The sequence below is a fragment of the Streptomyces sp. NPDC051909 genome, from assembly GCF_040681095.1.
GTDB lineage: Bacteria > Actinomycetota > Actinomycetes > Streptomycetales > Streptomycetaceae > Streptomyces.
The window spans coordinates 1-56,447 of the sequence record NZ_JBFAYA010000012.1 but is presented as its reverse complement, the minus strand read 5'-3'; the positions used below and the strand labels follow the sequence as shown (position 1 = coordinate 56,447).

49 protein-coding genes, 4 pseudogenes and 1 riboswitch (1 of these 54 running past the window's edge) are annotated in these 56,447 nt (G+C 73.0%); of the genes and pseudogenes, 26 read left to right on the top strand and 27 right to left on the bottom strand.

Annotated elements, in window-relative coordinates:
* The 4 genes from AB0M18_RS20280 to AB0M18_RS20265 form a co-directional block, all read left to right on the top strand.
* Positions 1–1,087, top strand: the 3' portion of a protein-coding gene (locus AB0M18_RS20280) for an ABC transporter substrate-binding protein (RefSeq protein WP_365759849.1). 113 nt of this gene lie to the left of the window's left edge; 1,087 of the gene's 1,200 nt are visible here — the last part of the coding sequence; the start codon falls outside the window, past its left edge; it ends in the stop codon at positions 1,085–1,087.
* Positions 1,088–1,095: 8 nt separating this feature from the next.
* Positions 1,096–2,034 carry an ABC transporter permease gene (locus AB0M18_RS20275; protein WP_365759847.1) on the top strand — a complete coding sequence of 313 codons (939 nt, stop codon included), beginning with the start codon at positions 1,096–1,098 and terminating at the stop codon, positions 2,032–2,034.
* Positions 2,035–2,075: 41 nt separating this feature from the next.
* Positions 2,076–2,891 (top strand): ABC transporter permease, encoded by an 816-nt coding sequence (locus tag AB0M18_RS20270; RefSeq protein WP_365759845.1) that lies wholly within the window; start codon positions 2,076–2,078, stop codon positions 2,889–2,891.
* Between the two features lie 64 nt (positions 2,892–2,955).
* A complete protein-coding gene (locus tag AB0M18_RS20265; protein WP_365759843.1) occupies positions 2,956–4,389 on the top strand; it encodes a threonine/serine exporter family protein in 1,434 nt (477 codons plus the stop codon).
* Between the two features lie 7 nt (positions 4,390–4,396).
* On the opposite strand, the gene AB0M18_RS20260 is transcribed toward AB0M18_RS20265, so the two are convergent.
* From AB0M18_RS20260 to AB0M18_RS20245, 4 genes are all read right to left on the bottom strand, one after another.
* Positions 4,397–4,780, bottom strand: coding sequence for a CU044_2847 family protein (locus AB0M18_RS20260; protein ID WP_365759841.1), 384 nt, complete (start codon positions 4,778–4,780; stop codon positions 4,397–4,399).
* A gap of 26 nt (positions 4,781–4,806) precedes the next feature.
* Complete coding sequence (locus tag AB0M18_RS20255) at positions 4,807–6,204, bottom strand: Ig-like domain-containing protein (RefSeq protein ID WP_365759839.1); 1,398 nt, start codon at positions 6,202–6,204, stop codon at positions 4,807–4,809.
* A gap of 129 nt (positions 6,205–6,333) precedes the next feature.
* On the bottom strand, positions 6,334–6,846 hold the full coding sequence (locus AB0M18_RS20250; protein WP_365759837.1) for an SRPBCC family protein: 513 nt from the start codon (positions 6,844–6,846) through the stop codon (positions 6,334–6,336).
* A 54-nt stretch (positions 6,847–6,900) separates the two neighbouring features.
* A complete protein-coding gene (locus AB0M18_RS20245; RefSeq protein ID WP_365759835.1) occupies positions 6,901–7,503 on the bottom strand; it encodes a TetR family transcriptional regulator C-terminal domain-containing protein in 603 nt (200 codons plus the stop codon).
* Positions 7,504–7,582: 79 nt separating this feature from the next.
* Here AB0M18_RS20245 and AB0M18_RS20240 point away from each other — a divergent pair, with 79 nt between their 5' ends.
* The 7 genes from AB0M18_RS20240 (at position 7,583) to AB0M18_RS20210 (ending at position 13,316) form a co-directional block, all read left to right on the top strand.
* Entirely contained in the window at positions 7,583–8,782 is a 1,200-nt protein-coding gene (locus AB0M18_RS20240; RefSeq protein WP_365759833.1) for an FAD-dependent monooxygenase, read from the top strand.
* Between the two features lie 40 nt (positions 8,783–8,822).
* The gene (locus AB0M18_RS20235; RefSeq protein ID WP_365759831.1) at positions 8,823–9,419 is read left to right on the top strand and encodes a PadR family transcriptional regulator; all 597 of its coding nucleotides are present in this window, start codon (positions 8,823–8,825) and stop codon (positions 9,417–9,419) included.
* A 106-nt stretch (positions 9,420–9,525) separates the two neighbouring features.
* Positions 9,526–9,981, top strand: a complete 456-nt coding sequence (locus AB0M18_RS20230; RefSeq protein WP_365759829.1) for a peroxiredoxin — start codon at positions 9,526–9,528, stop codon at positions 9,979–9,981.
* A 166-nt stretch (positions 9,982–10,147) separates the two neighbouring features.
* A complete protein-coding gene (locus AB0M18_RS20225; protein ID WP_365759827.1) occupies positions 10,148–10,555 on the top strand; it encodes an SHOCT domain-containing protein in 408 nt (135 codons plus the stop codon).
* 65 nt (positions 10,556–10,620) lie between these two features.
* Positions 10,621–11,532 carry a hypothetical protein gene (locus tag AB0M18_RS20220; RefSeq protein WP_365759825.1) on the top strand — a complete coding sequence of 304 codons (912 nt, stop codon included), beginning with the start codon at positions 10,621–10,623 and terminating at the stop codon, positions 11,530–11,532.
* A 69-nt stretch (positions 11,533–11,601) separates the two neighbouring features.
* Complete coding sequence (locus AB0M18_RS20215; RefSeq protein WP_365759823.1) at positions 11,602–12,048, top strand: Rrf2 family transcriptional regulator; 447 nt, start codon at positions 11,602–11,604, stop codon at positions 12,046–12,048.
* A gap of 80 nt (positions 12,049–12,128) precedes the next feature.
* Positions 12,129–13,316, top strand: a complete 1,188-nt coding sequence (locus AB0M18_RS20210) for a globin domain-containing protein (RefSeq protein ID WP_365759820.1) — start codon at positions 12,129–12,131, stop codon at positions 13,314–13,316.
* Between the two features lie 111 nt (positions 13,317–13,427).
* Here the strand turns inward: AB0M18_RS20210 and AB0M18_RS20205 are convergent, their stop codons facing one another.
* From AB0M18_RS20205 to AB0M18_RS20190, 4 genes are all read right to left on the bottom strand, one after another.
* Positions 13,428–13,799: a peptidase inhibitor family I36 protein gene (locus tag AB0M18_RS20205; protein WP_365759818.1), complete on the bottom strand. Its 372-nt coding sequence runs from the start codon at positions 13,797–13,799 to the stop codon at positions 13,428–13,430.
* Positions 13,800–13,843: 44 nt separating this feature from the next.
* Positions 13,844–14,641: a hypothetical protein gene (locus tag AB0M18_RS20200; RefSeq protein WP_365759816.1), complete on the bottom strand. Its 798-nt coding sequence runs from the start codon at positions 14,639–14,641 to the stop codon at positions 13,844–13,846.
* A gap of 387 nt (positions 14,642–15,028) precedes the next feature.
* A complete protein-coding gene (locus AB0M18_RS20195) occupies positions 15,029–15,841 on the bottom strand; it encodes a polysaccharide deacetylase family protein (protein ID WP_365759814.1) in 813 nt (270 codons plus the stop codon).
* A gap of 198 nt (positions 15,842–16,039) precedes the next feature.
* On the bottom strand, positions 16,040–16,417 hold the full coding sequence (locus AB0M18_RS20190; RefSeq protein ID WP_365759812.1) for a hypothetical protein: 378 nt from the start codon (positions 16,415–16,417) through the stop codon (positions 16,040–16,042).
* 114 nt (positions 16,418–16,531) lie between these two features.
* Between AB0M18_RS20190 and AB0M18_RS20185 the strand changes: the two genes are divergently transcribed.
* On the top strand, positions 16,532–17,065 hold the full coding sequence (locus tag AB0M18_RS20185; protein ID WP_365759810.1) for a DUF6328 family protein: 534 nt from the start codon (positions 16,532–16,534) through the stop codon (positions 17,063–17,065).
* A 10-nt stretch (positions 17,066–17,075) separates the two neighbouring features.
* On the opposite strand, the gene AB0M18_RS20180 is transcribed toward AB0M18_RS20185, so the two are convergent.
* The 8 genes and pseudogenes from AB0M18_RS20180 to AB0M18_RS20145 all read right to left on the bottom strand — a co-directional run.
* Positions 17,076–18,623 carry an ATP-dependent DNA ligase gene (locus AB0M18_RS20180; protein WP_365759808.1) on the bottom strand — a complete coding sequence of 516 codons (1,548 nt, stop codon included), beginning with the start codon at positions 18,621–18,623 and terminating at the stop codon, positions 17,076–17,078.
* 48 nt (positions 18,624–18,671) lie between these two features.
* A complete protein-coding gene (locus tag AB0M18_RS20175) occupies positions 18,672–19,751 on the bottom strand; it encodes a DUF6397 family protein (protein ID WP_365759806.1) in 1,080 nt (359 codons plus the stop codon).
* Positions 19,752–19,868: 117 nt separating this feature from the next.
* Positions 19,869–20,276 (bottom strand): roadblock/LC7 domain-containing protein, encoded by a 408-nt coding sequence (locus AB0M18_RS20170; protein WP_365759804.1) that lies wholly within the window; start codon positions 20,274–20,276, stop codon positions 19,869–19,871.
* A gap of 207 nt (positions 20,277–20,483) precedes the next feature.
* Entirely contained in the window at positions 20,484–21,134 is a 651-nt protein-coding gene (locus tag AB0M18_RS20165) for an ATP/GTP-binding protein (RefSeq protein WP_365759802.1), read from the bottom strand.
* Complete coding sequence (locus tag AB0M18_RS20160; protein ID WP_365759800.1) at positions 21,115–21,531, bottom strand: DUF742 domain-containing protein; 417 nt, start codon at positions 21,529–21,531, stop codon at positions 21,115–21,117. Before AB0M18_RS20160 ends, AB0M18_RS20165 begins: the two co-directional genes overlap by 20 nt.
* A gap of 70 nt (positions 21,532–21,601) precedes the next feature.
* Entirely contained in the window at positions 21,602–22,036 is a 435-nt protein-coding gene (locus tag AB0M18_RS20155; protein ID WP_365759798.1) for a roadblock/LC7 domain-containing protein, read from the bottom strand.
* Positions 22,033–24,870: a nitrate- and nitrite sensing domain-containing protein gene (locus AB0M18_RS20150; RefSeq protein ID WP_365759795.1), complete on the bottom strand. Its 2,838-nt coding sequence runs from the start codon at positions 24,868–24,870 to the stop codon at positions 22,033–22,035. The genes AB0M18_RS20155 and AB0M18_RS20150 overlap by 4 nt, the downstream gene beginning before the upstream one ends.
* Positions 24,871–25,204: 334 nt before the next feature.
* Positions 25,205–25,966, bottom strand: a pseudogene (locus tag AB0M18_RS20145) (MHYT domain-containing protein); the annotation flags it as partial.
* A 205-nt stretch (positions 25,967–26,171) separates the two neighbouring features.
* On the opposite strand from AB0M18_RS20145, the gene AB0M18_RS20140 reads away from it, so the two are divergent.
* The gene (locus AB0M18_RS20140) at positions 26,172–26,774 is read left to right on the top strand and encodes a methyltransferase domain-containing protein (RefSeq protein ID WP_365759793.1); all 603 of its coding nucleotides are present in this window, start codon (positions 26,172–26,174) and stop codon (positions 26,772–26,774) included.
* Positions 26,775–26,914: 140 nt separating this feature from the next.
* A complete protein-coding gene (locus AB0M18_RS20135; protein ID WP_365760184.1) occupies positions 26,915–27,790 on the top strand; it encodes a hypothetical protein in 876 nt (291 codons plus the stop codon).
* A 49-nt stretch (positions 27,791–27,839) separates the two neighbouring features.
* On the opposite strand, the gene AB0M18_RS20130 is transcribed toward AB0M18_RS20135, so the two are convergent.
* Positions 27,840–28,385, bottom strand: coding sequence for an MOSC domain-containing protein (locus tag AB0M18_RS20130; protein WP_365759790.1), 546 nt, complete (start codon positions 28,383–28,385; stop codon positions 27,840–27,842).
* A 45-nt stretch (positions 28,386–28,430) separates the two neighbouring features.
* The gene (locus AB0M18_RS20125) at positions 28,431–29,534 is read right to left on the bottom strand and encodes an acyl-CoA desaturase (protein ID WP_365759788.1); all 1,104 of its coding nucleotides are present in this window, start codon (positions 29,532–29,534) and stop codon (positions 28,431–28,433) included.
* A 273-nt stretch (positions 29,535–29,807) separates the two neighbouring features.
* Between AB0M18_RS20125 and AB0M18_RS20120 the strand changes: the two genes are divergently transcribed.
* Both AB0M18_RS20120 and AB0M18_RS20115 read left to right on the top strand, forming a co-directional pair.
* Entirely contained in the window at positions 29,808–32,822 is a 3,015-nt protein-coding gene (locus AB0M18_RS20120; RefSeq protein WP_365759786.1) for a DEAD/DEAH box helicase, read from the top strand.
* Between the two features lie 119 nt (positions 32,823–32,941).
* Entirely contained in the window at positions 32,942–34,225 is a 1,284-nt protein-coding gene (locus AB0M18_RS20115) for an SWF or SNF family helicase (protein WP_365760183.1), read from the top strand.
* Between the two features lie 24 nt (positions 34,226–34,249).
* Here the strand turns inward: AB0M18_RS20115 and AB0M18_RS20110 are convergent, their stop codons facing one another.
* Positions 34,250–34,996 carry a hypothetical protein gene (locus tag AB0M18_RS20110; RefSeq protein WP_365759784.1) on the bottom strand — a complete coding sequence of 249 codons (747 nt, stop codon included), beginning with the start codon at positions 34,994–34,996 and terminating at the stop codon, positions 34,250–34,252.
* A 148-nt stretch (positions 34,997–35,144) separates the two neighbouring features.
* Entirely contained in the window at positions 35,145–36,008 is an 864-nt protein-coding gene (locus AB0M18_RS20105) for a bifunctional 5,10-methylenetetrahydrofolate dehydrogenase/5,10-methenyltetrahydrofolate cyclohydrolase (protein WP_365759782.1), read from the bottom strand.
* Between the two features lie 28 nt (positions 36,009–36,036).
* A riboswitch (ZMP/ZTP riboswitch) is annotated at positions 36,037–36,143 on the bottom strand.
* 144 nt (positions 36,144–36,287) lie between these two features.
* Here AB0M18_RS20105 and AB0M18_RS20100 point away from each other — a divergent pair.
* A complete protein-coding gene (locus AB0M18_RS20100; protein WP_365759780.1) occupies positions 36,288–37,577 on the top strand; it encodes a GAF domain-containing protein in 1,290 nt (429 codons plus the stop codon).
* A gap of 45 nt (positions 37,578–37,622) precedes the next feature.
* Positions 37,623–39,146 (top strand): aldehyde dehydrogenase family protein, encoded by a 1,524-nt coding sequence (locus AB0M18_RS20095; RefSeq protein ID WP_365759778.1) that lies wholly within the window; start codon positions 37,623–37,625, stop codon positions 39,144–39,146.
* A gap of 640 nt (positions 39,147–39,786) precedes the next feature.
* Here AB0M18_RS20095 and AB0M18_RS20090 read toward each other — a convergent pair.
* Positions 39,787–41,235 carry a glycoside hydrolase gene (locus AB0M18_RS20090; RefSeq protein ID WP_365759776.1) on the bottom strand — a complete coding sequence of 483 codons (1,449 nt, stop codon included), beginning with the start codon at positions 41,233–41,235 and terminating at the stop codon, positions 39,787–39,789.
* A gap of 408 nt (positions 41,236–41,643) precedes the next feature.
* Between AB0M18_RS20090 and AB0M18_RS20085 the strand changes: the two genes are divergently transcribed.
* Both AB0M18_RS20085 and AB0M18_RS20080 read left to right on the top strand, forming a co-directional pair.
* Entirely contained in the window at positions 41,644–44,034 is a 2,391-nt protein-coding gene (locus AB0M18_RS20085; RefSeq protein WP_365759774.1) for a hypothetical protein, read from the top strand.
* 45 nt (positions 44,035–44,079) lie between these two features.
* Complete coding sequence (locus AB0M18_RS20080) at positions 44,080–44,904, top strand: hypothetical protein (protein ID WP_365759772.1); 825 nt, start codon at positions 44,080–44,082, stop codon at positions 44,902–44,904.
* A gap of 697 nt (positions 44,905–45,601) precedes the next feature.
* Here AB0M18_RS20080 and AB0M18_RS20075 read toward each other — a convergent pair.
* Positions 45,602–45,847: pseudogene (locus AB0M18_RS20075) on the bottom strand (4-hydroxy-2-oxovalerate aldolase); the annotation flags it as partial.
* Between the two features lie 209 nt (positions 45,848–46,056).
* Between AB0M18_RS20075 and AB0M18_RS20070 the strand changes: the two are divergent.
* The 5 genes from AB0M18_RS20070 to AB0M18_RS20050 all read left to right on the top strand — a co-directional run bounded on the left by AB0M18_RS20070 (position 46,057) and on the right by AB0M18_RS20050 (position 50,061).
* On the top strand, positions 46,057–46,899 hold the full coding sequence (locus tag AB0M18_RS20070; protein ID WP_365759770.1) for a PP2C family protein-serine/threonine phosphatase: 843 nt from the start codon (positions 46,057–46,059) through the stop codon (positions 46,897–46,899).
* A gap of 162 nt (positions 46,900–47,061) precedes the next feature.
* A complete protein-coding gene (locus AB0M18_RS20065; RefSeq protein WP_365759768.1) occupies positions 47,062–48,096 on the top strand; it encodes an MASE1 domain-containing protein in 1,035 nt (344 codons plus the stop codon).
* Positions 48,097–48,195: 99 nt separating this feature from the next.
* Positions 48,196–48,777, top strand: a complete 582-nt coding sequence (locus AB0M18_RS20060) for a LysR substrate-binding domain-containing protein (protein WP_365759766.1) — start codon at positions 48,196–48,198, stop codon at positions 48,775–48,777.
* 295 nt (positions 48,778–49,072) lie between these two features.
* Entirely contained in the window at positions 49,073–49,288 is a 216-nt protein-coding gene (locus AB0M18_RS20055) for a hypothetical protein (protein WP_365759764.1), read from the top strand.
* A 185-nt stretch (positions 49,289–49,473) separates the two neighbouring features.
* Positions 49,474–50,061: a TIGR03086 family metal-binding protein gene (locus AB0M18_RS20050; RefSeq protein WP_365759762.1), complete on the top strand. Its 588-nt coding sequence runs from the start codon at positions 49,474–49,476 to the stop codon at positions 50,059–50,061.
* Positions 50,062–50,357: 296 nt separating this feature from the next.
* Here AB0M18_RS20050 and AB0M18_RS20045 read toward each other — a convergent pair whose 3' ends face one another.
* The 5 genes and pseudogenes from AB0M18_RS20045 to AB0M18_RS20025 form a co-directional block, all read right to left on the bottom strand.
* The gene (locus AB0M18_RS20045) at positions 50,358–51,944 is read right to left on the bottom strand and encodes a phospholipase D-like domain-containing protein (protein ID WP_365759760.1); all 1,587 of its coding nucleotides are present in this window, start codon (positions 51,942–51,944) and stop codon (positions 50,358–50,360) included.
* A 232-nt stretch (positions 51,945–52,176) separates the two neighbouring features.
* A pseudogene (locus AB0M18_RS20040) lies at positions 52,177–52,747 on the bottom strand (serine hydrolase domain-containing protein); the annotation flags it as partial.
* A gap of 431 nt (positions 52,748–53,178) precedes the next feature.
* The gene (locus AB0M18_RS20035; RefSeq protein WP_365759758.1) at positions 53,179–53,649 is read right to left on the bottom strand and encodes a hypothetical protein; all 471 of its coding nucleotides are present in this window, start codon (positions 53,647–53,649) and stop codon (positions 53,179–53,181) included.
* Between the two features lie 189 nt (positions 53,650–53,838).
* Positions 53,839–54,219: pseudogene (locus tag AB0M18_RS20030) on the bottom strand (transposase); the annotation flags it as partial.
* A gap of 237 nt (positions 54,220–54,456) precedes the next feature.
* Positions 54,457–54,942 carry an Hsp20/alpha crystallin family protein gene (locus AB0M18_RS20025; RefSeq protein WP_365759756.1) on the bottom strand — a complete coding sequence of 162 codons (486 nt, stop codon included), beginning with the start codon at positions 54,940–54,942 and terminating at the stop codon, positions 54,457–54,459.
* Positions 54,943–55,102: 160 nt separating this feature from the next.
* On the opposite strand from AB0M18_RS20025, the gene dnaK reads away from it, so the two are divergent.
* Positions 55,103–56,447, top strand: a 1,345-nt coding sequence (dnaK, locus tag AB0M18_RS20020; protein WP_365759754.1) for a molecular chaperone DnaK, incomplete at its 3' end; no start/stop codon positions are given.

Below are 56,447 nucleotides of genomic sequence, written 5' to 3'. Positions count from 1 at the left end.
GCCGGACCTGAAGGCGCCGACGGCCCTCGGCTCCCCCGAGGGCCAGGTCAATCTGATCGCCTGGGCCGGCTACGTCGAGGACGGCTCCAACGACCCGGAGGTCGACTGGGTGTCCGGCTTCGAGAAGCAGACCGGCTGCCAGGTGAACGCGAAGACCGCCGCCACCTCGGACGAGATGGTCGCTCTGATGAAGACCGGCGCGTACGACGCGGTCTCGGCGTCCGGTGACGCCTCACTGCGCCTGATCGCGTCCGGCGACGCCGCGCCCGTGAACACCGCACTCGTCCCGCATTACGCGGACGTCTTCGCCGGCCTGAAGAACCAGGAGTGGAACTCGGTCAAAGGCGTCTCCTACGGGATCCCGCACGGGCGCGGCGCCAATCTCCTGATGTACGACACGGCGAAGGTCACCCCCGCGCCCGACTCCTGGTCGGCGGTCTTCGACGGCGCCTCCGCCCACAGCGGCAAGGTCACCGCCTACGACTCCCCCATCTACATCGCCGACGCCGCGCTCTATCTCTCCGCCACCAAGCCGGAGCTGGGCATCAAGAACCCGTACGCACTCGACAAGAAGCAGTTCGACGCGGCGGTCGCCCTGCTCAAGGCGCAGAACGAGCACGTCGGCGAGTACTGGAGCGACTATCTGAAGGAGATCTCCGCCTTCAAGAGCGGCGACTCCGTGGTCGGCACCAGCTGGCAGGTCATCGCCAACCTCGCGCAGGCCGAGGGCGCCAAGGTCGAGGCCGTGCTGCCGAAGGAGGGCGCCACCGGCTGGTCCGACACCTGGATGGTGTCCGCGAAGGCCAAGCACCCCGCCTGCGCCTACAAGTGGCTCGACTGGATCGTCTCACCGAAGACCAATGCGCAGGTCGCCGAGTACTTCGGCGAGGCCCCGGCCAACGCCAGGTCCTGCGCCGAGACCGCCGTCAAGGACCACTGCGCCACGTTCCACGCGAGCGACGAGGAGTACTGGAAGCGGGTCCGCTTCTGGACCACGCCGATCGAGCAGTGCCTCGACGGCCGTACGGACGTGCGCTGCGTGCCGTACGCCTCGTGGGTGCGTGCCTGGAACGAGATCAAGGGCTGACCCTCCCCATGACCGCGCTCTCCCCCGCGCCCACCCCGCCCCCGCGGACCGCCGCGGACCGCCGGACCGCCGCCGACCGGGCCACCGCCTCGGTCCGGCGGTTCGCCGGGGCCCTGCACCGGCGGCCCCGGGTCCGGCTCGCGGCCCTGCTCACCGCGCCGCTGCTGTGGCTGGTGCTCGCCTATCTGGGCTCGCTGGCCGCGCTGTTCCTCTCCGCCTTCTGGACCACCGACTCCTTCACCTCCGAGGTCGTACGGGTCTGGTCGACGCGGAACTTCCAGGAGCTGCTGAGCTCGCCGCTCTACCGGACGGTCGCCCTGCGGACGGTGGGCGTGGCGCTCGCCGTGACGGCGTTGTGCGCGCTCATCGCCTTCCCGCTGGCCTTCTACACGGCCCGGGTGGCGAGCCCGCGCCGCCGCCCGCTGCTCGTGGTCGCGATCCTCACCCCGCTGTGGGCGAGCTATCTGGTCAAGGTGTACGCGTGGCGGCTGATCCTGTCCGAGGGCGGTCCGCTCGACTGGGCGCTGCGGCCGCTGGGCCTCGAAGGGCCGGGGTACGGGCTGACCGCCACCGTCCTGGTCCTGACCTACCTCTGGCTGCCGTACATGATCCTGCCGCTGCACACCGCGCTCGAACAGCTGCCGGACAGCCTGTTGCAGGCGTCGGCGGATCTCGGCGCGCGGGCCGGGCGCACCTTCGTGTCGGTGGTGCTGCCCCTGGTGTGGCCGGCGATGGCGGCCGGATCGGTCTTCACCTTCTCGCTCAGCCTCGGCGACTACATCACCGTGCAGATCGTCGGCGGCAAGACCCAGCTCATCGGCAACCTCGTCTACGCGAACGTCACGCTCGACCTGCCGCTGGCCGCCGCGCTCGGCACCGTGCCGGTGGCCGTGATCGTGCTCTATCTGCTCGCGGTGCGGCGCACCGGGGCGCTGCGCAGCCTCTGACCGCCCGTGAACTCCCCCGAGGCCGGAAGGATCCCGCCCCGATGAACCTCTCCCGACCCGCCCGGATCGCGCTGCGCACCGCGGCCGGGCTCGGCTTCGCCGTCATCTACCTGCCGCTGCTGCTCGTCCTCGTCGGCTCGCTCAACCCGGACCGCTCGGCGAGCTGGCCGCCGCCGGGGCTCACCCTGAAGTGGTGGGCGGCGGCCTGGGAGAACGACGGGGCCCGCGAGGCCCTGTGGACCTCGGTGCGGGCGGGGGTCGCGGCGACCGCCGTGGCGCTTGTGCTCGGCACCCTGATCGCCTTCGCCGTGCAACGGCACTCCTTCTTCGGCCGGGAGGCGGTGTCCTTCGCCGTGGTGCTGCCGATCGCGCTGCCCGGCATCGTCACCGGCATCGCGCTCAACTCCGCCTTCGGGGTGGTCCTGGAGCCGCTGGGGGTGGGCCTCGGGCTCTTCACGGTGGTCGTGGGGCACGCGACCTTCTGCATCGTGGTCGTCTTCAACAACGTGGCGGCGCGGCTGCGGCGGCTGCCCGGCTCCTACGAGGAGGCGGCGACGGACCTGGGCGCGCACACCTTCCGCGCCTTCTGGGACATCACCTTCCCGCTGCTGCGGTCGGCGCTGCTCGCGGGCGGGCTCCTCGCCTTCGCGCTGTCCTTCGACGAGGTGGTGGTGACCACCTTCACCGCCGGTCCCGGGGTGCGGACCCTGCCGTTGTGGATCTTCGACAACATGACCCGGCCTCAGCAGGCACCGGTCGTCAGCGTGGTGGCCGCGCTGCTCGTGCTGCTCTCGGTGGTTCCGATCTACGCGGCCCAGCGGCTGTCCTCGGACACGTCGGGCGGCGGGCGGGTCTGACCCGGCCGGATGCCGGGCGGCGCGCCGCCCGGCCGCACGCTGCTACCTTTCCCGAATGCGGCAATTGCCCTCATTCGATACGCGGGCGGCGGCCCGCCGGGCGGCCCGGCTCGGCCGGCTGCGCCCCTGGACCTGGCCCTGGCCGTGGCGTCGGCGCACCCCGGACACGGTCACGCTGCCCGAGGCGGAGGAGGCCGGGCGGGAGCGGCTGCGGGATCTGGCGGCGCTGCTGTGCGAGCTGGGTTCGGAGCTGCTGCGCGCCGGGGAGCGGACCGCCGAGGTCGAGCTGATCCTGCACGACGTCGCCGCGCGCTACGGGATGCGGGCCCGCTGTTTCGTGGTGCCCACCGGTCTGTTCGTACGGGTCGGCGGCGGCCCCGACGGACGTGGCGGCGAGCTCGACTTCTCCCCGGTCGAGGGCCCGGACCTGCGGCTCGACCAGGTGGAGACGCTGCAGTCGCTCGTCGAGCGGCTGCGGGCCGAGGAGCTGCCGCCGGCGGAGGTACGGGCGGCGCTGGCCGCCGGGCGCGCGCAGCCGGAACGGTTCAGCCCGACGGCGACGGTCTTCGGCTACGTCCTGCTCACGGTCGGCCTGGGCATCGTGCGGCACGCGACGCTCGCGGCCGTGCTCGGTTACGCGGCGCTCGGCGCGGGCGTGGGTCTGCTGCGCCTGTTCGGCGACCGGCTGCCGGCCGCCCGCACGGCCCTTCCGGTGGTCGCCGCAGTCCTGGTCACGGCGGTGTCGCTGCGCTGGGCGGGGCCGGTCCTTCACGAGGAGCCGACCGTCCTCTACATCCCGCCGCTCATCGCCTTCCTGCCCGGCGCCGCGCTCACCCTCGGTGCGATCGAACTCGCCACCGGCGCCGCCCTGTCGGGCATCGCGCGCCTCGCCGGGGCGGTCAACGTGCTGCTGCTTCTGGCCCTCGGCATCCTGGTGGGCACCCAGCTGCTGCACCCCCGGCCGGTGGGCGAGCCGGCGCCGGAGGCGCTCGGCGCGTGGGCGCCCTGGGCCGGGGTGCTGCTGCTCGGCTTCGGCTTCCTGCTCTACTTCTCCGCCCCGCCGCGGATCACCGGCTGGCTGCTCGCCGCCCTGCTCACCGAACGCCTGGTGCAGTCCGCGGCCACCGACCTCGCCGGGACGACCTTCGGCGCGTTCGCGGCGGGGGCACTCCTGCCGCCGATGGCGACCTGGATCGAGCGCCGGGCGCACACCCCGGACCAGGTGGTCTTCCTGCCCTGTTTCTGGCTGCTCGTGCCCGGCGCGGTGGGGCTCACCAGCGTCTCCGAGATCATCGTCGAGGGCGACACGGGCGGCGGTCTGTCCAGTCTGGTCGACACCATCGTGACGGTGGCGGCGATCGCGCTGGGCGTCCTGGTCGGGGCCGGACTCCAGCGCCGGCCCCGTCTGCGTCTCGGCGAACCGGCCGCCGCCTCGCCCGCCGACACCGCCGACGACGCAGGCGCCGCCTCCGAGTCGCTGCCGGGCGCGGGCCGCTGAAGGCGCGTCACACGGGAACGGGGTGGGGTCCGGGCCGGTCCCGGTTCCATTCCAGGGTGACCCGCAGGCTCGCGTCGACGGTGCCCTGCACGACGAGCGCGGTGAGCCTGCCACCCTCCAGGCCGAGCTGGCAGCCGAACTCCACGGTGGCCCGGTCGGGCGCGGCCCGGTGGAGGGCGGCACCGATCTGGTCGGCGAAGGAGGCGAGCGCGGCGGTGACGCCGGACAGGTCGGGCATCCGGCCGCCCCCGAGGCCTTCCAGGCCCTCCAGGTCGTCGGTCCGGTCCGCCGGCCCGCCGAGCGGCCGGGCCTCCACGTACAGCACACCGCCGTCGAGGGCGACTCGGGCGATCTCGGTCCCGGGCTCGGTCCCGGACTCGGACTCGGGCATGCGTCTCCTCCTGTGTCCTCGGTGCGTCAGAGGGCGGGCGTCAGCAGCCCCTCGGGGGCCCCGGAGGCGGCCCCCGGCCCCGCCCCGGGCCCTGCGTCGAGGGCGCCGAGGGCGCTGCCGCGCCGCCACTCGGGCCAGCTCAGGTTCCAGTCTCCGTAACCGTTGTCGAACGGGGTCATCGGCTCCCCGTAACCGTTGACGACCCGCACCACGTCGCCCTCGCGGACGGTGGCGAACAGCCAGGCCGCGTCCTCGGTGCTCATCCCGGTGCAGCCGTGGCTGACGTTCTCGCTGCCCTGCGCGTCGAGCGACCAGGGCGCGGCGTGCAGGTACTCGCCGCTCCAGGTCACCCGGGTGGCCCAGCGGACCTTCAGGTCGTAGAAGTCACCGCTGCCCCGGGCGATGCCGATGGAGTCGCCGCGCATCCGGACGGTCGCCTCCTTGCCGAGGACGACCTTGACCCCGCTGCGGGTGCGGTAGCCGGCCTTGCCGGTGGTGACCGGGATGGTGCGGACCGCCTCGCCGTCGCGCAGCACGGTCATGGTGTGCGCGGCGACGTCCGTGACGGCCTCGATCCGGGCGCCGGTGGTCAGGGTGAGCGGCGCCGAGGGCCCTCCGTACAGGCCGCCGGTGACTCGGACGCCGTCCAGCGTGCTGCGGACCCGGACGGTGGCGTGGGCGGGCCAGAAGTCGCGCGGGCGGTAGTGGAGAGTGGTGGGCCCGACCCAGTGCCAGGCGCCGTCGGCGCGCGGCACGGAGCTGACGAGGAGGGAGCGTTCGACGGCGCGCCGGGCCTCGGGGTCGGTGGCGGGGACGGGGTGGCTGAGCTCGGCGGTGAGCGGCTGCCCGACCCCGTACGCGCCCTTCCCCGGCCCGAATCGGGCGGTCAGCCGCTCCCCGCGGGGGGCCGCCGGGGTGGTCAGGGCGAGTCGGGCCCGGTGCACGATCCGGCGTGTGCCGTGGGCGCGTTCGACGAGCAGGCGCGCGGTGTAGCGGCCGTCGGAGGTGAGCGGCGCGACACTGGTCCAGCGGGCCCCGTCGGGGCTCACGGTCCCGGCGACCCGGCGGCCCTCGTGGTCGGTGACCGTGACGTCGGCGAACCGTCCGGCGGTGCGCAGTGCGAGGTCGACGGGTCCGGCGGCGGCGTCCAGGTCGAGGGTGGTCGCGCGGCCGTCGAGCACCAGGGTGCGCCGGGCGGTGGCGCACATGCCGCGGGCGGGGCAGGCGCCGACGGAGAGCAGTGCGGCTCCGGCAGGGGCGGCCGTCCGGCCGGCTGCCGCGGGCGGGGCCGCGTTGAGTGCGAGCGCCGTGCCGACGGCGACGGACAGCACGCTCCACCCCTTGACGCTTCGGCGTGGCACCACGTCGTACACCCGCCCCTTCTCGTCCGTTCCGCCCCGGACCGCCCGGTCCGACCGCTGCATCAAAACCGATCGAAGGCGAAAAGGATGATCATCCGACCGGGCGTGGCGCACGAGAGACCCGCGAGACGACTCGAAAGCAGCAACGCGGCGCAGTACGGAGGAGCCCAGGAGGGTGCTCGCACGGGGCGCTCAGCGCGGGACCTCGGGTAGCTCCTCGCCGGTCTCCAGGAGGGACTTCAGACTGGAGATCAGCGCGGGCCAGCCCTCCCCGACCAGGCCGCGGATCGTGCCGCCGGGAGCGAGGTCGTCGTGGACGACGGTCAGCTTCACCATGTCCCCGGCCGGATCGATGGTGTACGTGACCCGGGAGCGCCCCTCGTCGACGAGCCGGGCGTAGACCTCCTCGCCGATGCCGACGGCCTGCGCCCATTCGGGGGTGAAGGTGTGCCAGGTGTACGAGAGCATCCGGCCCGGTTCGGCGATGAGGACGACCTGGTCGGGGTCGGCGGTGGTGCGCCCGCCCTCGTCCCAGACCATCGGCGAGCCGACGGCCCAGTCGGTCTCGAAGGCCACGCCCCAGTAGCGGCGGGTCAGTCCGGGCTCGGTGAGCGCCTTCCACAGCTCGTCGGGCGTGGTGCGGATGTACGTCGTGTAGACGAACGCCGCGTTGTCGCCGCGGTCGCCGCTGTGTCTGCTGTCCATCGGGGCTGCTCCATTGCTGACATCGGATCGGCGAGCGGGCGGGCGCCCGGGCGGTCACGGCCGGAGGGCCGCGGCCACCAGTCCCTCGATCGCCCCGGTTCCACCGGACGCCGCGTCCGGCCCGGCGACCACCCGGTCGAGGACGAGCCCGTCCACACAGGCGAGCAGGGTCAGGGTGCGCGCCTCGGGGTCCGCCACGCCCCGGGCGGCGAGGAAGTCCCGTACGGCGTCGCGCCCTGGGTTCTCCCTCGGCACCAGGATGTCCCGCAGTTCGGGGTCGCGCACGCTCTCCAGGACGCAGGCGTAGCGGGCGAGGGAGCGGCGGCGGCCTTCGCCGCTCGTCCGGGCGGCGACGAGCGCGGCGAGACCGTGGCCGAGGTCGTCGGCCGTACGGAGTACGGGGGCGCGTTCGGCGGCCGTGGTCAGTTCGGCCTGGTCGAGCTCGACGAGCCGCCGCACCAGCGCGGTGAGCAGTGCGGAGCGGGTGCGGAAGTACGCGGAGGTCGTACCCGCCGGCAGTCCTGCGGCCGCGTCGACCGCCCGGTGGGTGAGGCCGCGCATCCCGGCGTCGGCGAGGACGCCGAGGGCGGCGTCGGCCAGCAGGGTGCGGCGGGCGGGCGGCGCACCGCGGGTGGGGGCGGGCTTCTCGGATGTCACCCCCTCTTTCTACACCTGTAGAGGACACCGGCTAGTCTTCTACAGATGTAGAAGACCCGAGACCGCAGGGAGTGGGAGCATGGGACGCACCGCCGTCGTCGTCGGCGCCGGGATAGGCGGTCTGGCCGCCGCCGTGGGACTCCGCAGGATCGGCTGGGAGGTGACGGTGCTGGACCGTGCGCCGGTCCTCGCCGACGCGGGCGCCGGGATCTCCCTCGCCGCCAACGGGATCCGCGCCCTGGACGCGCTCGGTGTCGGCACGGCCGTACGAGCCGGCGGGCGCGGCCAGTACACCGGCGGCACCCGCACCCCGGACGGCTCCTGGCTGGCCCGGATGGACGGGGCCGCGCTCGAACGCGCCCTGGGCTCCCCCATCGTGGGCATCCCGCGCGCCGAGCTGCACCGTCTGCTGCGCGAGGCCCTGGGCGCCGACGGGGCGCCGCGCACCGGCATGACGGCGACGGGCGCGGACACGCTCCCGGGCGGCGAGCGGGCGCGGGTGGAACTGCGCGCGGCGGGGGCGGCGACCGGGACCGAGACCCTGGAGGCGGACCTGGTGGTCGCCGCCGACGGGATCGGCAGCCGCATCCGTACGGCTCTGTTCCCGGCGCATCCCGGCCCCGCGTACAGCGGTTCGACCGTGCTGCGGGCGATCACGGACCGCCCGCTGGACCTCCGTACCGACTTCGAGATCACGTGGGGGCGCGGGGCGGAGTTCGGGCACATCGCGTTCGCCGACGGACGGGCCGAGTGGCACGCGGTGCTCAACGCGCCCGCCGGCGTGCGCCCCGCCGATCCGCTAGCGGCACTGCGCCGGCGCTTCGCCGACTGGCACGCGCCGGTGCCGGAACTGCTGGCCGCGACCAGCCCCGGGACGGTCCTCCACCACGACATCCACGAACTGGCCACTCCCCTGCCGTCCTTCGTCGCCGGACGGGTGGTGCTGCTCGGCGACGCCGCACACGCGATGACCCCGAACCTCGGTCAGGGCGCCTGCCAGGCCCTGGAGGACGCGGTGGTCCTGGCGGCCGAACTCGACGGGGCCACGGACGTGGCCGCGGCGCTCGCCCGGTACGACGCCGTGCGCCGTCCGCGCACCACGGCCGTGGCCGCGGGGGCCCGCCGCGCGGGGCGGATGGGCCAGCAGTTGAGCCACCCGCTCGCGGTGCCGCTGCGCAACGCCCTGCTGCGGCTCGCCCCCTCGGGCGCGGCGGCCCGGGCGATCCTCCGGCACGCCGCCTGGACCCCGCCCCTCACCAGCGCTTTCGTGGGTGAATAGGTGTGGAGGAAACTATTCAACGGACTGCTAGTTTGTCCGGATGTCTCTCAAGCACGCGGTCCTGGCGGCTCTCCTGGAGGGCGAGGCGTCGGGGTACGACCTGGCCAAGCTCTTCGACGTGTCCGTGGCCAACTTCTGGGCGGCCACGCCGCAGCAGCTCTACCGGGAGCTGGACCGGCTCTCCGAGGCCGGTCTGATCGCGGCGCGGGTGGTGCAGCAGGAACGCCGCCCCAACAAGCGCATGTTCACCCTCACCGACACGGGCCTGGCCGACCTCCTCGCGTACACGGCGCACCAGCCCAAGCCGACGGCGGTCCGCGACGACCTCCTCGTCCAGGTCCAGGCGTGCGACGCGGGAGACACGGCGGCGGTGCGGGAGCACGTGCGGGAGCGGATGGAGGGGGCGCGGGGGAAGCTCGCGCGCTATCGGCGGATGCGCGAGCGGATGCTCGACGGGCGGGACGAGGAGACCTATCTCCGCGAGTCCGAGCGGGTCGGCCCGTATCTGACCCTGCTGCGCGGCATGGCCTTCGAGGAGGAGAACGTGCGCTGGGGCGAGCGGACCCTCGCGGTCCTCGGCGAGCGCGAGGCGCGGCGGGCCGCGGGCGACGCCGGCCGCGCGGCCCCCGCCCGCTGACCGGCACGTTCCTGCCGGGACGGTCCTGCCGGCACGGTCCCGCCGGGACGGAACGTACGGCCGGGCGGGTGACGGGCGGGGCTACCGTGGGGTAGCGTCCGCTTCCATGAACGTCGGTGACATCGTCGAGGACTTCACCCTTCCGGATGAAACGGGCACGCCCCGCTCCCTCTCCGGACTGCTGGCCGACGGTCCCGTCGTGCTCTTCTTCTACCCGGCGGCACTCACGCCCGGCTGCACCGCCGAGGCCTGCCACTTCCGGGACCTCGCGGGCGAGTTCCACGCGGTCGGAGCGCGGCCGGTCGGCATCAGCACGGACGAGGTGGCGCGGCAGCAGGAGTTCGCCGACCGGCACTCGCTGGGCTATCCGTTGCTGTCCGACCCGTCCGGTGAGATCCGCGACCGGTTCGGCGTGAAGCGGGGCTTCACGCTCGCGCCGACGAAGCGGATCACCTTCGTCATCGACCAGGACCACAGGGTGCTCGAAGTGGTGCGCAGCGAGCTGCGGATGTCCGCCCACGCGGACAAGGCGCTCGCCGCGCTGCGCGCCCGCCGAGTCTGAGGCCCGCCCGGCCTGAGCGGGGCGGCCGCCGGGAAGACGCCCCATCCGAACACGGGGGCCGCGGGGTCGCACCCGGAGCCGGTCACGACATGCGCGGTTCCGAGGGTTCGGCGAGACTCGCTGCTACGCGAGGCCTCCACGGCCTGGCCGGAAACGGAGTTTCGGCATGGACGACTACCCCCTGCTCAACGTCTTCTGGACCATGCTCTGGTTCTTCCTCTGGATCATGTGGCTGTTCCTGCTGTTCAAGATCTTCACGGACATCTTCCGTGACCACGAGATGAACGGCTGGGGCAAGGCGGGCTGGATCATCTTCTGCATCCTGCTGCCCTTCCTCGGCGTCCTCGTGTACGTGATCGCGCGCGGCAAGGGCATGACCCAGCGGGACGTCAAGCAGGCCAAGGAATCCGAGGCGGCCTTCCAGGACTACATCCGCAAGACGGCGGGGACGGCGCCGGCCGGCGGCGGGGGCGGCAGCAGCGCCGACGAACTCTCGCGGCTCTCCGACCTGAAGGACAAGGGCGCCATCACGGAGGAGGAGTTCCAGCGGGCGAAGGCCAAGGTCCTGTCCTGAGCCCTCCGGAGGGCGAGCGGGAGGACACGCCGGCCCACCTGGTCCGGTCGCTGCTGCACGAGGCGGTGGCCACGCCCGGCCGGCTGCCGGAGGTGCTCGCCGCGTTCGCGCCGCGCCGTCTCGGTCCGGGAGCGGACCGGACGGTGCGGCGGCTGCGTGCCGGTCTTCCGGAGGCGGCGCCGGACGAACTGCACGCCCGGCTCGTGCGGCGCGGCACCCGGTCGGCGTCCGCCGAGGGCGCGTTCGTCGGCGGGCCGTTCCTGCTCCTCGTGCCCTTCGCCTTCTGCGCCGCGTTGCTGTCGCAGGCCCGTACCGTCCTCCAACTGGCGGCGCTCACCGGCCGGGACCCGGCGGATCCCGAGCGGGCCGCCGAATTCCTCGTCCTCCAGGGGGTGTACGCCGACACGGACACCGCCCGGGCCGCGCTCGCCACGGACGCGGCGACCGGGGAGAAGGGGGACCGGGGCCGAGACGGGGGCGGAGACGGGGAGGGGGATGGTGCGGGGGCACGGCGGGGGCGGATCACGGCGCTGTGGGGCCTGAGCATGCGGATGGCCAAGCTGCTCGGGGTGCTGACGCCGTCCGCGGACGGCGCGGGACGGGTCGTCCGGACCGGGCGGTACGCGCTGACGGGGGCGGTGTTCCTGGTGGGCCTGGTGGCGCCGCTGGTATGGCTGCCCTATCTGGCGTACACCTATCGGCGCAACACCCTCCAGCTGCTCGACCGGGCGACGGTCTTCTACGCGGGGAAGCCGATTCCGCGCCGGAGCACACGGCTCGACGCGGCGATGGTCCTCGCGCTCGCGCGGGCGGCCCTGTCGCTGCTCGTGCCGGTGGTGGGGGTGCTCGGGGTGCTGATCGCGGACGCGAGGATCGCCGGCGACCGCTGGCCGGTGCTCGGCATCGTCCTCATCCTCTGCTCGGTGGGCGTCGGCGGGTGGTGGGCCTGGCGGCAGTGGCGCCGGTGGCACAGCTGACGGGGAATGCGATGCGCATCACCCGCCCCTGAATACGAATCTGAAATACGCCTTTGATACGGTCGGATCGTGCGGTTGACGAGATTCACCGACCTGGCGCTGCGTGCCGTGATGCGCCTGGCGGTCACCGGTCAGGACGAGACCCCCACCACCCGGGAGGTGGCGGACTCGATGGCAGTTCCGTACGCCCACATGGCGAAGGTGGTCACCAGACTGCAGCACCTCGGCGTGGTCGAGGCGCGCCGGGGTCGCGGCGGCGGGCTCGCGCTCACGGAGCTCGGACGCCGGTCCTCGGTGGGCTGGCTGACCCGGACCCTGGAGGGGGACGACGAGGTCGTCGCCTGCGAGGGCGATACACCGTGCCCGCTGCGGACGGCCTGCCGACTGCGCGGAGTGCTGCGCCAGGCACAGGAGGCGTTCTACCGCACGCTCGATCCACTCACCGTCGCCGATCTCGTGGAGTCCCCCACCGGGCCGGTGCTCCTCACCCTGTCGCCCCGCCCACCTGGCGACTGACCCTTCCGGCTCCCGCCCTCCCCCGGGCGGTTTTCTCCCCCCTTTAAATAGGTAGATCATCTACCAGTTTAGGAGCTCTCATGCTGTCCGAGCAGGCCGTACCGGTCGTCCGCGCCACCCTCCCCGCCGTCGGCGGCGCCCTCGACGAGATCACCGAGCGCTTCTACGCGGGCATGTTCGCCGCCCACCCCGAGCTGCTGCGGGATCTGTTCAACCGCGGGAACCAGGCGACCGGCGACCAGCGCAAGGCACTGGCCGGCTCCATAGCCGCCTTCGCGGGCGCCCTGCTGGAGCACCCCGGCACCCGTCCCGACGTGATGCTCTCGCGGATCGCCCACAAGCACGCCTCGCTCGGCGTCACCTCGGAGCAGTACAAGATCGTCCACGAGCACCTCTTCGCCGCGATCGTCGCCGTCCTCGGCGACGCCGTGACGCCGGAGGTCGCCCAGGCCTGGGACGAGGTCTACTGGCTGATGGCCAACGCCCTCATCGCGCTCGAGGCCCGGCTCTACCAGGAGCGCGGGGTCGCGGAGGGCGAGGTCTGGCACACGATGGAGATCGCCGGGCGGGAGGAGGAGACCGACGACACCGTCTCCTTCACGCTGCGCCACACCGACGGCCGGCCCGCCGCGGCCTTCCGGCCCGGCCAGTACGTGAGCGTCCAGGTCACGCTGCCCGACGGCGCCCGGCAGATCCGCCAGTACAGCCTGTCCACCGCCCCGGGCCGCCCCGACCTGCGGATCACCGTCAAGCGCGTGGACGGCGACCCGGCCGGTGAGGTCTCCTCCTGGCTGCACGCCCACGGCGCCGTCGGCGACCAGGTCACCGTGTCCGAACCCTTCGGCGACCTGGTGCTGCCCGAGGGCGACGGCCCGCTCCTGCTCGCCTCGGCCGGCATCGGCTCCACCCCCATGCTGGCGATGCTCGACCACCTCGTCGCGACCCGTTCGACCCGCCCGGTCACCGTCGTCCACGCCGACCGCTCCCCCGCCGGCCACGCCCACCGCGAGGAGCTGCGCCGACTGGTCGACGCGCTGCCGCAGGGCTCGCTGCACCTCTGGTACGAGGAGCCGGGCGCCGCGGACGCCCGCCCGGGCCGCGCCGACGTCACCGCGCTCGACCTGCCGGAGGGCGTGACCGCCTACCTGTGCGGCCCGCTGCCCTTCATGCGCGCGGTGCGCGGCGACCTGATCGGCCGCGGTGTCGCCGCGGCGGACGTGCACTACGAGGTCTTCGGCCCCGACCTGTGGCTGGGTGCCGCGGCCTGATCGCCGGCCCTCCCCCGCCCGGCGCCCATGAGGCGCCGGGCTTCGGCGTCCTGGCGGGGCCCGAACAGCGGGCGGCGGAGCGCTGCGGACGGATCCGCCGAGCCGGCCTGCTCAGCAGCCGGTGGCCCAGATGTGGGAGTCGCCGCGGTCGTTGGCGGCCCCGTTGTAGCCGACCTCCTGGCCGGGGGCCAGACAGATGGTCATGGAGCCGCCCTGCCAGGCGGACTCGTAGACCTGGACGTAGTCCTTGATACCGGGTCCCGAGATGCCGTGGTTGGCCCAGGACGAGTCGGTGTCGGCGATCCAGCTCTCCCACCAGCCGTCGTCGCCGCTCCAGTTGGCGCGCTGGCCGCCGAAGTCGGCGTCCTGCCAGGCGCAGAACTCCCCAGAGGGGCATTCGGCGGCGGTGGCGGGCGCCGTCAGGGCGAGGCCGGCGGCGAGTGCGAGCAGGGCCGCCGTGGTGGGGCCGAGGAGTCGCTTCATGAAGTATCGGCGCCTTCCTTCTCGGGTTTCTCGGGTTTCTCGGGTCAGTCGGGTTTCGCTGTTTCCGCGGAGGACGCGGGTTTCTCGGTGGGGTTCGCGGACAGTTCGGCCGCCCGCCGCAGTGCGCGGGCGCGCAGCTGCTCGTAGAGGGCGACCTGCTCGCGGTGCAGGGTGCGTACGGTGGCGAGCTCGGCGGGTTCGAGCCGGGCACGGACATCGGCGAGGCCGCTCTCGCGGGTGCAGCGTTCGGCGACCACGGGGTCGGGGCGGCCGGCGCGCGGCCCTCCGGAGGGCGCGGCGCAGCGGGTCCAGCGGTCGAGGGCGGCGCGGTGCGCGGGGTCGTCCTTCATCCGGGCCTGGGCCTCGGCGCGCAGGTTGTCGACGGTGACCTGGGCGCGGAACCAGCGGTGCTGGTCGCCGTACAGCTCCTGCCGGGCGGCGGCGAGGCAGCCGTCGCTGTTGGCGGTGACCGTGAGTCCGGTGGCGAGGGTGAGGGAGAGCTCGCGGGGGTCGCGGCCGAAGAGCGCGGTCTGGAGTCGGGTGTCGGCGGCGGAGCCGGGGCGGGCCGCGGGCGCGCGGGCCTGGGAGACCGGGGGCGGGGTGAGGCCCTGGGCGTCGAGGCAGTCGTCGACGAGCCGCTGCTCGGCGGCCTTGAGGAGCCGGTCCTGCGCCTGTCGGATGGCGGGTGCGGTGGCGGTGGGCCCGGTCGCTCCGGCGGGTCCGGCAGGTGCGGCGGGGTGCGGGTGCACGGTGGCGCAGCCGGCGAGGACGAGCGCGGCGGCAGCCGCGAGGAGGGTGTGACGGGGTGCGGAGCGGGTCGCACGGCGGGACGCGTGGCGCAATGTTCCCCCTGGTGGCAGGCCTGGGCGGTGGTGTCCGGCGGTGTGATCGCCGCCGCTTCGTGGCGATCAATGCCCGGTGCCGGGGTGGCCATGCGGGGCGGTGCGTCGACTCACTCGAAGGGGGCGAACGCGCCGGGGCGCGCGCCGCCAACAGGGGGTTCGCGGGTGGTGCGGCGCCCGCGCGGGAACGACAGAGCCCCGGCTGGACGGGGGGTTCCAGCCGGGGCCGTTTGCCGTGACGTGGGGAAGAGCGGTCGCCGCTGAGGGGGGACCAGGGGACCGGGCCCCTTCGCCGTCACATAAGGATGAACGGTAAACCTCCACCCATTGTTCCGCCTTGCGCCCTGTGCCGGGTGTGAGCCCGCTCACCCCCTTTGACCTATTCGGTCAGTCGTCCTTCTCGGGGCGGTAGACCGTCCCGGGCTCGGCCTTTCCGGGGGCGATGAGCTGCGGCACGGTGACGAAGGTGTAGCCGCGGCGCTTGAGCTCGTCGATGATGCCGGGCACTGCCGGGACCGTGCCGCCGTATATGTCGTGCAGCAGGATGATGCCGTCGCCGTGGGCCTGGTCGAGCACGCGCTGACGTATGAGGGCGGTGTCCTCGGTGGAGTAGTCCTTGGCGGTGATGCTCCACAGGACCTGCGACAGGCCGAGTTCCCGGCTCACCTCGGAGACCGTCTCGTCGGTGCGGCCCTGCGGCGGGCGCATCAGGGTGGGCTTCCTGCCGGTGATCTTCGCTATCGCGTCCTGGGTACGGGACAGCTCGTCGCGGACCTCGGCGGCGTCGAGGTCGGTCAGGATCTGGTGGGTCCAGGTGTGGTTGGCGACCTCGTGGCCCTCGTCGGAGATGCGCTTGACGACCTGGGGGTAGCGCTGGACGTGCTTCTGGCCGAGCAGGAAGAAGGTCGCGTGGACCTGCTTCTCCTTGAGGATGTCGAGCAGCTTCGGGGTGTCCTCGCCGGGGCCCGCGTCGAAGGTGAGGGCGATGCACTTGGCCTTGGCGCAGTCGACGGCCGCCGGTGCGCCCGCTCCGAACTTTCCGCCGGTCCCCGCCTTGCCGTCCGTTGCGGCCTTCTCGCGTGCCTCGCCGGGCGTGACCGTGTCGGCCGAGCATCCGGTGAGGGAGACGGCGAGCGTCGCAGCGGCGAGCAGAGCGAGGGCGGCGCCCCGACGTCGTCGGCCCGGCCTGGTTCGGAACATGTGCGACCCGCTTTCCCCGAGAGATCAATGCGTAGGCAAGGGCCCTCGCCTGGTCACGGCGGGGGCCCTGTCGTTCGCCGACGACTCTACACACGGTGTATAGCCGGGGAAGGAGGGGGGTCGGCGGCCTGCGCACGGCGGCCCCGGGCGGCGCCCGTCCGCGTCGCCCGGGGTCGATGGGGGGAAGCTCCTCGCCCGTCAGCGGGACGCGAGGAGGAGGCGGGCCTCGGTCTCCTGGTCGCCGGAGACGGACTGGAGGGACTGGATGTCGAAGGAGCGCGCGAGCACCCTCTCGACCTCGTCGACGGCGTGGTACCCGCCGGTGAGCAGCGCGCCGACCATGCCGGTCAGCGGCACGGACGCGGACTCCTCGTGCCGGCCGCCCGCCGTGTCGAACGTGGCCATCCAGACGGTGGTGGCGGGCGAGGTCGCCGCCTCCGGGCCCGGCGTCGTCATGTCCTCCAGCTGATAAGTGCGATCGAGGACGTCGAAGACGGCCTGGGCGTCCTCCCGGCAGCAGTCGCTCAGCTGCACGGTGACATCGGTGTCGATGTGCAAGTCGTACACGGCGCTCATCTCCTCGTATGCCCGATTCCAGCATCCCTCCTGGCGCGGCCACCCGCGAGGCTCCCGGTGGCGGGCCGGCCGTCCGGTCCGCACGGTGGAGGGAGAACGTCCTCGGGAGGCGGCGTGTCCGGTACGAGCCAGGGGCCAGACAAGCCCGAGGGGCCGAACGAGCACGGCCTGATCCGCGGCCGCCACGAGACCCCCGACGAACGCGCCGACCGGCGCTGGAACGAGCTGATGCAGGAGATCCGGGTCGCCCAGACGGGTGTACAGATCCTCTTCGGCTTCCTCCTCACGGTCGTCTTCACCCCGCGCTTCCCCGAGCTGTCGGACACCGACCGGACGATCTACATCATCACGGTCTCGCTGAGCGCCGCTGCCACCGGCGCCCTCATCGGCCCGGTCTCCTTCCACCGCATGGTCGCCGGCCGCCGCATCAAACCCCGCGCGGTCATCTGGGCCTCCCGTCTCACCTTCGTGGGCCTGGTGCTCCTCCCGGCCACCCTGGGCGCCGCCCTTCTGCTCGTCCTCCGTGTGGCCACCGGCGCCGACTTCGTCCCCTGGCTCGTGGCCGGCCTCCTCGCCTGGTACCTCCTGTGCTGGTTCGTGCTCCCGATCTGGGTCCGCCACCGCCACACCTCAGGCCCTGACGCCTGACCCCTGTCACTCAGGCGGCCGCGAGGACCGTCTCCACCGTGTCCGCCTCAGCGGCCCTCTTGTCCGGGCGATGGCGCAGGACCCGGGCGAAGCGGAGGGTGACACCGGCGGGGTAGCGGGTGGAGCGCTGGAGGCCGTCGTAGGCGATCTCCACGACGAGTTCCGGGCGGACCCGGACGGTGTAGCCGTCGTCGGAGACGGCGAGTTCGGTGAGCCGCTCGGTCTGCCATCGGAGCATCTCGTCGGTGAGCCCCTTGAAGGTCTTGCCCAGCATGACGAAGGTGCCGTCCGCCGCGCGGGCGCCCAGGTGCAGGTTGGACAGGAGTCCGGTGCGGCGGCCGTGCCCGCGTTCCACGGCGAGAACAACCAGGTCGAGGGTGTGCACGGGCTTCACCTTCAGCCAGGTGCGGCCCCGCCGGCCGGCCACGTACGGGGCGTCGAGGGCCTTCACCAGGACGCCCTCGTGCCCACGGGCGAGGGCATCACGGAAGAAGCCCTCGGCCGCCTCGACGGCCTCCGGGACCACCGGTTCGGTGACCAGCGCCCGCCGCACCCGGAGGTGTTCCGGCAGCAACCGGGCGAGTACGGCGTGCCGTTCGTGTCCGGGGCGGTCGAGCAGCACCTCGTCGTCCGCCGCGAGCACGTCGAAGAAGACGGGCGTCAGCGGCAGGGCCGCCCGCGCGGTGGCCACGTCGGCCCGGGAGCCGACGCGGGAGGCGATGTCCTGGAAGGGCGACGGCCGTCCGGTCGCCGGATCGAGGGCGATCACCTCCCCGTCCAGGACCAGCCGGTCGCCCGACGCCTCCCGCACGGTGTCGACCACCTCGGGCAACCGCTCGGTGATGTCGTCGAGGGAGCGGGTGTACACCCGCACCTCGTCGCCGCGCCGGTGCACCTGGATGCGAATCCCGTCGAGCTTCTCCTCCACCGCGCACGGCCCGAGGGCCGCGACGGCCTCCGTGACGCTGCCCGCCGTGTGCGCGAGCATCGGCTGCACCGGCGTGCCGACCCGCAGCGTGAACGCCTCCAGAGCCGCCGGCCCCTCGGCGAGCACGGCCCGCGCGACCGGCGGCAGCGAGCCTTCGAGCATGACCGCCCGCCGCAGGTCCCCGGACGGCACCTCCGCCGCCCGGGCGACGCCTTCGAGCGCGACCGCGTCCAGCGCGCCCTGCCGGACCTCGCCGGACAGCAGCCGCAGCAGGAACTCCTGTTCCGCCGGCGTCGCCGCGCCGAACAGCCCGCGGACCAGCCTCAGCCGCCGGGCCTGCGCCCCCGATCCGGAGACGGCGGCCAGTTCGCTCATCGTCGCGTCGGTGCCCGCCAGGGTGAGCGCGGGCCGCCCCGCGGGCGGCACGGCCGGCGGCAGAACGTTCTTGAGCACACTCCAGCCGACCCCGATCCGCCCCTGGGGGAGGCGGCCGGACAGATAGGCGATGACGAGCGGGCTCTCCTCCGGCTCGGCCTGCGCGAACAGTTCGGCGAGCAGAGCGATCTTCCGGGACCGCGCCGACGTGGCGGCGACCTGCCCGGACACCTCCGCGACTCGGGCCAGGAGCATGGCCCCATCGTGCCCGCGCCCCCACCGCCCCGCACCCCGGCAGCCGCCTCACACGCCGGGCCCGGACGCCGACTCCTTCCGCCGGCGCAACCGGTCCAGCAGACTCCGCCGGACGCGTCTGCCGGGCGGCCTGGTGACCGCCGCCGGTCGCGGCGGCCACCGGTCGACGTGCCGGGCCCGGGGCACCGGAGCCGCCGCGGGCCACGGGCCCGCCTCCACAGCCGGACTCGGGACGGGCTCCGGCTGCGTGGCCGGGCCCGGAGGCGGGGCCGGGAGGGTGGGCCAGGCGCCCGGCCGCGGGGCCTCCCGCTCCGCGCGGGCCTCGTCCAGGGCGAGCGCAAGGCTCATCCGGTGCCAGAGGATCTCGTCGGGGTCGTCGGCGAGCATCAGCCGGTCGGCGATCTCCCGGGGCGTCGGGGTGTTCGGCCGCCAACTGGGCGGCGCGGGCCTCAGCCGCTCCAGCTGGGCCCGTTCATACGGGTCGTCGACGACCTCGGCCACATGGGACGGGTCGAGGAGCGAGGCGATCGCGGCCGCCCTCACCCAGGGGTCGTCGCTCGCCCGCAGCAGCATGCCGAGGCGCCGGGCGCGCCAGTTCCGGGGCCGCCAGTCGAGATGGTCGGCGTCCGCCTGCATGCGGACGTCCAGGGGCAGCCGCCCGGCGAGGAGCTGGGGATGGTTGAGCGCGAACTCGGTGAGTTCGGCGGCCGGGTAGAGCCAGACGACGGCCCGGTAGCGGTTGATGTAGAAGCGGACGGGGCTGAAGTGGCCCGTCCTCGCGAGGCGGGCGAAGCGGTCGCGGGTGACCGAGAGGAGTTCGGCGCCCTCCTTCGTACCGACGGCGCGGACCCGCTCCCGCAGTCCGGCGGGGAAGTCCGGGGCGCCCCGGAGCCGTTCGATCTCCTCCCTGGGCACGCGGCGGCGGACCGCCCTGTCCCCCGGGGCGGCGTCCGGGGCGCCGGGTGCCGGGCCCGGCACCGTACGGACGAGTCCGAGGTCGACGGCGAGCCGGAACTCGTCGCGCCTGAGCTCCAGTTCCGCGGCGGCGCGCGCCGGGGCGACGGCGCCCGCGGGCGCCGCGCCCCTCTCCTCCGGCCGCGCCGTTCCTGTCGTCTCGTGTGTGTTCATACGAGCGGTCCTCCCCCGTGCGTCGTGTCGTGTCGCGTGCTGCGAACACTTTCGGTGATGACCGTAACGCACAGTGACGACAGCTCGCCTGGCCTGTGGATAACGCCTGGAAGACGCCTAGAACTCGTCCGCTCCGCCCGGCTGCCGGGCCGCCACGCCCAGGTGCTCGCCGACGCGGTTCACCAGCAGCGTCATCTCGTAGGCGACCTGGCCCACGTCGGCCTCCGCGGCACTCAGGACGCACAGGCAGCTGCCCTCGCCCGCCGCGGTCACGAAGAGCAGGGCCTCGTCGAACTCGACCATGGTCTGCCGGGCGCGGCCCGCATCGAAGTGGCGGCCCGAACCGCGTGCGAGGCTGTGCAGTCCCGAGGAGACGGCGGCGAGGTGCTCGGCGTCCTCACGCTCGAGGCCGCTGCTCGCGCCCGTCACCAGGCCGTCGTTCGACAGCACGAGGGCGTGCCGTATCGAGCCGACCCGACGGGTCAGGTCGTCGAGAAGCCAGTCGAGTCCTCTGTCCAACGCCATGCGTGGTCCTCCCCCTGTGTGGTGCGTCCCCGTCGCCCCGTGGTCCCCGCGGCCCCGGGGTCGCGTGTCCTCGGCCGGCCACGCGAGTACCGGCCGACCGTCTTCCGGTCAGCCTTACGCACTGTCGTGGACAGGGCAAGCATCCGTCGCCATCCGCGTGCCGCCCGAAGGCCGCCGCGAGGCCGCCGCGACCGGCCGGGTCCCCCGTCAGCCCGAGGATCCCGCCGGCCCGGCCGTGCCCGCCGCGCCGACCGAGTCGAGCAGCCGGGCGGTGTGCATGCGGCCGGCGTACTCGACGAGCCGGATCAGCACCTCCTTGCCCGAGTCGCGGTCTCGGGCGTCGCAGAGCACGACGGGGGTGCCGCGGTCCAGGTCCAGGGCGCGCGAGACGTCGTGTGCGCCGTAGGCGCGGGCACCCGCGAAGCAGTTGACGGCGACGACGAAGGGCACACCGCGGTGCTCGAAGTAGTCGACGGCGGGGAAGCAGTCCTCCAGACGTCGGGTGTCGGCGAGGACGACGGCGCCGAGCGCGCCCTGCGACAGGTCGTCCCAGAGGAACCAGAAGCGGTCCTGGCCGGGTGTCCCGAAGAGATAGAGGGAGAGCCCGGCGCGGATGGTGATGCGGCCGAAGTCCATGGCCACGGTGGTGGTGTTCTTCTGGTCGACGCCTCCGGTGTCGTCCACGCTCTCGCCCACCCGGCTGAGACGTTCCTCGGTGCGCAGCGGGCGGATCTCGCTGACCGCGCCGACGAGGGTGGTCTTGCCGACGCCGAACCCGCCGGCGACCAGGATCTTCAGGGCGAGGGCGGTGGTGTCCGGGTCGCCCGCCGGGGTGCTCTCAGAGCGCTCGTAGGCCATCGATCACTTCTCTCAGGATCCGTTCGTCGGGCAGCTGTGCGGGCGGGACGGGTCTGCTGACCTTCACGAAGCCCGCTTCGAGGAGGTCTCCCAGGAGGACCCGGACCACCCCGACGGGGAGGTCGGCGTCGGCGGCGAGTTCGGCCACGGACTGGGTCTCGGCCCGGCACTGTGCGAGCAGGGCGCGGTGTTCGGGACCGAGCAGGGCCTCTTCGGCCCCGTCCGGCGGGTCGTCGTCGACGACGACCAGCGCGATGAGGTCGAACCGTACGTTGCTCGGTCCCGGTCTGGTCCGGCCGCCGGTCATGGCGTACGGCCGGACGAGCGGTCCGGCGTCGGCGTCGTACCACTGACTGCCCGGCACGGGCGGTCCGGCGCCGGGGCTGTCCTTGTTCATGAGGTCTCCGGGGTCCGGGTGTCCGGCGCGCCGACTGGCACGCGCGTGTGCGCGGGCGCCATGGGCGCGGTCAGCCCGCGGCCGGTGGGGTGACCGTGAGCCGGGGCGGCGTGTAGAGGTGCTCGCCGACGCGTTTGACGAGCCGGGCCATCTCGTAGGCGATGAGTCCGATGTCGGCGTGGATCCCGCTGAGGACGGCGAGGCAGGAACCGTCCCCGGCGGCGGCGACGAAGAGGAAGCCGTCGTCCATCTCGACCATGGTCTGGCGCACGCCGCCGGTGTGGAACTGCCGCCCGGCGCCCTTGGCGAGGCTGTGGAAGCCGGACGCGATGGCGGCCAGGTGCTCGGCGTCCTCGCGGCTGAGTCCGCTGGAGGCGCCGACGGCGAGGCCGTCGCTGGAGAGGACCACCGTGTGGCGGACGTCGCGGACACGCGTGACCAGGTCGTCCAGGAGCCAGTCCAGTTCCCCGGAGCGGTGGTGGGAAATCCTCTCGTGGTCGATCATTCGTCGTCTCCTTCACTGCCGGGTGCGCGGAATGCGGGGCGTTCGCCGGGGGGCGTGCCGGGCCCGGTCGTGCCGTGGCCGGTGCCGAGCGGGCGTCGGACGGGGGGTACGGGGGCGCCTGGGGCGGGGCCGCCGCCGCGGCTCCAGCCTTCGCGGTAGGCGGACATGCGGTCCCGTACCCGCTCGGGTGTCCGCTCGTCCGCACCGGTTCCGGCGCCGGCCGGATCGGTCCCCGGTCCGCCGGGGCCGGTGGGAGCCCCGGCTGGCGCCTCGCGCAGCTGCGGTACGAGGCTGGCCTGCCGTACGCGCCGGGGCAGGTCGGCGCCCGAGTCCTCGCCCGGCCCGCCGGAGTCGGCTCCCCGGGCGGCGGCTCGCCCGGAGTCGGCTCCCGTGGCGGGCGGCACGGACGGGTGCGGCGTGACGGGCTGGGCGGGCGTACGGGACGGGGCCGGGGCGAGGTTCCGGCCGCGCTGGCGCAGGGCGGTGACGGCGGCCGGGGGGCGTTCCGGGCCGGTGGATTCGGCCGGGTCGGCGGACTCGGCGGGCTCGTGCGGTGTGCGGGGACCGGGCAGGGACGGCGCCACCCCCGGTACCGGACCCGGGACGGGGGCCGGCATGGGGGCCGTGGGCCGCTCGGCCGACGCGTGGGCCCCGACCGCCGGCGCCGTGGGTTCCTCCTCCGGCACTGCGTTCTGGAGCAGGTCGGTGGGGAGCAGCACGACGGCGGTGGTGCCGCCGTACGGGGAGGTGCGGAGGTGGACCTTGACGGCGTGCCGGGAGGCGAGGCGGCTGACCACGAAGAGACCGAGCCGGTCGCTGTCGAAGAGGTCGAGGGCCTCGGACTGGGCGATCCGGGCGTTGGCCTCGGCGAGGGTCTCCCCGCCCATCCCGAGGCCGCGGTCCTCGATCTCCAGGGCGTAGCCGTTGCCGACGGGTTCGCCGCTGATCCGCACCTTGGTGTGGGGCGGGGAGAACTGGGCGGCGTTCTCGATGAGTTCGGCGAGCAGGTGGGTGAGGTCGGCGACGGCGCCGCCGACGACGGCGGTCTCGGGGAGCCGGCGCATCTCCACGCGCGCGTAGTCCTCGATTTCGGAGACGGCTGCGCGCACGACGTTGGTGAGGGGGACCGGCAGGCGCCAGGCGCGGCCGGGGGCGGAGCCGGAGAGGATGATGAGGCTCTCCGCGTGGCGGCGCATGCGGGTGGTGAGGTGGTCGAGCTTGAAGAGGTCGCCGAGTTCGTTCGGGTCGTCGGCGCGCCGTTCCATGCTGTCGAGCAGGTTGAGCTGACGGTGCACCAGGATCTGGCTGCGCCGGGCGAGGTTGACGAAGACTCCGGAGATGCCGCTGGCGAGTTCCGCCCGTTCGACGGCGGCGGACAGGGCCGCGCGGTGGACGGTGGTGAGGGCCTCGCCGACCTGGCCGATCTCGTCCTGCGGGGCGGGTCCGGGCGGGGCCTCTGCCCGGACGTCGATCTCCTCTCCGGCCCGCAGCCGGCGCATGGCGGCGGGAAGTTTACGGCGGGCGATCTCCAGAGCGCCGTTACGGAGGCTGATGAGTTCGACGACGAGGCCTCGGCCGATGCGTACGGAGATGACGAGGGAGGCGGCCACAGCGGCGAGGCCGAGGAGCACGGCGGCGCCGCCGGCGCTGAACGCGCCGCCGCCGAACGGGTCGTGGCGGGCGGCCGCGGCGGCGTGGGCGGCCTGCTCGATGCCGACGGTGCCCTCGCGGAGGAAGGAGTGGGCGCTGTCCCACTCCCCTGAGGTGACGGCCTGGGCGGCGCGCCGGCCGGGGGCGGCGGCGCGGACCCGGTCCTCGGCGGCCAGGAGTCGTCGGTAGTCCGGCTGGGCGGTGAGATTGCGCCAGTTGGTCCGCTGGGCCGCGGGCAGGTCGGCCGTGGCGGATTCGGTGAGGGTCCGGCGGGCCTCGACGGCGCCGCCGAAGGCACGCAGCCGGTCGGCGTCGAGCGAACCGGTGAGGTGCGCGGCGCCGAGGAGGGCGTCCTCGCGGGCGAGCTGTTCGCCGGCCCGGGCGAGTTCGAGCAGTACGCGGGCCTCGGCACCGGCCTCGGTGTCGTCGCCGGCGGCGAGAGCGCCGCCGATGCCGAGGCCGGTGCCGATGACGGCGGTGTACGCGTCGTAGAGGCGGTCGGCGTCCGCGCGGCCCTCGGCGGCCTCGGTGCGCAGCGCGCCGAGCGCCTCGGCCTGGCCCACGAAGGCGGCGAGACGGGCCGCGACGTCGCCGGGCAGGCTGCCGTTGTCGCCGACGGTGTGCCGGTCGTCGAGGCGGAGACGGGCGACGGCGGCGGCGCCGGCCCGGGCACGTTCCTCCAGTTCGGCGGAACGGGAGGTGCCGGGGGCGGCCGCCTGGCGTACCGCGGCGCGGCGCTCGTCCTGGAGGGCCGCGATCGCGAGGGTGACCGGCCCGCGGACCTCGGAGTCCACGGCCTGCAGGTGGCGGAGGCGGGCGATGTCCTGGGCGGTGGTGACGGTGGCGAAGCCCCACAGGGCGAGCAGCGAGACGACCGGGACCATGAGCAGCGACACGATCTTCGCGCGGACGGTACGGGGGCGGATGCCCCGGCCGCGCCGACGGGGCGCGGCCGGGGTGGGACTCGGGACCGCCGCGGCCCCGGCCGCGGGCGCGCGCGGTGCGAGCCCCGGGGAGGCCTCGGCACGGGGCGCCGTGCCGGCCCGGCCGGTGGGGGCGGGGCCCGCGGGTCCGCCGGTCGCCGGCTCGTCGGCGGGCGGCCCGGCGTGCGCACGGCGCCCGCGGGCCGCCGTCGGCGGCTGGGCGGGAGCCCCGGGGTCCGGGGTCCTGCGGGAAGTTCGCATGGCCTCCTCGTTCCTTCGTTCACGGACCCGATGGGGCGGCGGGACCCGCTGGTGCTGGGGATGGCGTTGGGTCGGCAGGGGTGACGGGAGCGGGCCGTGGGGACGGGCGGCCCGCCCGCGCGTCGGGCGGAACGGCGCGCTCGGCGCCGTAGCGGAGCGGTGTCAGGAGCCGGGTCGGGCGCCGGTGTCAGTGGGCCCTGGCATCGTGTGGCTCGGACGGGCTGTGCACCGGCCCCGACGGGTGGGCGCAGGCGGGGGCGACGGTCTGCCGGTGGGCCCGGTCGTCCGGCTCCGGCCGGAAGCCGGGAGGTGCGACGTCCACGGCGCGTTCGTCGGGTTCGGCCAGGCGCTCGGCGGAGGCGTAGGCGGCGCGTTCGCTCGCCGTCGGGGAGAGGGCGACGAAGGCGGAGGTGATGAACAGGTAGGAGCCGAGGCCGACGGCGAGCGGGAAGATGAACTGCATGACGGAGGCGCCGGGGAGGGGTTCGGCGGAGGGGCTGACGGTGACGTCGACGGCGAACATGCCGGTGTAGTGCATGCTGCTGACGGCGGCGCCCATGACGAGGGAGGCGAGGGCCACGGCCGCGGGGGCGTGGATGTTGAGGGCGGCCCAGAGGGCGGCGGTCGCGGCGACCACGGCGATGGCGACGGAGAGGGCGACGAGCGCGGGGTCGTAGTGCACCCGGCCGTGCAGATTGAGGGCGGCCATGCCCATGTAGTGCATGCTCGCCACGCCGACGCCCGTGGTCAGCCCGCCGATCAGGAGCGATCGGACCCGATCGCGGCCGTATCCGACGGCGAACACCCCGACGCCCGTGACACCCATCGCGATGAGCAGGCTGAGCAGGGTGAGGGGGACGTCGTAACGGATGTCGGTACCGGTGACGCCGAAGCCGAGCATCGCGACGAAGTGCATCGTCCAGATGCCGGTGCCGATCGCGGAGGCGGCGGTGAGCAGCCAGTTGCGGCGCGAGCGGCCGGTCGTGTCCAGGGCGCGTACGGTGCAGCGCAGTCCGAGGGCGGCGCCGATACAGGCCATCGCGTACGACAGCACAGGTGTCAGCCAGCCGTAGGTGGCGTGGTCCAGGTGTCCCATGGCTCCGGGACGCTAGTGCGCATCGGGGGGCGCACAGGGGGCGCATTTCGAAAGCTGATGGAATATGACGGAGAGATGTTCCCGAACGATCGCGGAAACCTCGAACGTGTGCACAGTTCGTTCACTCGGTCGGGCGACTTCGGAGGCGTTCCGTACCGAGAACTCACCCCCGCGGGCGACCGGGGCCTGAGGGATCATGGATCGCATGAGCGATGACCCCACACAGGTACGGGAGTTCTTCGGCGCGCGCGCCGCGCGCTGGGACACGAGGTTCCCCGACGACGGGCCGGCCTACGCCGCCGCCGTGGCGGACCTCGGGCTGCGCCCCGGCGACGCCGTGCTCGACGCCGGCTGCGGCACCGGCCGCGCGCTGCCGCCGCTGCGCGAGGCGGTCGGGCCCGCTGGCACGGTCCTCGGGGCGGACCTGACGCCCGAGATGCTCGCGGAGGCGGCGAAGGCGGGCCGGGACACGGCGGGCACGCTGCTGCTCGCGGACGTCGCCCGGCTGCCGCTGCGCGACGGCGGACTCGACGCCGTGTTCGGCGCGGGCCTGATCTCCCACCTCGCCGACCCGGACCGGGACCTGCGCGAACTGGCCCGCGTGGTGCGGCCCGGCGGGCGGCTCGCGCTCTTCCACCCGATCGGGCGCGCGGCCCTCGCCGCCCGGCACGGCCGGCAGATCACCGACGACGACCTGCGGGCCGAGCCCCGGCTGCGCCCGCTGCTTGCCCGTTCGGGGTGGGAGCTGGTCTCGTACACGGACGAGGACGACCGCTACCTCGCGCTCGCCGTGCGCCGTAAGGGGTGATCGCTCCGGCGGTCCGGTGATCACGCCGATGCCGGCCGCCGGTCTCGGGGCTCCCGGGCACTCGACGGGCGGGTTACTCACTGGTTAGGGTGCGCCGACGACCAGATGGGGAGGCTGACGTGGCCGAAACGGAATCCGCCGTGACCGGTGCGGAGACGGACGCCGCGACCGGGGACGACGGAGACGCGCTGTACGTGCTGACCGCGGCGCTGCTCACGCCCGCGCAGTTCCCCAGCGTGCTCGGCGACGACTACCCGGCGGCCTGCGCGACGCTGCGCCTCGAACCGTACGCCGAGGGCTACGGCCTGGTGCTCGGGCAGGACGGCACCGGCGCGCGCTGGACCGTGGTCGTCGACGACGTGTCGCTGGTCGCCGTCGCCATCGCCTCCTGGGACTGCGGCATGGCGTACGACCTCTCCCCCGACGACCGGTCGGTGGTGTCCGCGCTGCCCGGCTGGCCGCTCGCCGTCGCCACCGCCGCGCCCGGCCTGCCCGCACCCCACGACCCCGCGCCGGAGGACGGCGACCTGGAGCCGCTCGCCCCGCCCGCCGGCGACCGGTGGGGGCCGGCCCAGCGGCGCCTCGGCGCCGACATGGTGGCCCTGCAGTGGGCCGAGTGGCGCGCCAGGATCGGCGACGCGGCCGACGGCGCGGGGGCCGGCGAGGCCGCCGCCTCCGAGGCCGGCCGGGACGGTGACGCGGAGGCCGACCGCGACGGTGACGCGGAGGGCGGCGAGGACACCGATCCGTACACCGGCGTGCGGCGCGTCCTGGAGGAACTCGGCGGGTACGTCGAGCAGGCGCCGCCGGTCGGGCGGGTGCGGTCCAGCTTCGCCGGCGGCGAGGCCCGGATGCTCCGGGCCGACGGCCCCGGCTGGTCCCTGGTGGCGCGGACCGACGACATGGCCTTCGTGCTCCTCGACGACGAGCCGCACAAGGTGCTCCCGGTGACGCCCGGCCCCCGGCTGCCGGATCTGCTGCGGTCCCTCGACGCGATGGCGGTACGACCGAGCTGAGGGTGCCGCGCCCCGCAGGGACGCACGGGCCCCGAAGGCGGGGCGCGGGTCAGACCCGTGCGAGCGGGATGTGCGGCTCCGCCGGCAGTTCCACACGGATCGTGTCGCCGGGGCGCACCTCCCCTCCGGCCAGGACGACCGACATGATGCCCGCCTTGCGGACGATCCGGCCCTCTTCGTCGCGGCCGACGACCTGCTTCAGGAGCCCGTGCCGGAAGTCGTCGATCTGGGCGCAGGGGTTGCGCAGGCCGGTGACCTCGACGACCGCCTCGGGGCCGAGGTGGAGCCGGGTGCCGGTGGGCAGGCCGAGCAGGTCGACGCCCCGGGTGGTGACGTTCTCGCCGAGGTCGCCGGGGGCGACCTCGAAGCCGGCGCCCGCCACCTCGTCGAAGAGCTCGGCATGGATCAGGTGGACCTGGCGCAGGTTGGGTGCGGTCGGGTCCTTGGCCACCCGCGAGCGGTGCTTGACGGTGACGCCGGAGTGCACGTCGCCCGCCACGCCCAGGCCGGCCAGGAGCGTGATGCTCTCCCGGTTGGGCTTGGTGAACGAGTAGACGCCGTTGCTGCTGACCGTCGTGACGGTGCCTTGGCTCATCGGACAGAGCTCCCCTTCTCTGTTGTCGGTGTCGCGCCCCCGACCCTACGCGGCGTCCTGCTCGCGCAGCGGGGCGCCCACCTCGTGCAGGTGGCCGAGGGCCTGACGGTAGGAGTCGACGAAGCCGGTCTCGGTGTAGGGGATGCCGAGTTCGCGGCAGTGGGCGCGGACGGCGGGCTGGGCGAGGCGCAGGTGCGGGCGGGGCATGCTGGGGAAGAGGTGGTGCTCGATCTGGTAGTTGAGGCCGCCGAGGAACCAGTCGGTGAGGCGGCCGCCCCGGATGTTGCGCGAGGTGAGGACCTGGCGGCGCAGATGGCCCCAGGAGTCGCCGTCGGCATGCGCGTCGGGCATCTCCATGCCCTTGTGGTTGGGGGCGAAGGCCATGCCCAGGTGGACGCCGAGCAGCATCTGGTGGAGCAGCGCGAAGACGAGGGCCTGGAGCGGGCCGAGCAGGGTCAGCAGCAGGGCGGCGTAGCCGGCGAGGTGGGCGAGGAGCAGGGCGCCCTCCAGGAGGCGTTCGCGCCGGGTGCGGTACGGCCCCGGGGACGAGAGCAGGGCCTGCACGCCGTACACCTTGAGCGCGATGCCCTCCAGGGTGGTCAGCGGGAAGAACAGCCAGGCCTGGTGGCGGGTGAGCCAGCGGCGCAGGCCGGTGCGGCCGGCGGTCTGATGGGCGGCGAAGACGAGGATGTCGGCGGCGACGTCCGGGTCCTTGTCGAGGTGGTTGGGGTGGGCGTGGTGGCGGTTGTGCTTGTCGTTCCACCATTCGCGGCTCATGCCGAGGAGCAGATTCGCGTGCACGAGCTGGACGGCGCGGCCGAGCCGGCGGTTGCCGGTGACCTGGGCGTGGCCGGCGTCGTGGCCGATGAAGGCGGCGCGGGCGGACAGCAGGGCGAGCGGCGGCGCGAGCAGCAGTGCCCACCAGGACGGACCGAGGAGGACGAGGCCGGTGACGACGGCGGCGATGCCGAGCAGGTTGACCGCCATGTCGCGGGCGTACCAGCCGGGGCGGCGTTCGAGCAGGCCCTTTTCCTTGATGGTGCGCAGGAGTGGCGCGAACTCGCTGCCGCCGTTCCTGCGCGGGGTGCGGGCGGCGCTCGCCGAGGGCGGCGGGGCGGGCGCGGCGAGGGTCGCGGTGGCCTGGGGCATGGCGGTCTCCGGGGTCCGTTGAGTTCCGTGGAGGTGCGGGGAGGGGCCGTCGCGCGAGCCGCGCCGGCTACCGAAAACGTACGGATCGGTGATCGTCCGCGACCATGGCGTCACCACCCGGACCTGTTCGGGGGAGGTCCCGGGGGCGAGGGTGGGGCCTTCCCCACCGCCAGGTCGATCGTGACGAGCATCACGCCCGAGAGATGCGCGGGAGGGTGAACGGATGGGGTATCCTCAGCGGCTCGACATCAGTAGTCAAATTTGAGGAATGCGTTGTCGCAGTCTCCGTCGCAGTCGCTCCCGTCCTCGACCCAGCACACCACCTCGGGTGAACTCGCCCGCTGCTCCGCCCTGTTCCTGCCCGCCGAACCTCCGCGCGCGGGCCACATCGCCTTCTGGTCCCCCGATGGAACGCCCGTGGGGCCGCCGGGCGCCGAACCGACGCTCCTCGACGTCGTCGACCTCGTCGACGGCGAGGTGCAGTCGGTGACCGTGCCCGCGCTCCTCCTCTCCGTACGAGAGGCACTGCCGCTCCTCGTCCGGGCGCGGTCCGCCGCGGACGCCTCGCCGTCGGCGGCGTTCTGGGGCGCGGCCGCGCTGTTCTCGCTGGACCTGGTGGCCCGGGGTCTGCTGCTGCCCGGGCTCACCGCCGGGGATCTGGACGCCTGGCGGGTCGGCCCGCTGGGCGCCGAGGAGGTGGCCGCGCTGCGCGACCTCGCCGCCTCGATGCCGCCCTCGGCCCACGCCGTACCGCTCCCCGCCGACCCCGCCGAAGACACCGAAGACACCGAAGACACCGACGCCGAACTGCTCCTGCCCGAACCCGAAGAACTGCTGCGGGCGTTCGCCGACGCCGTCGCCGACGTGCTGCCGCGCACCCCGGCCGCCCCGCTGGCTGCGGGCGGTCCGGCCTTCGCCGCCGACGAGGAACGCGCGGAGCCGGCGCCGTTGCCGGGGCAGCGCGCCTGGGCGGCGGACGTGGCCGCCGGGCACGACGCCGGTGTACGGCTGTCGCTGCGCGTCGAGTTGGTGACGGCCGGCGGCGCGCCGGCCGAAGCCGCCGACGAGGCGCCGGCGTTCCGTGCGGTGCTGCAGATGCACGCCGTCGCCGACCCGGCGCTGGTCGCGGACGCGGCGGCCGTGTGGGCGGGCACGGCACCGACGGGCGCGGGCGGTGCGGGTGGCACCGCGTTCGGGCCGCGCGCCCGGATGGACGCGCTGCTCGCGCTGCGCCGGGCCGCCCGCGCGTGGCCCCCGCTCTCGCCGCTGCTCACGGCGGCGGTGCCGGACGCCGTCGACCTCGCCGACGAGGAGGTCGCCGAACTCCTCGGCCCGGCCGCCCGTGCGCTCGCCGCCACCGGCGTACGGGTGCACTGGCCGCGCGAACTCGCCCACCGGCTCACCGCACGCGCCGTGATCGGCCTGCCCGAAGGCCCCGACGGCCCCGACGGGGCCGAGGACTCCCCCGGCGGCCCGGTCAAGGGCGGCGACGCGCTGCCCTCCTTCCTCTCCGCCGACAGCCTGCTCGCCTTCAACTGGCGATACGCGATCGGCGACCGCGACCTGACGCGCGCCGAGTTGGACCGGCTCGCCGAGGCAGGCCGGCCGCTGGTGCGGCTGCGCGACCAGTGGGTGCTCGTCGACCCCGAGGAGCTGCGGCACGCCCGGGCGCGCCAGGACCACAAGCTCACCCCGGTCGACGCGCTCGGCGCCGTACTGACCGGCAGCACCGAGATCGACGGGCGCCGTGTCGAGGTCCGGGCCACCGGCGCCCTCGAGCGGCTGCGGGAACGGCTCGCCGACCCCGAAGGCGATTCGGGCGGCGAGCCGGAGCTCGCCCAGCCCGCCGCGCTGGCCGCGACACTGCGCGACTACCAGCTGCGCGGACTGCGCTGGCTGGACCGGATGACCTCGCTCGGCCTCGGCGGCTGCCTCGCCGACGACATGGGCCTGGGCAAGACCATCACCCTCATCGCACTCCATCTGCACCGGCAGACCGACCCGGCCACGGCCGGGCCGACCCTGGTGGTCTGCCCGACCTCGCTGATGGGCAACTGGCAGCGCGAGATCGAGAGGTTCGCGCCGGGCACGCCCGTGCGACGCTTCCACGGCGCGACCCGTTCCCTGGACGGGCTCGCGGGCGACGGGCTCGCCGACGAAGGCTTCGTCCTCACCACGTACGGCACGATGCGGCTCGACGCGGCCCGGCTCGCCGGACAGGCGTGGGGGCTGGTCGTCGCGGACGAGGCGCAGCACGTCAAGAACCCGTACTCGGCGACCGCGCGGGCGCTGCGCACGGTCGGTTCCAAGGCGCGGGTGGCACTGTCCGGCACACCGGTCGAGAACAACCTCTCCGAGCTGTGGGCGATCCTCGACTGGACGACGCCGGGGCTGCTCGGCGGGCTCGGCGCGTTCCGCAGGCGGTACGCCTCCGCCGTCGAGGGCGGCGCCGACCCGGCCGCGGCGGCCCGGCTCGCCGCGCTGGTGCGCCCGTTCCTGCTGCGGCGGCGCAAGTCCGACCCGGGCATCGCGCCCGAACTGCCGCCCAAGACGGAGACCGACCACACCGTGGCGCTCACCACCGAACAGGCCGGGCTCTACGAGGCGGTGGTGCGGGAGATTCTCACCACGATCGCCGAGGCCGACGGCATGGAGCGGCGCGGGCTCGTGGTGAAGCTGCTCACCGGGCTCAAGCAGATCTGCAACCACCCCGCGCAGTACCTGAAGGAGGAGCGCCCGCGCATCGACGGACGCTCGGGAAAGCTGGAGCTGCTCGACGAGCTGCTCGACACGATCCTGGCGGAGCGGGCGAGCGTGCTCGTCTTCACGCAGTACGTGTCGATGGCGCGGATTCTGGAGGAGCACCTCGCGGCGCGCGGCGTGCCCACCCAGTTCCTGCACGGTGGCACGCCGGTCGCCGAGCGGGAGGCGATGGTCGCCCGGTTCCAGGCGGGCGAGGTGCCGGTCTTCCTGCTGTCCCTGAAGGCGGCGGGCACCGGCCTCAACCTGACCCGGGCGGAGCACGTCGTGCACTACGACCGCTGGTGGAACCCGGCGGTGGAGGCGCAGGCGACCGACCGCGCCTACCGGATCGGGCAGACCCGGCCCGTGCAGGTGCACCGGCTGGTCGCCGAGGGCACGGTGGAGGACCGGATCGCGGCCATGCTGGAGCGCAAGCAGGCCCTTGCCGACGCCGTGCTCGGCGCGGGCGAGGCCGCGCTCACCGAGCTGACCGACGCCGAACTGGCCGAACTGGTGCGGCTGCGCGGCGAGGAGGACGCCCGATGAACGCCTACGGGGACGCCGAGAACGGCGACGAGAGCACCTACGCGTACGAGAACGGGAGCGGGAGCGGGAACGCCGGCGAGAACGCGAGCGCGAGGGCAAGCGGCGACGGGAAGGGGCACATGGGCGGGAACGTGGGTCGGGGCGGCGAGGAGCGGACCTTCGCGGCGCTGCCGCCGTCCGGCAGCGGGGCGTTCGCCCGCACCTGGTGGGGCCGGGCGTGGCTGCAGGCGCTCGAGGACACGGCGCTCGACGGCCAACAGCTGAAGCAGGGCCGTCGGCACGCGCGGGCCGGGGCGGTCGGCGCGGTAAACGTGCGCCCCGGCCGGATCACGGCCGTGGTGCAGGACCGGGACGGCACGGCGTACCGCAGCGACGTGCTGCTGCAGGAGCTGTCCGAGCCGGAGTGGGACACGCTGATCGACCTGGCCGTGGACAGCGCCGGGCACATCGCGGCGCTGCTCGACCGCGAGATGCCGCCGCACCTGGTGGAGGACGCGGCGGCGGCCGGGCTCGACCTGCTGCCGGGCATCGGCGACCTGGAGCCGGAGTGCGGCTGCGAGGCCTGGGACCACTGCCCGCACACCGCGGCCCTGTGCTACCAGGTGGCGCGGCTGCTCGACGAGGATCCGTTCGTGCTGCTCCTGATGCGGGGGCGGGGCGAGCGGGCGGTGATCGAGGCACTCCAGGAGCGGAGCGCGGAGCGGCTCGCCGATCCGGCGGGCGAGCGCGGCACGGTGGCCGGTGCGGGGCCCCGTACCGGCGGGCGGTCCGGCGTGTCGGCGGCGGAGGCGTTCGCCGCGGGCGGCATCCTGCCGCCGCTGCCGGACCCGCCGGATCCGGCGGAGGCGCCGGGCGAGCCGCCGTCCCTGGACACCGAGACCGAACCGGAACCGGGCCTGGACCCGGCGGCGCTGGAGTTCCTGGCGGCGGACGCGGCAGCCCGCGCCCACCGGCTCCTCACCGGGTCCGCCTCCTTCGACGACCCTCCGCTGACGCCCGCTCAGGACGCGGTCCGGCTCGCCGCCGGCTCGCCCGCCTCCTGGCTCGCCACCCGCCTGGCGACCGGTTCGGGCCGCACCCGCCCCGAGCTCGCCCTCGCGGTCCGGGCCTGGCGCATGGGCGGCCCGGCCGGTCTCGCGGTCCTGGCGGAGGACTGGATCCCGGGCCCGGAGGCGCTGCGCCGCGCCGAGACGCAGCTCGCCGAGGCATGGGAGGAAGACGAGCGCCCTGCCCTGCTCCCGTCCGGCCCGGCCCGCTGGACCGTGGACGGCACCGGACTGCAGCTGCGCCTCGGCGAGGACGGCCGCTGGTGGCCGTACCGCGAGGAGCCGGCCGGCTGGGCCCCGGCGGGCCCGCCGGACCCGGACCCGGCGGCGGCGCTGGCGGGGGCGGCGGGCGTCTGAGTCTCCGAGCTCCCGCCCCCGGCATCACCGCAGGCGCGCCGTCAGCTTCCGCCCGCTGTCCGAGAGGACGGCGAGGCTGCAGGCGACCGTGTCCTCGCCGAGCAGGTAGCTGGTGCGGTACGGGTACTGGACGAAGGTGGCCCAACGGGTGCCGAGCGGCTGGAGGGCGGCCTTGGCGCGCAGCGGGGCGCGGCACAGGGTGGCCGCCGCTTCCCGTACGGCGTCGTCGTCGGCGTACCGGCCGGTGAGGGTGAGCCGGGCGACGAGTTCGGCGTCGTGCGGAGTGTGGCAGGCGCGGGGGACGACGGTGCCGGGCGCGTCGCGGTCGATGTCGAAGCAGTCGCCGACGCGCAGCACGTCGTACGGGCGGGCCGCGGTGGTGCGGGGCCGGGGGCTGGTGGTGCCGGGGGCGGGCGTTCCGGTCGTGGCCGGGTGCGCGGGGCGGGCGTGGTTCGTGCCGGGCGCGGCGGTGGGGCGGGCGCTGCGGGTGGGCTGGGGCGAGGGGGTGCCGGTGCGCGCGGCGGGGGTCCGTCCGGGCGGCGGGACGGACGTGCCCGCCGTGTCGCGGGCGGCGGCGGTGGTGTCGGGGACGGCCGGCGCGGGAGCGGTCGCGGTGGCGCGCGCGTGGCCGTCGGCGGTCCCGCCGCGCGCGGTGACGGAGACGGAGAGCGCCAGGACCGCCGCGAGCGCGGCGACCGGCAGGACGACGACGCCCGGCCGTCTCGGTGGCCGGGCGTCGCGGGACGGGGTTTCCGTCGGCGGGTGGAGCATGGGATCCAGGGTCACCCGACCGCGCCCATGTGGCGACCGATACCGGTGAGTTGGGCGGCGCCCGTACAGAACCGTGACAATCCGGCGGCGTGGGCGGGATCCGCGCCGTGCCCCCGTGATGTCTGCCGTCCCATGGGTGCGTCCGGCCCTAGCGGGCGGCGAGGCCGAGCTGCCGCTCGGCGGCGTCGACGGTCTGGGCGAGCAGGACGGCGATGGTCATCGGGCCGACGCCGCCGGGGACGGGGGTGATGAGGGAGGCGCGCTCGGCGGCGCTGTCGAAGTCGACGTCGCCGACGTTGCCCGGGTTGTAGCCGGCGTCGATGACCACGGCGCCGGGCTTGATGTCCTCGCCCTTGATGAAGTCGGGCTTGCCGACGGCGGCGACGAGGATGTCGGCCTCGCGGACGGCGGCGGAGAGGTCGGTGGTGCGGGAGTGACAGTAGGTGACGGTGGCGTCGCGGCCGAGGAGCAGCAACCCGGCGGGCTTGCCGAGGATGGCGCTGCGGCCGACGACCACGGCACGCTTGCCGCTGAGCTCGACGTCGTACGCGTCGAGCAGCCGCATGATGCCGCCGGGGGTGCAGGAGACGAAGCCGGGCAGGCCGAAGCCCATGGCGGCGAAGGAGGTCATGGTGACGCCGTCGACGTCCTTCTCGGGGGCGATGGCCTCGAAGGCGGCGCGCTCGTCGATGTGCGGGCCGACCGGATGCTGGAGCAGGATGCCGTGCACGTCGGGGTCCTCGGAGAGCGCGGTGATCGCGGCGACGAGTTCCTCGGTGGTGGTCTCGGCGGGCAGCTCGACGTGCCGGGAGCGGATTCCGGCCTTCGCGCAGCGGTTCTGCTTCATCTTCACGTACGTGACGGAGGCGGGGTCCGCACCCACGAGGACGGTGGCGAGGCAGGGGGTGGTGCCGGTGCGGCGGGTGATCTCGGCGGCGCGGGCGGCGGTCTCCTCGACCGTGCGGCGGGCGAGCGCGGTGCCGTCCATGAGACGTGCGGTGCTGGTGGACATGGGAGCTCCTGAGCGTCGTCGCTGACCGGTTGATCGCCCAGGCGCACGGCAGTGGCACGGCCGCGTGGAACGCGCGCGTCCGCCGGGCCGCTCCCCGGTGGTGATCCACCTCAAGCGCCAGTCACGGCCCGCGCACCACTCTACGTGACGCCCAGGTGAGAGCTGTCCGTCAGGCATCGGTCAGGACGCATATGCGGGCCGGTCCGGACGCTTGTCGAGGCGCCGTGCGCGCATGACGATGGCGTCCACGGTGCGGACGACCTCGATGGGGAGGCCGAGTTGATCGAGACGACGTCGGCGGACACGGACGGTGCGGCGGTGCGGCGGGCGCACGAGGCGTTCACGGCGGGCGGCCCGCTCGGGGCGCACCCGGACACCCCGCCCGTACGGCCGCTGGTCGCCGAGTCCTGGCGGCGTTCGGCACGGGCGCGGGTGAGTCCGGACGGCGCGGCGCGGGTGGAGCTGGACGAGGAGGAGCTCGCGGGGCACCGGGAGGGGCATCCGCTGGCGGCGGCGATGCCGGTGGTGCGGGAGCTGATGGGGGCGTACGCGCGGGACGGCGAGCATCTGCTCGCCGTGTGCGACGCGGCGGGCCGGATGCTGTGGGTGGAGGGGCATCCGAGGACGCTGCGGCTCGCGCAGGGGATGAACTTCGTCGCCGGGGCGCGCTGGTCGGAGTCGGCGGCGGGGACGAACGCCCCGGGGACGGCCATGGCGGTGGACCGGCCGGTGCAGGTGTGCGCGGCGGAGCACTTCCGGCGGCCGGTGCAGGCGTGGACGTGCGCGGCGGCGCCGGTGCACGATCCGCACAGCGGGCGGCTGCTCGGCGCGGTGGACATCACCGGCGGGGCGGGGCTCGCGCATCCGCACAGCCTGGCGTTCGTGCAGGCGGTGGCGCGGGCGGCGGAGTCGCAGCTGGCGCTGGTCTCCCCCGGCCCGGCGGCGGCCCGGCCCCGGCTCAGCGCGCTCGGCCGGGACGAGGCGCTGCTGCAGGTGGCGGGGCGGCGGCTGCGGCTGAGCCGCCGGCACAGCGAGATCCTGGTGATCCTGGCGCACCGCCCGGAGGGCGTGCCGGGGGACGAGCTCCTCACGCTGTTGTACGAGGACGAGTCCGTCACGCCGGTCACGCTGCGGGCGGAGCTGTCCCGGCTGCGGGGCCTGCTCGGCCCGGAGTTCCTGGCCTCGCGTCCGTACCGGCTGACCGAGGAGGTCGACGCCGACTTCGCAGCGGTGGACCGGCGGCTGTCCTCGGGGGCGGTGGCGACGGCACTCGGCGGATACGCGGGGCCGCTGTTGCCGTCCTCGTACGCGCCGGGGGTCGTACGGCTGCGGGAGCGGCTCGCCGGCCGGCTGCGGGCGGCCCTCGTGGACCGGGGCGATCCGGGGCTGCTCGCGGACTGGGCGTACAGCGCGTGGGGCGAGGACGACGTGGCGGTGTGGCGGGCGCTCGCCTCGGCCGTACCGGCGGCCCAGGCGCCCGCGGTACGGGCCCGGCTGGCCGCCCTGGACGCGGAACTGTCCTCGGGCGCAACGGGGTTGCAACGTCGGGGCGCGCACCATCGGCCGTGAACGCCGGCCGAGGGCGGCCGGCGCGGTCCGAAGGAGGTCCTGCCCATGACCCGTTACGCCGCACCCGGCACCGAGGGTTCGCCGATGTCGTACGCGAGCCGCTACGACCACTGGATCGGCGGGGAGTACGTGGCCCCGGCGGGCGGCCGGTACTTCGAGAACCCGAGCCCGGTCGACGGCCGGCCGTTCACGGAGGTGGCGCGCGGCACCGCCGAGGACGTGGAGCGCGCCCTGGACGCGGCTCACGCGGCGGCTCCGGCCTGGGGGCGCACGGCGCCGGCCGACCGGGCACAGGTGCTGCTGCGGATCGCCGACCGGATGGAGGCCTCATTGGAGGCGCTGGCGGTCGCGGAGAGCTGGGAGAACGGCAAGCCGGTACGGGAGACCCTGGCCGCCGACATCCCCCTCGCGATCGACCACTTCCGCTACTTCGCGGGGGCGCTGCGCGCGCAGGAGGGCGCGCTGAGCCAGATCGACGAGGACACCGTGGCGTACCACTTCCACGAGCCGCTGGGCGTGGTCGGGCAGATCATCCCGTGGAACTTCCCGATCCTGATGGCGGTGTGGAAGCTGGCGCCGGCGCTCGCGGCGGGCAACTCGGTCGTCCTCAAGCCGGCCGAACAGACCCCGGTCTCCATCCACTACTGGATGAGCCTGGTGGCCGATCTGCTGCCGCCGGGCGTGGTCAACATCGTCAACGGCTTCGGCGAGGAGGCCGGCAAGCCGCTCGCCTCCTCCCCGCGGGTCGCGAAGATCGCCTTCACCGGCGAGACGACCACGGGACGCCTGATCATGGAGTACGCGGCGCAGAACCTGAAGCCGGTCACCCTGGAGCTGGGCGGCAAGTCGCCGAACATCTTCTTCGACGACGTGTCGGCGGCGGACGACGACTTCTTCGACAAGGCCCTCGAAGGCTTCACCATGTTCGCCCTCAACCAGGGCGAGGTCTGCACCTGCCCCTCCCGCGCCCTCGTCCAGCGCGGCCACTACCACGACTTCCTCCAGGCGGCGATCACCCGCACGGAGGCCATCGTCCCCGGCCACCCCCTGGACACCGACACCATGATCGGCGCCCAGGCCTCCGCCGACCAGCTCGCCAAGATCCTCTCCTACCTGGAGATCGGCCGGCAGGAGGGCGCCAAGATCCTGACGGGCGGTCAGCGCGTAGAGCACGGCGGCGACCTGGCGGGCGGCTTCTACGTCCAGCCCACCATCTTCGAGGGCGACAACCGCATGCGCGTCTTCCAGGAGGAGATCTTCGGCCCCGTCGTCGCCGTCACCTCCTTCACCGACCTCGACGACGCCGTCCGCACCGCCAACGACACCCTCTACGGCCTCGGCGCCGGCGTCTGGACCCGCGACGCCACCACCGCCTACCGCGCGGGCCGCGCGATCCAGGCGGGCCGCGTCTGGACGAACTGTTACCACGCGTATCCGGCGCATGCCGCCTTCGGCGGGTACAAGCAGTCGGGGGTGGGCCGGGAGACCCACAAGATGATGCTGGAGCACTACCAGCAGACGAAGAATCTGCTGGTGAGCTACTCGCCGAAGAGGCTCGGGTTCTTCTGAGCGTCTTCCGTGAGGCGCCCCGACGGCTCTGGGGGCAGCCGAGATCGTGAGCCACAGGGCGGTTCTGCAGTTGAGTTCGTTCACACAGAGGGCAGAAACCAGGCTCGCGTCAGCTGTCATGGGAGGGGCGGGGCACCCCCTGCCCGAGGCGACTCAGTGGATCAGTCTCGGTGCTTCCGCTTCCTCGCCGTCCTGCCCATCGCCCGCAGCCGCCTCGCGAGACGAGGCGCCGGTTTGGCGGCATTGACGAGTGCGGCCGCGATGACGAAGGCGAACACCAGGAAGGCCGTCGCCCAGAGGCTGCGGCGATGTTGAGCAGGGCCGTACCCACGACGCCACCGAGCAGGACGAGCGCCGGCAGCGCGAGGGCGGCGTAGCCGTTGTCCGTGTCGAGCAGAGCGAGCACCGCCATGCCAGCGGTTGTGATGGCCAGGACGCACGGATGCGGCCTGACGGTCAGGTAGCCGCCGGTCCTCAACCGTACAACCACGCCGCTCGACCTCACGGCGACGACATCGGCTTCCGCAGTGAGTTCGAACTCCCTCGGCAGCAGGTCCACGGCGTGCCCCCGAGGGTCGGTGAATCCCTCTCCTCCAGGAGATCCACGCGCCTGCCGGCCCTCGCCTCCGGCCGGACGAGGTCAGAGGTCGACGCCGGTCACCTCGAAGGACTGGACCGACCGGGCCGGGAACCACGACCAGAAGCGCCGACCGTGGAGGAACGTGTCCTGGTGGTGGGCGTACCGTTCGGATCCTGCCGTGGCCGTCATCCAGCGGTCCACAAGTGCGCCGTCCGTGGCCGCGGTGGTGAATCGCGAAAGGTCGAAGTCCAGGTACCGGTCCGTGTCGTGGTTCGCGGCGACGATCACCAGCTTGCGTGCGGCGGAGTCGTACCCGGCGACCACGTCCGGGGTACCGGTGTCGAGGATCCTCATGCCCGGACGGATGTGCCGGGTGTACTGCGCGAGGACGTAGTACTTCGTGTTGACGAGGCCAAGTCGGTTGTCGACGAGTTCGATCGGGCCCCAGCCGCCGCCGTTGCTGTTGTCGACGACCTGCCAGTACACCCACGCCGTGGGGTGCAGCCACCGCATGTCGAGGCCGAGGTTGCGGGCGATCGTCATCCCGCTGCCGTCGACGTCGGTGTACTCCGACATCCAGATCCGCTTGCCGGCGGCCGCAGCCGCGTCGTAGAGCAGGTCGCGGCGGGTGTCGGCGCGGTAGCCGTGGACGTTGATCCGCCCGACCGTCTGGCGGGTAGCGGGGTCGAAGCGGTTCCAGGTGTCGAGTGCGTAGTCGTAGCCGTTCTCGTCCATGGCGGGGATCTCCACCCACGCCAGGCCGCGGGCGTCGAGCTGGGCTCGGGTCTCGGCGATGAGCCGGACCTGCTGCTCCGGGGTGTAGAAGCAGCCCTCCTGGCCGCGTCCTTCCTGGGGCGTCCACGGCAGACAGGGCTCGTTCACGGGCTGGACGGATCGGAAGTCGATGCCCCAGTGGTCGTGGGCGTAGCGCGCGACGGTCGCCAGATAGGCGGCGTGACGGCCGAAGTTGCTGTCCTGGAGGTTGCAGTGCCAGGGCGTTTCGCTGCCGCGCGGGTCGTCGTTTTCGAGCATCCACCACATCGGCGAGTTCGAGAACATCTCGAAGGTGTCGGCGCCCCGGTCCCGCGCCAGCCACATCATGTCGCGCTGGTTGGCGTCGGCGTACCAGTCCCAGCTGGACGAGGACGGGTCGCTGCTGAACCAGTCCAGCTGGTAGCCCTCCAGCGCCTTGTATCCGGCGGTGCTCGGTTCGGGCCGCATCGCACGGCCGTCGATGGCGTGGGTGCTGGAACCGCCCACGTTGTAGCGGACGATGTTCAGGCCGAGCCCCGGCAGGGTCTGACCGAGCAGCTGCACCGACCCCCGGCCGAAGAGGGCATCGGCCACGGCCGAGTCCGGGCCGACCGCCTTGGCCCACCAGCTCAGCGACGTGCCCCAGCCCTCCCACGTCCCACGGTTCGCCGTGGGGTCGACGACGGTCGCACCGTCCGCCCGCGCGGTGCCGGCGCCGAGCCCCACGACCGCGGCCCCGGCTGGCAGGGCCGCCATGCCGCGAAGAAGACTCCGTCGATCCATCGTTTACGTCCCCCTGCCCCCAGCGCCCCTGTGCGGGACGCGACCGCATCAGTCTGAACCCTTGCACCAAGATCGGCAAGCGGCTTCGCGCCCTTCGGCCGAGCCGTGAGGCGCGGCGCCGACCTGCGCATTCACTGCTCCAAGGTCGTACATCTCGTTCCTGACGCATGGTCACATAGCAGTCACCAGCCGCTGTTACCGTGTCCCGATCATTGCCCGGGTTTGAAAGGTGCATGGTGAGACGTTCCATAGGGCGGGGGCTCGCAGCCGCGCTCGCCGCCACTGTGTTGGTGGTTCGGGACGACGCGGCCGCGCACCCCTGGAAGGAGGCACCGAAGGTCATCTGGCCCACGGCGGGACGTCGACGGTGTACTGCTCGCGGTGAGCCGCCCCGACGGCGCCGGGTCCCTCGACGGGCTCGAAGTGTCCCTGGACTACGCGTCGTTCCGTGGAGCCTACGGCGGCGACTGGGCGGCCCGGCTGCGACTGGTGCAGCTGCCCGGCTGCGCCCTGACGACGCCGGGCAAGGCGGAGTGCCAGCGCCGGCGCCCGCTCGTCGACCACAACGACACCGAGAAGCGTCGCGTGTCGGCGAAGCTCGGGAAGACCGCGTCCACCGGCGCGGGCACGCTCCGGGCGATGTCCGGGGACGGCGGGACGACCGTTCTGGCCCTCACCGCAGGCTCCGAAGGCTCCTCGGGCGACTACAAGGCCAGTCCACTGCAGGCCTCCGGTTCCTGGAGCGCGGGCGGTTCGACCGGCGCGCTCAGCTGGAACTACCCCATCGCGGTTCCGGCCGTGCCAGGCGGGCTCGAGCCGGGCGTCGCGCTGGGCTACAACTCCCAGTCCGTGGACGGGCGTACGGCGGCGTCCAACAACCAGCCGAGCTGGCTCGGAGACGGCTGGGCGTACGAGCCCGGCTTCATCGAGCGCCGCTGCGTCTCCTGCGAGGACGACAAGACCGACGGGACGAACACCGCCAAGGAGTTCGACCAGTGCTGGTACAGCGACAACGCCACGCTGTCACTGGGCGGCAAGGCGACCGAGCTGGTCCACGACCCCGTCAAGGGGTGGCACCCCGAGGTGGACTCGGGCGAGAAGGTCGAGAAGCTGACCGGCGCCCAGAACGGCGACGACGACGGTGAGCACCGGAAGATCACCACGACCGACGGCACCCAGTACTTCTTCGGCCTCAACCGGCTCCCGGGCTGGAGCGACCACGGGAATGCCGACGACGACCCGGTGACCGAGTCGACCTGGACGGTGCCTGTGTTCGGCAACCAGTCCGGGGAGCCGTGCCACCGCCCGAGCGTCGCCGACGGCTGGTGCCCGCAGGCCTGGCGCTGGCAGCTCGACTACGTCGTCGACGTACACGGCAACGCCATGGCGTACTACTGGAAGACCGAGCGGAACAACTATGCCCGGGCGTACGACGCGTCCACCGGTAAGGGCACCCCGACGTCCTACGTGCGGGGCGGCTGGCAGGACCGTCCTGTTCGGCGCTCCGCGCGGTGCCCAGCCGACCATGTGATGGCTCAGGCTGAGGAGTACGCCGCCTATTACCAGGGCAATCCCAACGTGCGCGTGATCTACCCGGCGGGTGACTTCGACTCACGCAGACTGGCCCCGCCCGTCCGCAAGGGCATGGCCAAGCCCGGCCCGCCCATGAAGGGTCCCAAGGTGCGTGTGGTGCCCCTGTTGGGCCCCATTGTTACCACGGTGCAGGCACCAGGCTACGTCATGGACTACGGCTGGAAGCGCGGTGACGCCGGTCACGGGCGGCGTCACCACCCCGGCGTCAGCTCAGCGGCCCGGGCGGTCGGTCCTCGACAGCACACCGGTGATGGTGTCCGAGAAGGGCTCCCGCCGCGTGCGCGGGAGCGGCACCTCCACCAACCGCCCGTCGTGCAACATCCACAACCCGAAACAGTCGTCATCCTCGTCCCGGAGCAAGACCTGCACCGACCAGGGGTCGGGCCACGGCAACGACTCCAGGTGCGACAGGAGTCCGCGCCAGTTGCTGCGGATGAACTGGACGACCCAGGCATAGCACTCGTCCGACGGCATCGCCTCCCCGGCGAAGACGTTGTCGCGGATCTTCGTGAAGCACTGGTGCCACTCCCGGTCCTCGTCGCGCCGGGTGAGCGGCTCCATCACCTCCTCGGCTCCACGTGCCAGAACGATGACCTCGGTGTATCTGCTCATGCGATCAAGTATCCCGCCAGGCCGCGGCCCTGGGATCCGGCCCTCGGGCTCGACCTCGGCCCCGGCCCGGCGGCGGCCACCAAAAGGGAGGAAAGAAGCGTGTCATCAAGCATGTCCACCCCGGGCGGCAAGGGCCGCTGGAGACGGGTGATGTGTCCGGCGACGGTCGTCGCCGTGGCGGTCGCTCTGTGCTCCGCCGGAGCGATCGTGCCGCCGACGGCGTCCGCGGCTCTGCCGTCGGTCGCCGTGACCGGCGACGACGGCCGTGTGAGCCCGGAGGACAAGGCGCTCAATGAAGCCAAGGCGAGCGGGAATCCGGTGGAGCTGGTGACGGCCCGCACCGAGCTCTCCGACACCTGGGTGAACCCGGACGGGACGTTCACCGCCAAGCGGTTCGGCACCGTCGTGCGGGTCCTGTGTGACGGCGGGTGGGTGCCCACCGATCCGACGCTGGAGTTCGCCGCCGACGGTTCGGTGCGGCCCCGTGCCACGTCGGTGGCGGTGTCGTTCTCCGGCGGCGGCACCGGTCCCATCCTGACGGGCGTGAAGGACGGCCGTACGCTGTAGCTGTCCTGGCCGACCGCACTGCCGAAGCCCACCCTGAACGGCAATGTGGCGACCTACGCCGAGGTGCTGCCCGGCGTCGATCTCCAACTCAAGGCCGAGGTCGAGGGCTTCTCTCAGCTGATCGTGGTCAAGACCCCGGAGGCGGCGGCCGATCCTCGGCTCGCGACGCTGAAGTACACGATGGCCACGGTGGGCGTGACGGTCACCACCGATCCCGAGACGGGCGCGGTCACCGCGAGCGACCCGGCCGGGCAGACGGTGTTCACCAGTCCCTCTCCGGTCATGTGGGACTCCACGACCGCCACGGACACCACCGCCACCGCCACCGGCTCCGCTTCGGACTCCTCCACGGCGGTCTCCTCCGCCCCGATGGTCCGCGCGGCCTTCTTCAGCGAGGCGGACACCACAGCGTCGGCATCCGAGACCGAGCCCGAGCCCGCGCCGGACAGCGACTTCGAGCAGCCGGCGGGTGCCAAGGAAGCCGTGATGGCGACTACGGTGAGCGGCAACAGCCTCCAGATCACCCCCGACCGCGAGCTGCTGACGGCGCCCGACACCACGTATCCGGTGTACATCGACCCGTCCTGGGCCCGGGGCGGGCGCAACAACCGGACCCGGGTCTACAAGAAGTACCCGAGCAACAGCTACTGGAACTCCAACGAGGTGGCCCGCGTCGGCTACGAACGCGAGACCAACGGACTGTCACGGTCGTTCTTCGAGATGGACACCTCGAACGTGCGCGGCGCCCAGGTGACCAGCTCGACGTTCCGACGCGACCCAGAGATCATTTACGGGACGGCCCTTAGTCCAGCCCCGAATCAGTCACGGACCAGACTCCCGCCCGAGGTGAGCCAGGCGGCAATCCTTTGACAGGTGCAGTGACACGGCGAGCGGGGACGGCTCAGGTCTCTGTCGCGCTTCCCCTTCCGCCTCGCTCGCCGCTGCGCCGAGCGGCAGGGTGGGGCTGTCCGCGGGCGGAGCCCATCGACAGTTCGTACAGAGCCGCACGGCGCCTCTGACCGAAATCACTGCCCACGGTTGGGTCCATCGATCCGCCAGCCTTCGACTCCGGCACCGGGTAGATCGCCTGGCGGCGGAGCTAGAGACGACACTCCGGGGGAACAGATCGAGGAGTGGCCCGTCAACGAGAACTCGTCAGCACGCTCGGACGCGGGTGGTAGTGCCGGAGCTGGCGCTTTGACGTCCAGGACCGTGTCGCTGCCTGGTTCACTGTCGCCATCCTCGCCGGCGAGGCCGCGGCACCGGTGCAGGGCCTGTGGACCGGTGCGGTCGCGCAGGTCGTCTGCGAGACCGGCCGGCCTGTCAAGGACTGCAGGGTACAGACCACCGATGGCATCTCCCTGGCACTCCAGGCTTTCAGAGGCTTCCGCGGCAGTCGGGAACGACCTTGAACAGGCTCTCCGGCGGCTGAGGAACAGCCCGGTCGGTTCCGACATCGCCGCTCTCCAGCTGAACGCAAGACCGGTGTCCTGCCGAGTCCGTCCCTGGCGTCGGTGACGCCGTCTCCACCGAACGGCCACAGGTGATCGGCGCCGGTCTCTCCCGGTCAGCCGGCGGAGCCGGCCGCCGCGAGGTCGAGGGCAATGTCCGTGATCATGTCCTCCTGGCCGCCGACCATCTTGCGCCGGCCGACCTCGACGAGGATCGCGCGGGTGTCGAGGCCGTGCCGGCGAGCGGCGGCTTCGGCGTGGCGCAGGAAGCTGGAGAACACGCCCGCGTAGCCGAGGGTGAGGGTCTCGCGGTCGACGCGGTTCTCACGATCCTGCAGGGGGCGCACGACGTCGTCGGCGGCGGGCGATGCCCAGGAGGGGCGCCCGGATCCGGGCCCGGATCTCCTGGCGGCGCCTTCGGGCCGGGGTGCGGGGTCGATGAGATGCGGGCGTCGTGCCCTCCGGGCAGAGTGGGGAAGGACCTGTTCGTACCGAGGTGGTCCCCCTTGGTCCCGCGTGCTGGAGACCGGGACGAAGCGATGCGAGGATTGTCGTGATGTCGGAGTGATCGATGTTCCGCAGACGGCCGGCCGACAACAGCGAGGACCTTCTGGTCCGGCTCGGGTCGCTGACCGCCAGGGCCCGGGAGTTGGCCGAGACGCAGCGTTCCCGTGTCGAGCTCGCCGTGGCCCTGCAGCGCGGCATGCTGCCCTCGGACCTGCCCAGCTTTCCGGGCGCCCGGCTGGCCGTCCGCTATGAGCCCGCCAACCACGGGCTCAACGTCGGCGGTGACTGGTACGACGCCTTCTCCCTGCCCGGCGGGCAGATCGGCATGTCCATCGGTGACGTGCAGGGGCACAACATCGAGGCCGCCGCCTTCATGGGGCAGGTCCGCGTGGCACTGCGCGCGCTGGCCTCCGTCACCGGAGACCCGGGAGAGCTGCTCGGTCGCACCAACGACCTGCTGATCTCTCTGGGCGCCGACCTCTTCGCCACCTGCACCTTCCTGCGGCTCGACCCCGCTGCCGGCACCCTGGAGTGTGCCCGGGCCGGTCACATCCCTTACATCTGGGCCACCACCGACGGCCGCTCCGGCATCGACGACAGCGAGGGCGGGCCTCCGCTCGGTGTGCTCCGCGACGTCGACTACCCGGCCACGCGCCACCGGCTCACCGCCGACGGTGTCTTCGTCCTCCTGACCGACGGGGTGGTGGAGGGGCCCTCGCTCCACGTCGACGAGGGTCTGGACCGGGTGACGCGGCTCGCCGGGATCACCGCCGTCGCCGGGCTGGACGTCGACGCGCTCGCCACCGCCGTCATGAAGCTGGCGGCCACGGTGGGGCACGAGGACGACGCAGCCGTCCTGGTCGTCGGCCATGACGGCGGTCCGGCCCGGTCGACAGTCGAGGGGTGACGGGGGCTCGCCCCGGGTCGGCCCGCCCCGGTTCGGGCCAGACCCCGGGCCGGTCCGGCTCCACCAGCGGCTCCGGACTCCAGCCGGTCCGGACTCGTGCCGGACAGCGACGCCCGACACGCAGGGGTTCTTGCCCGGTCGTGGCGGCCCGGCCGGTGTCTGATGGCTGGCGTGTTGGTTATTCGGCAGTTCCGGCCCTTTACCGAGGCGGCGCTGATTTCGCTGGCTGTGGCGGTCTGCTACTACGCGGCCGGACGGCTCGGCCTGCTGGGCCGCCTCGTCGTCGGCGGCGTGGTGGCCACCCCCATCTGGCCGCCCACCGGCGTCGCAGTCGCCGCCCTGCTGCTGTTCGGCGCGCGGGTCTGGCCCGGGATCGCCCTCGGCTCCTTCCTCGTCATCGCCTCCCTCACCACCCCTGGGCCCACCACAGTGGTCACCGTGGTGAGCAACACCGTCGCGCCGCTCTGCGCCTTCCTGCTGCTGAGACGGGTCGGCTTCCGGCTTGACATGGCGCGGCTGCGGGACGGAGTCTCGCTGGTCTTCCTCGGCGGGTTCGGCGCCATGCTGATCAGCGCGACCGCGGGGGTCGGACTGCAGGTGGTGACAGGCTCCCTGGACAAGAGCGAGTTCTGGGCCGTGTGGCTGGCCTGGTGGGCGGGCGACACGATGGGGGTTCTGCTCGTCGCTCCGCTCCTGCTCGTACTCGCGGGGCCGGCCGGACGGTTCCGGGTACGGCGCTGGAAGGAGGCGGCCTTTCTGGGTCTGACGACCCTGGTTCTCGTCCCCCTGGCCGTGCTCAGTCCGATGGGCCTGCTCTTCCTCGTCTTCCCCCTGCTGGTCTGGGCAGCGCTCCGCTTCCAGCTCGCCGGCAGCGTGCTGTGCGCGCTCTTCGCGTCCGTACTCGCCACCTTCGTGGCAACCTCCGACCAGGGTGCGTTCTTCCGCCTGTCGGACGTCGAGATCATGGTCAAGCTCCAGACGTTCAACGGTTCCGCCGCCCTGACCGCTCTGCTCCTCGCCTCCGTCATCACCGAGCAGCGTGCGACCCGCCGTTCGGTGCGCCGCGCCTGCGAGGAACTGGCGGAGGTCCTGGAGCACCTCGGGGCCGGCGAGCCCTCGCCGGGTCCGCCCGCCGGGCCCGCGCCCGAGCCCACCGAGAGCCGGGCAGCCCCACCCGGCGGACACGGCGATCCGTGACCCTCCGCGTCCGCGACAGATCCGTTCGACGGTGGCTGCGGCGCTCGGAGCCGGGCCGTTAGTCCGGGGGGCGAGGGGCGGGGCGATCACTGACGTCGGGTGGGCGGCGGCCGAACAGAAGCGGCGTCGGAGCCGGTGTCGGGGCGGGAACGGGGATCAGAATCCCTGGTCGTCCGGCCACCGGCCGACGCGCCCCGGCGGGGCCTCCAGGTCGTGCACCTGCTCGACGACCCGTACCGCGCGGTGCTGTCCTCCGGACATCCGCTCGCCCTCAAGCGCGTGCTCGACCTCACCGATCTCGCCGGTGAACCCTGGGTCCGAAGCGAGCCCCCCGGCCCCTGCCTCGCCCCGGTCACCGACGCCTGCGCCGCGGCAGGCTTCAGCCCTGACTTCGCGGCCACGTCGCAGGACTACGCCACCGCACAGGGCTTCGTCGCCGCCGGTCTCGGCGTCAGCCTCGTCCCCCAGCTCGGACTGAGCGCCCGTCACCCCGGCGTCGCGGTCCGCCGCGTCAGGCACCCCGAGCCGGTCAGGGCGATCCACGCCGTGATCCGGGCCGGTTCCCTGGAACAGCCCGTCCTGCGCACGCTCCTCGACGCCTTCCGCGAGTCGGCCGGGGTAGGACGACCGACGCCGGAGGCCGAAGGACGCGTGGCCCCGCGCACCCGGAGCAGCAGCTGAAGCGAAGCGGTGCGACGCCGGGTGCGGGGCACCGGTTGTCGGAGGCTCTTCCCAGACTCTGATTCGTCATGACGGGCATCGAGAGGATTACGAGCGGTGGGAAGGGCTCTCCCAGGAGCGGCTGGGCGGATTCCCGGCTCCTGAGGACGTACGCATCCTGGCCACGGCACAGTGGGCGGGACGCGGGACGAGGGCGGCGACTCTACGGGTACCGGCTGCACCCGCAGCAACGGCTGGACAGGCAGCCGCCTCCGGTCGTCAAGGTCGGGCGAAACCTCTCCACGTCGGCTGCATCGTGGCGCAGCTCGCCCTCGCGATGGATCTTCTCGCCGTGTCGTTCGGCGTGATCTTGCTGGTGGACGTCTACGGATTCAGTACCCAGGTCGCCTTCCTCGTCCTCTTCCCCATGGGCATCGGGCTCTCACCGGCACCGTGCTCGGCGGCTTCCTCGCCGGCTGGAGGGGTCCGCCGCGACCCGCACAACGGTCTCGTGGCCATTCTCCCGCCCTGACCATGACCACAGGACAGTCACGGACAGCAGGACCGCCCCGCAGGTGATCGACCCACCAGATCCGGCGGCGGCGGTGCCGGGCCACCCAGGGCAGGAACCTTCGGGGAGTACGAAGAACAGATGGACGCGGAGCGATGAGTTTCCGGTGCCCCGGCGGTCCGCCCTGCATGGACAACGCATCACGCATGGCACCGATCGACCTGGGGGCGGCCGCGGAGCGCGTCGCCCGGCTCGCCGAGGGCATCGACGACGAGCGGCTCGACGACCCGACGCCCTGCCCCGAGTACGCGGTACGGGAGCTACTCGCTCATGTCGCCGGGCTGAGCGTCGCCTTCCGCGACGCGGCCCGCAAGCAGTTCGGGCCGACGACCGGCACACCGCCCGGCTCATCCCGTCCGGTACTGGCGGACGACTGGCGGACGGCCCTGCCGAAGGCGCTGAACGAGCTGGCGGCCGCCTGGCGGGAGCCGGAGGCATGGGAGGGGAACACGCAGGCGGGCGGCGTCGACCTGCCGGCCGCCGTCATGGGCCGGGTCGCGCTCGACGAACTGCTGATCCACGGCTGGGACCTGGCGCGGGCGAGCGGCCAGAGCTACGAGGTGAGTGAGGAGGAGCTCCGGGTCTCCGAGGGTCTGCTGACTCCGGCTGATGACGCTTCCGGCGAGGGATTCTTCGGGCCGGTCGTCGCGGTACCGGACGGCGCGCCCCTGCTGGACCGCGTGATCGGCCTCAGCGGCCGCCGTCCCGACTGGCCCCGGCCCCAGGGGCGCTGACCCGCAGGGTTGCTGACGGGACCGGGTCTTGATCACGCGAAGACCTCCGGTGCGGTGGAGGCGTCCAGGACCGCACCGCACGGAGGTCTTCGTATCTCACCGTGATGCGCGCCCACTCAGCCACGGCAGGCGGCTGCTGGTGGAACGTGGCTGCTGCGGCCGCCCCCGACGCACACGTCGCCGCCGAGCTGGGCCGCGACGCCGGCAGCCGCGCGGGTCCACCGCCTCCATGCACGGCGCCGACCGGCACCTCGGGTCAGCGCACACGCTGACCCGAGGTGCCGGTCGGGCGGACGTCAGCCCTGGCAGACGCCGCGCGTGTAGTCGTACGTCGCCGTCGCCTGCGAGTACTTCCACTGCGGCGCGAGCAGCCCGTCCGCCAGCTGGCGCGCGGCAGCGGGGCTCTCGATCACGTAGCCGAAGTCCTGGAGCCAGGAGGGGTACAGGTTCTTCGAGCCGATGTAGAAGGCCGAGTCGTCCACCGAGACCAGCTTGTGGTGCTGGGCGTACGGCTTGCCGTCCGCCCACGTCGGCTTGTCCGAGGCGCGGAAGGTCGCGAGCTGCAGGTTCCGGCACATCGCGGCCCTTGCCTTCGGCACGTCACCGGTCAGGGCAGTGAGGCGGCCGCGCAGGGCGTCGCTCACCTCGGACAGCGACTTGATCTGCGAGTAGCCGCCGCTGCCGATGGTGCCCCGGTTGGCCGGGTCGCTGACGACGATGCGCACCTTCACACCGGCGGCGAGTTTCGCGGCGAGTGTGTCGTAGAGCCGGATGTCGTAGCGGGGCAGCGGCGGGCAGGTCGCGTTCAGGTCCTGCTGCGAGATCTCGACGTGCTCGGTCGCGCTCGCGACCAGTGCCCGCAGGGCGCTCTCCTCCGGGTTGACCGTGTCGTAGTCGCGGTCGGAGTTGGTGTGGTCACGCACACCGAATCCACAGGTGGTGTCGGCGGCCTTCGGCAGGACGGGCTGGAACGACGAGGACGGGTCGCTCTGCCGGATCCCGACGCCGAGGCCGCCCACCGCGAGGGCGGGAATGTCACCGTCGGCGGACGGGGCGGCAGGCCGGGGCAGGGTGGGCAGGCAGCCCGCACCGTTGGAGGAGGCGAACCAGACGGCGGTCCACTCGCTCTTGTTGCGACAGGTCCAGTCCCACAGCGTGTCGAGGTAGCGACCGGCGGAGCCCGCCGCCGGGCCGGACAGCGCGAGGTCGACGTCGTTCACCGGGTGGGTGGTGTCGAGGTAGTCGTCCTTCCAGCTGTTGATGCCGCCGGTGATCACCGAGTTCCCGTCCACCACGACCAGCTTGGAGTGGTTCCAGGAGAAGGCGGTCCTCGACGTCGTCGTCGAGGCCACGTTGAGGGTGACGCTCGCGGCCGCCGAGCCGAGCCTGTTCACCAGCTCGTCGCGGTAGGAGGACGGGATGACGTTGGCGTGGTAGACCGGCGCGGCGCCGACGAGGATGCGGACCTGGAGGCGGTTGCCCTTCTCCGTCGCCTCCTTCAGGCCGGCCACGATCGCGTCCTGGAAGCCGCCGTTGGGGAACGGGGCCAGCGTGGATATGTCCACGCTCTGCCGGGCGTTCGCGATGTCCTCGCGCACCTTCTCCAGCAGGCGTCGGGAGCCGGCACGGTCGCCGCAGGTGGGATCGCCCCAGCAGCCGGGGGTCTGGAGCAGCCAGTCGGAGGCGCCGGGGTCGGAGGAACCCAGCCGGTTCCCCGACGTGCGCTCCCACACGGAGCCCTCCAGGCCGGGAGAGACCTGGCGCAGGGACTGCTCCACCGCGTCCAGGTGCGGGGTCGGAGCGTCGGCGAACGCTGGGGCGGCGGACAGCAGAAGGGTGGAGAGGGCGAGCGGAAGGGCCGTCGTACGGATGGTGCGGGCCAATGTGGTTCCTTGCTTGGGGGGGGTGGCTCGGGCCAACGGCTCCGCGAACGGGGCGTCGACCTTGATCAACTCCCGAAAGTTACCAACACGTATCTCCTGGTTCACCCCAACCACGCTGCTTTCGGCCGTAATCGCGCCCTGCACCGTCGTAGAGGCTTCCCCACCATGGCCCGGTCGTGGCCCGACCGGTGCGCGGCCGTCGAAGCCGGTCTCCGGGGTGCCCGTGGTCCGGCAAGGCGCGGACGAACTTCTCCTCGGTCACCCGCAGCCGGGTGAACAGGGCCGGGTCGAGCGGGACCTGGCTGGTCACGGAAGCCGTGACGGTGCGGCGGCCGTCGGGGGTGGCTGCGGCGGACCGGGTACAGCCGGGCGTGTTGCCGGTGTGGCCGCGGACGAGGCCGCACCGGGTGGTGCAAAGGCCGAGCGGCCGGTACACCAGGTCGCGCAGCAGCGACTCGTGCGGACGCCCCCTGGGCCTGTTCGGCCATCAACACGACCGCGAAGTCGTCCGAATTCGATCAGCCGTGGCGACTGCCGGGCGGGAAAGCGAGGTCCTGGTCGGCGACGAACTCCAGCAGCCGGCGGGAGTGGAAGTGGTGGCGGGGGTCGGCGCGGACGATGTCCTGGAACGGCTGGCTCCGGCTGCAGTCGGGCAGGCCGCTGGTGCGCCGGAGGAGCTGTCGCAGCGTCACCGCATGCCAGACGGCGGGAAGGTGGGGCAGCCGTTCGCCGATCCTGTCGCCGAGGGCCAGGGCACGCCGATCCACCAGGCTGAGGGCCACCGTCCCGCTGAACGCCTTCGAGGGCTGGTGTGACGGTCGCGAACGCATCGGCCAGGGTGCGGCGGGCATTTCCTGGTGTGCGCTCCCACCGCTGGTCGATGTATTCGTGAACGAGGTCGTACCAGGTGGTGCGCTGCCTGATCGCCCGAAGTTCGGAGGCCGGCAGGCCGGTTGCCTCGTCGAAGGACTCGCCCTCGCGTGCTGCAGTAAGCAGCTTCGCGTGCCTGCTCGCAGCGAGCGCGTAGGCGGCGAACGACTCGGACCACTCGCGCCCACTGACGGTCCACCTGACCTGGAATCGACTCCACATGCCTCCCACCAGGCATCCAAATCTGGAGGGCGGCACCTGAGTTCACCGTTCGACAGCTTGATCATTCGCGCCGGCAGCGGCGGCTGGTACTGCAGCCGCAGGTGCCGTGGTCCGCGACTACCCGGCCAATCGGGCCAGCCTGTCAACCTGCTGGATCAGGTTGTTGCTGCACACGCTCGAACCGGACCGGCGCCACAGATGGTGCGGAGATCGTGTCGCCTTCAGCGAGCCCTTGGGGGTCCTCGTAGTCGGCGGGTAGCACGATCAACATCGTGTGAGGGCGCGGCAGCCACCCAACCTCTTGAGGTGGATCGCAGTGCTCGATGTCGATTACCCGTACCAACTGCTCGGGAATACCCACGCCACAGCTGTCACCCGCAGATAGCGTCCAGGGGGCGGGATCGGTCTGGAAGAGGCTGAGCCGAGACTCGGAGGAGCCTTGCCTGCGCGGGATGGCGTACTGGCCGTTCCACTGGATTTCAGAGTCAGGGTCGATCTGTTCCCATGGCCAGGCAATGGACACGTGCCACTCTGAGATCTCGACCACCCGTGTGGGAGTGAAGGCACAGCTGACACGCAGGATGTCGCCCACCTTGATCGTCTCGTCGTTCATGATCGCCCTGCCACTCCTTGCCGCGCGTGAACTGCACGGTAGCGCGCGGTTGGCGTGAAGCGGCTTCGGGGTGGGAGATCACAGGCCCCATTCTGTAGACGCAGTTACGCACGATCTCCGCCAGGGGTGTGTCGAACGGCGCGTGCACCACCTCATACGCCCGCTCGCCGGTCGCTGGGTGGCGGCGGATCAACAGCGAGACCGCGAAGCCGTCGGCGGCCTCGCGGTTTGGCAGCGGTAGGAGGGCCCAGGCGTACTCGGGCAGCCCGTGGGCGCCGTCGCCCGCCGAGCGAATCTCCCCAGACCTGCTCGGGCAGGATCGCCGCCAGCGTGCGGGCGTTCTGCCCGCGCGGCCCGAGCCGGTGCTTGTAGCCGATGGCCGGCACATACGCCAGCCACCGACTGGTCAGCCAGGACCTGAGGGCGGGGGTTGTCGCCGTAGACCTCGTCTCCGGCCACCCAGCGAAATGGCACACCAGCCGCCACCGCCCGCTCAAGCATCGCCTTGGCCAGGGCGGGCTTGGTGGCGAACACGATGTCCTCGCCGATCCACGCGTCCGCCCGGCGCTCGTACAGCTCGCGGTCGATCAACGCACGGCCGTGTCCGGCTCAACAAGCGTCCGACCCGACGGTCGCAACAACTGCGGCTGCAGTACTAGTGTCCTGAGTCGGAAGTTCTTCGGTAGATCTCTGCTTCGATCGACCAGTGGTCATGCCCGCTTCCAACGAGGTTGGAGCTCGACTTGGAACCGTCGGTCCAGAGTCCGGGGGCTGGGAGAACTACCTAAGAATCTCCGACTCAGGACACTAGGCGGTCTCGCCGGTGATCTGCTTGTGCTGTCCGATCTCGATCTTGCGGCGCTTGGCTTCCTCCGTTTTCGGAATGCGAACGGTGAGCACGCCGTCGCTCAGGTCGGCGTCGATGTCGTCGCTGTCGATCGCCGACGGGAGTGTGGTGCGGTAGGCGAACTTCCCGCTGCGGCGGCTCAGCACCTTGCCCGGCCGCTCCTCGGTCAGCTCGCCGCTGATGTGCAGTTCGCTGCCGTCGAGCTCGATGTTCAGGTTCTCGGCCGGTATACCGGGCAGCTCGGCCCGCACGATGTACGCGTTCTCCTCTTCCTCCTCCTCGACCATGGGTGTCCAGGCGTCGGGCCCGGCCGCGGGAACCGCTGCCCGTTCCAGGAGCCTGCCCATCTGGCTCCACATGTCCTCGAATTCGCTGAACGGATCCCAGGACCCCCACATCGGACCGCGCCGCTGCGGAGAGCTACCACGGCGAATCGGCAGGGCCATGAGAGACCTCCCATCTGTTCCCCGATGCATCCCTCACGCAGGCGAATATCCCGCAACGGCCCTTCCAAACGGACAGCTGGCATGCCCACGGCTGTGCGGGGAAAGCGCCGGATAGGACGTCCTGGTTCGACGTGCCTCGGCGATGGTTGGGAGGCCGACGATGGCTCGGTCGGTAGGTATCGATCTGGGAACGACGAATTCGGTGGTCTCCGTCCTGGAGGGCGGTGAGCCGACGGTCGTCGCGAACGCGGAGGGCACGCGGACCACACCGTCCGTGGTCGCCTTCGCCAAGGGCGGTGACGTGCTCGTCGGTGAGCTGGCCAAGCGGCAGGCGGTCACGAACGTGGATCGCACCGTGCGGTCGGTCAAACGGCACATGGGCGAGGCGGACTGGCGGTTCCCCGCGGGTGGCGAGGTCGACGGCAAGCGGTACACCGCGCAGGAGATCTCCGCGCGCGTGCTGCAGAAGCTGAAGCGGGACGCTGCGTCCTACCTGGGCGAGGACGTCAATGACGCTGTCGTCACCGTGCCCGCGTACTTCAACGACTCTCAGCGGACGGCCACGAAGGAGGCGGGCGAGATCGCCGGGCTCAACGTCCTGCGCATCGTCAACGAGCCCACCGCGGCCGCGCTGGCGTACGGCCTGGACAAGGAGAACGACCAGACGGTCCTCGTCTTCGACCTCGGTGGCGGCACCTTCGACGTGTCCCTCCTGGAGATCGGCGAGGGCGTCGTGGAGGTCAAAGCCACGAACGGCGACACGCATCTCGGTGGTGACGACTGGGACCAGCGGATCGTCGATCATCTGGTGAAGCAGTTCAAGAACGGCTACGGCGTGGACCTGTCCAAGGACAAGATGGCGGTGCAGCGTCTGCGTGAGGCCGCGGAGAAGGCGAAGATCGAGCTGTCGTCGGCGACGGAGACGTCCATCAACCTGCCGTACATCACGGCCTCGGCCGAGGGGCCGCTGCACCTGGAGGAGAAGCTGACCCGGGCGCAGTTCGAGAAGATCACCGAAGACCTGCTTCAGCGCTGCAAGACGCCGTTCCACCAGGCGGTCGACGACGCGGGCATCAAGGTCGCCGACATTGATCACGTCATCCTGGTCGGCGGGTCGACCCGGATGCCCGCGGTGACAGCTCTGGTGAGGTCGCTGACGGGCAAGGACCCGCACAAGGGTGTGAACCCGGACGAGGTCGTCGCCGTCGGGGCGGCCCTGCAGGCCGGTGTCCTCAAGGGCGAGGTCAAGGACGTCCTGCTGCTCGACGTCACCCCGCTGTCCCTCGGCATCGAGACCAAGGGCGGCATCATGACCAAGCTGATCGAGCGCAACACCACGATCCCGACCCGGCGCTCGGAGGTCTTCACCACCGCCGAGGACAACCAGCCGTCGGTCACCGTTCAGGTCTTCCAGGGCGAGCGCGAGATCGCGGCGTACAACAAGAAGCTCGGCATGTTCGAGCTGACCGGCCTCCCGCCGGCCCCGCGCGGCGTCCCGCAGATCG

Excerpts from the sequence above, each read along its gene's own strand:
- AB0M18_RS20170 (WP_365759804.1), bottom strand. The coding sequence starts at position 20,276 with ATGGCGTTGGACAGAGGACTCGACTGGCTTCTCGACGACCTGACCCGT.
- AB0M18_RS20070 (WP_365759770.1), top strand. The coding sequence starts at position 46,057 with ATGTTCCGCAGACGGCCGGCCGACAACAGCGAGGACCTTCTGGTCCGG.
- AB0M18_RS20090 (WP_365759776.1), bottom strand. The coding sequence starts at position 41,235 with ATGGCGGCCCTGCCAGCCGGGGCCGCGGTCGTGGGGCTCGGCGCCGGC.
- AB0M18_RS20035 (WP_365759758.1), bottom strand. The coding sequence starts at position 53,649 with ATGAACGACGAGACGATCAAGGTGGGCGACATCCTGCGTGTCAGCTGT.
- AB0M18_RS20250 (WP_365759837.1), bottom strand. The coding sequence starts at position 6,846 with ATGGACAGCAGACACAGCGGCGACCGCGGCGACAACGCGGCGTTCGTC.
- AB0M18_RS20095 (WP_365759778.1), top strand. The coding sequence starts at position 37,623 with ATGACCCGTTACGCCGCACCCGGCACCGAGGGTTCGCCGATGTCGTAC.
- AB0M18_RS20125 (WP_365759788.1), bottom strand. The coding sequence starts at position 29,534 with ATGCCCCAGGCCACCGCGACCCTCGCCGCGCCCGCCCCGCCGCCCTCG.
- AB0M18_RS20105 (WP_365759782.1), bottom strand. The coding sequence starts at position 36,008 with ATGTCCACCAGCACCGCACGTCTCATGGACGGCACCGCGCTCGCCCGC.
- AB0M18_RS20270 (WP_365759845.1), top strand. The coding sequence starts at position 2,076 with ATGAACCTCTCCCGACCCGCCCGGATCGCGCTGCGCACCGCGGCCGGG.
- AB0M18_RS20180 (WP_365759808.1), bottom strand. The coding sequence starts at position 18,623 with ATGCTCCTGGCCCGAGTCGCGGAGGTGTCCGGGCAGGTCGCCGCCACG.
- AB0M18_RS20130 (WP_365759790.1), bottom strand. The coding sequence starts at position 28,385 with ATGAGCCAAGGCACCGTCACGACGGTCAGCAGCAACGGCGTCTACTCG.
- AB0M18_RS20140 (WP_365759793.1), top strand. The coding sequence starts at position 26,172 with ATGAGCGATGACCCCACACAGGTACGGGAGTTCTTCGGCGCGCGCGCC.
- AB0M18_RS20165 (WP_365759802.1), bottom strand. The coding sequence starts at position 21,134 with ATGGCCTACGAGCGCTCTGAGAGCACCCCGGCGGGCGACCCGGACACC.
- AB0M18_RS20190 (WP_365759812.1), bottom strand. The coding sequence starts at position 16,417 with ATGAGCGCCGTGTACGACTTGCACATCGACACCGATGTCACCGTGCAG.
- AB0M18_RS20195 (WP_365759814.1), bottom strand. The coding sequence starts at position 15,841 with ATGTTCCGAACCAGGCCGGGCCGACGACGTCGGGGCGCCGCCCTCGCT.
- AB0M18_RS20160 (WP_365759800.1), bottom strand. The coding sequence starts at position 21,531 with ATGAACAAGGACAGCCCCGGCGCCGGACCGCCCGTGCCGGGCAGTCAG.
- AB0M18_RS20025 (WP_365759756.1), bottom strand. The coding sequence starts at position 54,942 with ATGGCCCTGCCGATTCGCCGTGGTAGCTCTCCGCAGCGGCGCGGTCCG.
- AB0M18_RS20240 (WP_365759833.1), top strand. The coding sequence starts at position 7,583 with ATGGGACGCACCGCCGTCGTCGTCGGCGCCGGGATAGGCGGTCTGGCC.
- AB0M18_RS20175 (WP_365759806.1), bottom strand. The coding sequence starts at position 19,751 with ATGAACACACACGAGACGACAGGAACGGCGCGGCCGGAGGAGAGGGGC.
- AB0M18_RS20110 (WP_365759784.1), bottom strand. The coding sequence starts at position 34,996 with ATGCTCCACCCGCCGACGGAAACCCCGTCCCGCGACGCCCGGCCACCG.
- AB0M18_RS20155 (WP_365759798.1), bottom strand. The coding sequence starts at position 22,036 with ATGATCGACCACGAGAGGATTTCCCACCACCGCTCCGGGGAACTGGAC.
- AB0M18_RS20205 (WP_365759818.1), bottom strand. The coding sequence starts at position 13,799 with ATGAAGCGACTCCTCGGCCCCACCACGGCGGCCCTGCTCGCACTCGCC.
- AB0M18_RS20115 (WP_365760183.1), top strand. The coding sequence starts at position 32,942 with ATGGGCGGGAACGTGGGTCGGGGCGGCGAGGAGCGGACCTTCGCGGCG.
- AB0M18_RS20065 (WP_365759768.1), top strand. The coding sequence starts at position 47,062 with ATGGCTGGCGTGTTGGTTATTCGGCAGTTCCGGCCCTTTACCGAGGCG.
- AB0M18_RS20225 (WP_365759827.1), top strand. The coding sequence starts at position 10,148 with ATGGACGACTACCCCCTGCTCAACGTCTTCTGGACCATGCTCTGGTTC.
- AB0M18_RS20230 (WP_365759829.1), top strand. The coding sequence starts at position 9,526 with ATGAACGTCGGTGACATCGTCGAGGACTTCACCCTTCCGGATGAAACG.
- AB0M18_RS20050 (WP_365759762.1), top strand. The coding sequence starts at position 49,474 with ATGGCACCGATCGACCTGGGGGCGGCCGCGGAGCGCGTCGCCCGGCTC.
- AB0M18_RS20150 (WP_365759795.1), bottom strand. The coding sequence starts at position 24,870 with ATGCGAACTTCCCGCAGGACCCCGGACCCCGGGGCTCCCGCCCAGCCG.
- AB0M18_RS20255 (WP_365759839.1), bottom strand. The coding sequence starts at position 6,204 with ATGCAGCGGTCGGACCGGGCGGTCCGGGGCGGAACGGACGAGAAGGGG.
- AB0M18_RS20275 (WP_365759847.1), top strand. The coding sequence starts at position 1,096 with ATGACCGCGCTCTCCCCCGCGCCCACCCCGCCCCCGCGGACCGCCGCG.
- AB0M18_RS20235 (WP_365759831.1), top strand. The coding sequence starts at position 8,823 with ATGTCTCTCAAGCACGCGGTCCTGGCGGCTCTCCTGGAGGGCGAGGCG.
- AB0M18_RS20210 (WP_365759820.1), top strand. The coding sequence starts at position 12,129 with ATGCTGTCCGAGCAGGCCGTACCGGTCGTCCGCGCCACCCTCCCCGCC.
- AB0M18_RS20260 (WP_365759841.1), bottom strand. The coding sequence starts at position 4,780 with ATGCCCGAGTCCGAGTCCGGGACCGAGCCCGGGACCGAGATCGCCCGA.